At 67.5% G+C, this 57,671-nt stretch carries 44 protein-coding genes and 1 pseudogene (1 of these 45 cut by a window edge); 24 read left to right on the forward strand and 21 right to left on the reverse strand.

Annotated features, from left to right (window positions below; all coding sequences use genetic code 11):
* A pseudogene (locus tag HMPREF9710_RS08425) lies at positions 1–387 on the forward strand (IS4 family transposase); the annotation flags it as partial.
* A gap of 167 nt (positions 388–554) precedes the next feature.
* Here HMPREF9710_RS08425 and HMPREF9710_RS08430 read toward each other — a convergent pair.
* Positions 555–1,931 carry an ATP-binding protein gene (locus tag HMPREF9710_RS08430; protein WP_005665555.1) on the reverse strand — a complete coding sequence of 459 codons (1,377 nt, stop codon included), beginning with the start codon at positions 1,929–1,931 and terminating at the stop codon, positions 555–557.
* The gene (locus HMPREF9710_RS08435; protein ID WP_005665557.1) at positions 1,931–2,662 is read right to left on the reverse strand and encodes a response regulator; all 732 of its coding nucleotides are present in this window, start codon (positions 2,660–2,662) and stop codon (positions 1,931–1,933) included. Before HMPREF9710_RS08435 ends, HMPREF9710_RS08430 begins: the two co-directional genes overlap by 1 nt.
* Positions 2,663–2,809: 147 nt before the next feature.
* Between HMPREF9710_RS08435 and HMPREF9710_RS08440 the strand changes: the two genes are divergently transcribed.
* From HMPREF9710_RS08440 to HMPREF9710_RS08470, 7 genes are all read left to right on the forward strand, one after another.
* Complete coding sequence (locus HMPREF9710_RS08440; protein WP_005665558.1) at positions 2,810–4,894, forward strand: TonB-dependent receptor domain-containing protein; 2,085 nt, start codon at positions 2,810–2,812, stop codon at positions 4,892–4,894.
* A 49-nt stretch (positions 4,895–4,943) separates the two neighbouring features.
* A complete protein-coding gene (locus HMPREF9710_RS08445; RefSeq protein ID WP_005665560.1) occupies positions 4,944–5,894 on the forward strand; it encodes a siderophore ABC transporter substrate-binding protein in 951 nt (316 codons plus the stop codon).
* 46 nt (positions 5,895–5,940) lie between these two features.
* Positions 5,941–6,951: an ABC transporter permease gene (locus tag HMPREF9710_RS08450; RefSeq protein WP_051205062.1), complete on the forward strand. Its 1,011-nt coding sequence runs from the start codon at positions 5,941–5,943 to the stop codon at positions 6,949–6,951.
* The gene (locus HMPREF9710_RS08455) at positions 6,941–7,900 is read left to right on the forward strand and encodes an iron chelate uptake ABC transporter family permease subunit (protein ID WP_005665564.1); all 960 of its coding nucleotides are present in this window, start codon (positions 6,941–6,943) and stop codon (positions 7,898–7,900) included. The genes HMPREF9710_RS08450 and HMPREF9710_RS08455 overlap by 11 nt, the downstream gene beginning before the upstream one ends.
* The gene (locus tag HMPREF9710_RS08460) at positions 7,901–8,656 is read left to right on the forward strand and encodes an iron ABC transporter ATP-binding protein (protein ID WP_005665566.1); all 756 of its coding nucleotides are present in this window, start codon (positions 7,901–7,903) and stop codon (positions 8,654–8,656) included.
* A gap of 22 nt (positions 8,657–8,678) precedes the next feature.
* Positions 8,679–9,101: an EamA family transporter gene (locus HMPREF9710_RS08465; RefSeq protein ID WP_005665567.1), complete on the forward strand. Its 423-nt coding sequence runs from the start codon at positions 8,679–8,681 to the stop codon at positions 9,099–9,101.
* Between the two features lie 90 nt (positions 9,102–9,191).
* Positions 9,192–11,123, forward strand: a complete 1,932-nt coding sequence (locus HMPREF9710_RS08470; protein WP_005665568.1) for a metallophosphoesterase family protein — start codon at positions 9,192–9,194, stop codon at positions 11,121–11,123.
* Positions 11,124–11,133: 10 nt separating this feature from the next.
* Here the strand turns inward: HMPREF9710_RS08470 and HMPREF9710_RS08475 are convergent, their stop codons facing one another.
* Entirely contained in the window at positions 11,134–12,018 is an 885-nt protein-coding gene (locus HMPREF9710_RS08475) for a cupin-like domain-containing protein (RefSeq protein ID WP_005665569.1), read from the reverse strand.
* Positions 12,019–12,462: 444 nt separating this feature from the next.
* Here HMPREF9710_RS08475 and HMPREF9710_RS08480 point away from each other — a divergent pair, with 444 nt between their 5' ends.
* The 7 genes from HMPREF9710_RS08480 (at position 12,463) to HMPREF9710_RS08510 (ending at position 20,288) form a co-directional block, all read left to right on the forward strand.
* A complete protein-coding gene (locus HMPREF9710_RS08480; RefSeq protein WP_005665570.1) occupies positions 12,463–13,266 on the forward strand; it encodes an ElaB/YgaM/YqjD family protein in 804 nt (267 codons plus the stop codon).
* 154 nt (positions 13,267–13,420) lie between these two features.
* The gene (locus HMPREF9710_RS08485; RefSeq protein WP_229409749.1) at positions 13,421–15,445 is read left to right on the forward strand and encodes an LTA synthase family protein; all 2,025 of its coding nucleotides are present in this window, start codon (positions 13,421–13,423) and stop codon (positions 15,443–15,445) included.
* 72 nt (positions 15,446–15,517) lie between these two features.
* Entirely contained in the window at positions 15,518–16,207 is a 690-nt protein-coding gene (locus tag HMPREF9710_RS08490; RefSeq protein ID WP_005665572.1) for a response regulator transcription factor, read from the forward strand.
* Complete coding sequence (locus tag HMPREF9710_RS08495; protein ID WP_005665573.1) at positions 16,194–17,435, forward strand: sensor histidine kinase; 1,242 nt, start codon at positions 16,194–16,196, stop codon at positions 17,433–17,435. The genes HMPREF9710_RS08490 and HMPREF9710_RS08495 overlap by 14 nt, the downstream gene beginning before the upstream one ends.
* A gap of 88 nt (positions 17,436–17,523) precedes the next feature.
* Positions 17,524–19,161 carry a phosphoethanolamine transferase gene (locus tag HMPREF9710_RS08500; protein ID WP_005665574.1) on the forward strand — a complete coding sequence of 546 codons (1,638 nt, stop codon included), beginning with the start codon at positions 17,524–17,526 and terminating at the stop codon, positions 19,159–19,161.
* 1 nt (position 19,162) lies between these two features.
* The gene (locus HMPREF9710_RS08505) at positions 19,163–19,918 is read left to right on the forward strand and encodes a phosphatase PAP2 family protein (protein WP_005665576.1); all 756 of its coding nucleotides are present in this window, start codon (positions 19,163–19,165) and stop codon (positions 19,916–19,918) included.
* Positions 19,896–20,288 carry a diacylglycerol kinase gene (locus tag HMPREF9710_RS08510; RefSeq protein WP_005665577.1) on the forward strand — a complete coding sequence of 131 codons (393 nt, stop codon included), beginning with the start codon at positions 19,896–19,898 and terminating at the stop codon, positions 20,286–20,288. Before HMPREF9710_RS08505 ends, HMPREF9710_RS08510 begins: the two co-directional genes overlap by 23 nt.
* Here HMPREF9710_RS08510 and HMPREF9710_RS08515 read toward each other — a convergent pair.
* From HMPREF9710_RS08515 to HMPREF9710_RS08560, 10 genes are all read right to left on the reverse strand, one after another.
* Positions 20,285–23,410 carry an efflux RND transporter permease subunit gene (locus HMPREF9710_RS08515; protein WP_005665579.1) on the reverse strand — a complete coding sequence of 1,042 codons (3,126 nt, stop codon included), beginning with the start codon at positions 23,408–23,410 and terminating at the stop codon, positions 20,285–20,287. The genes HMPREF9710_RS08510 and HMPREF9710_RS08515 overlap by 4 nt on opposite strands.
* A gap of 10 nt (positions 23,411–23,420) precedes the next feature.
* Complete coding sequence (locus tag HMPREF9710_RS08520) at positions 23,421–24,587, reverse strand: efflux RND transporter periplasmic adaptor subunit (RefSeq protein WP_005665582.1); 1,167 nt, start codon at positions 24,585–24,587, stop codon at positions 23,421–23,423.
* A 361-nt stretch (positions 24,588–24,948) separates the two neighbouring features.
* Positions 24,949–25,686, reverse strand: a complete 738-nt coding sequence (locus HMPREF9710_RS08525) for a 2OG-Fe dioxygenase family protein (protein WP_005665584.1) — start codon at positions 25,684–25,686, stop codon at positions 24,949–24,951.
* A gap of 65 nt (positions 25,687–25,751) precedes the next feature.
* The gene (locus HMPREF9710_RS08530; RefSeq protein WP_005665586.1) at positions 25,752–27,809 is read right to left on the reverse strand and encodes a TonB-dependent receptor; all 2,058 of its coding nucleotides are present in this window, start codon (positions 27,807–27,809) and stop codon (positions 25,752–25,754) included.
* Between the two features lie 20 nt (positions 27,810–27,829).
* On the reverse strand, positions 27,830–28,324 hold the full coding sequence (locus HMPREF9710_RS08535) for a DUF6702 family protein (protein ID WP_005665588.1): 495 nt from the start codon (positions 28,322–28,324) through the stop codon (positions 27,830–27,832).
* Positions 28,321–30,666, reverse strand: coding sequence for a M1 family metallopeptidase (locus HMPREF9710_RS08540; protein WP_005665589.1), 2,346 nt, complete (start codon positions 30,664–30,666; stop codon positions 28,321–28,323). The genes HMPREF9710_RS08535 and HMPREF9710_RS08540 overlap by 4 nt, the downstream gene beginning before the upstream one ends.
* Before the next feature lie 92 nt (positions 30,667–30,758).
* Positions 30,759–33,122: a M1 family metallopeptidase gene (locus HMPREF9710_RS08545; protein WP_005665590.1), complete on the reverse strand. Its 2,364-nt coding sequence runs from the start codon at positions 33,120–33,122 to the stop codon at positions 30,759–30,761.
* 99 nt (positions 33,123–33,221) lie between these two features.
* Positions 33,222–34,661, reverse strand: a complete 1,440-nt coding sequence (locus tag HMPREF9710_RS08550) for a serine hydrolase domain-containing protein (RefSeq protein ID WP_005665591.1) — start codon at positions 34,659–34,661, stop codon at positions 33,222–33,224.
* A gap of 76 nt (positions 34,662–34,737) precedes the next feature.
* Entirely contained in the window at positions 34,738–35,853 is a 1,116-nt protein-coding gene (locus HMPREF9710_RS08555) for a sensor histidine kinase (RefSeq protein WP_229409750.1), read from the reverse strand.
* Between the two features lie 122 nt (positions 35,854–35,975).
* On the reverse strand, positions 35,976–37,016 hold the full coding sequence (locus tag HMPREF9710_RS08560) for a hypothetical protein (RefSeq protein ID WP_005665593.1): 1,041 nt from the start codon (positions 37,014–37,016) through the stop codon (positions 35,976–35,978).
* Positions 37,017–37,253: 237 nt separating this feature from the next.
* Between HMPREF9710_RS08560 and HMPREF9710_RS08565 the strand changes: the two genes are divergently transcribed.
* The 6 genes from HMPREF9710_RS08565 (at position 37,254) to HMPREF9710_RS08590 (ending at position 45,498) form a co-directional block, all read left to right on the forward strand.
* Positions 37,254–38,768 carry a hypothetical protein gene (locus HMPREF9710_RS08565; RefSeq protein ID WP_005665595.1) on the forward strand — a complete coding sequence of 505 codons (1,515 nt, stop codon included), beginning with the start codon at positions 37,254–37,256 and terminating at the stop codon, positions 38,766–38,768.
* 17 nt (positions 38,769–38,785) lie between these two features.
* On the forward strand, positions 38,786–40,282 hold the full coding sequence (locus tag HMPREF9710_RS08570; protein WP_229409751.1) for a hypothetical protein: 1,497 nt from the start codon (positions 38,786–38,788) through the stop codon (positions 40,280–40,282).
* 18 nt (positions 40,283–40,300) lie between these two features.
* Positions 40,301–40,771, forward strand: a complete 471-nt coding sequence (locus tag HMPREF9710_RS08575) for a hypothetical protein (RefSeq protein ID WP_005665598.1) — start codon at positions 40,301–40,303, stop codon at positions 40,769–40,771.
* A 17-nt stretch (positions 40,772–40,788) separates the two neighbouring features.
* Positions 40,789–44,457 carry a tubulin-like doman-containing protein gene (locus HMPREF9710_RS08580; protein WP_005665600.1) on the forward strand — a complete coding sequence of 1,223 codons (3,669 nt, stop codon included), beginning with the start codon at positions 40,789–40,791 and terminating at the stop codon, positions 44,455–44,457.
* 8 nt (positions 44,458–44,465) lie between these two features.
* Positions 44,466–45,101: a hypothetical protein gene (locus HMPREF9710_RS28345; protein WP_174348341.1), complete on the forward strand. Its 636-nt coding sequence runs from the start codon at positions 44,466–44,468 to the stop codon at positions 45,099–45,101.
* A gap of 73 nt (positions 45,102–45,174) precedes the next feature.
* Positions 45,175–45,498: a hypothetical protein gene (locus HMPREF9710_RS08590; protein WP_005665604.1), complete on the forward strand. Its 324-nt coding sequence runs from the start codon at positions 45,175–45,177 to the stop codon at positions 45,496–45,498.
* Here HMPREF9710_RS08590 and HMPREF9710_RS08595 read toward each other — a convergent pair.
* From HMPREF9710_RS08595 to HMPREF9710_RS08610, 4 genes are all read right to left on the reverse strand, one after another.
* A complete protein-coding gene (locus HMPREF9710_RS08595; RefSeq protein ID WP_005665605.1) occupies positions 45,495–46,787 on the reverse strand; it encodes a sensor histidine kinase in 1,293 nt (430 codons plus the stop codon). The genes HMPREF9710_RS08590 and HMPREF9710_RS08595 overlap by 4 nt on opposite strands.
* Positions 46,780–47,478 (reverse strand): response regulator transcription factor, encoded by a 699-nt coding sequence (locus tag HMPREF9710_RS08600; RefSeq protein WP_005665606.1) that lies wholly within the window; start codon positions 47,476–47,478, stop codon positions 46,780–46,782. Before HMPREF9710_RS08600 ends, HMPREF9710_RS08595 begins: the two co-directional genes overlap by 8 nt.
* Before the next feature lie 50 nt (positions 47,479–47,528).
* Positions 47,529–48,296, reverse strand: coding sequence for a MipA/OmpV family protein (locus tag HMPREF9710_RS08605; RefSeq protein ID WP_005665607.1), 768 nt, complete (start codon positions 48,294–48,296; stop codon positions 47,529–47,531).
* Positions 48,297–48,376: 80 nt separating this feature from the next.
* Entirely contained in the window at positions 48,377–49,357 is a 981-nt protein-coding gene (locus tag HMPREF9710_RS08610) for a fumarylacetoacetate hydrolase family protein (protein ID WP_005665608.1), read from the reverse strand.
* 512 nt (positions 49,358–49,869) lie between these two features.
* Here HMPREF9710_RS08610 and HMPREF9710_RS27785 point away from each other — a divergent pair.
* The gene (locus HMPREF9710_RS27785; RefSeq protein ID WP_005665609.1) at positions 49,870–50,424 is read left to right on the forward strand and encodes a porin family protein; all 555 of its coding nucleotides are present in this window, start codon (positions 49,870–49,872) and stop codon (positions 50,422–50,424) included.
* Positions 50,425–50,449: 25 nt separating this feature from the next.
* Here HMPREF9710_RS27785 and HMPREF9710_RS08620 read toward each other — a convergent pair whose 3' ends face one another.
* Positions 50,450–52,513: a diguanylate cyclase gene (locus tag HMPREF9710_RS08620; RefSeq protein WP_005665610.1), complete on the reverse strand. Its 2,064-nt coding sequence runs from the start codon at positions 52,511–52,513 to the stop codon at positions 50,450–50,452.
* Between HMPREF9710_RS08620 and HMPREF9710_RS27790 the strand changes: the two genes are divergently transcribed.
* Together HMPREF9710_RS27790 and HMPREF9710_RS08625 are read left to right on the forward strand one after the other, a co-directional pair.
* A complete protein-coding gene (locus HMPREF9710_RS27790; protein ID WP_157225459.1) occupies positions 52,512–52,829 on the forward strand; it encodes a hypothetical protein in 318 nt (105 codons plus the stop codon). The two genes, HMPREF9710_RS08620 and HMPREF9710_RS27790, sit on opposite strands and share 2 nt — an antisense overlap.
* A gap of 10 nt (positions 52,830–52,839) precedes the next feature.
* Positions 52,840–53,607, forward strand: coding sequence for a DUF2243 domain-containing protein (locus tag HMPREF9710_RS08625; RefSeq protein ID WP_005665612.1), 768 nt, complete (start codon positions 52,840–52,842; stop codon positions 53,605–53,607).
* 7 nt (positions 53,608–53,614) lie between these two features.
* On the opposite strand, the gene HMPREF9710_RS08630 is transcribed toward HMPREF9710_RS08625, so the two are convergent.
* The 3 genes from HMPREF9710_RS08630 to HMPREF9710_RS08640 form a co-directional block, all read right to left on the reverse strand.
* Entirely contained in the window at positions 53,615–55,408 is a 1,794-nt protein-coding gene (locus HMPREF9710_RS08630; RefSeq protein ID WP_005665615.1) for an ABC transporter ATP-binding protein, read from the reverse strand.
* Positions 55,398–57,161: an ABC transporter ATP-binding protein gene (locus tag HMPREF9710_RS08635; RefSeq protein ID WP_005665617.1), complete on the reverse strand. Its 1,764-nt coding sequence runs from the start codon at positions 57,159–57,161 to the stop codon at positions 55,398–55,400. Before HMPREF9710_RS08635 ends, HMPREF9710_RS08630 begins: the two co-directional genes overlap by 11 nt.
* 124 nt (positions 57,162–57,285) lie before the next feature.
* Positions 57,286–57,671: the 3' portion of a phasin family protein gene (locus tag HMPREF9710_RS08640; RefSeq protein WP_005665620.1), read on the reverse strand. It continues 343 nt past the right edge of the window; the window shows 386 of its 729 coding nt (coding positions 344–729); its start codon lies off the right edge, out of view — the gene reads right to left on this strand; the stop codon is at positions 57,286–57,288.

Genomic DNA, 57,671 nt, shown 5'->3' on the forward strand with positions numbered 1-57,671 from the left:
ATCGAAACAAGTTATAGGGAACTGAAGCAGTCAATGATGGGCTCGGAGTTGACTCTGCGCAGCATGACGGTCAGCGGTACCGAGCAGGAAATCTGGGGGGCGATGATCGCTTATAACCTGATTCGCGTTGAGATCGCCAAGGCCGCGCTGGAAGCGAAATGCGAACCGACGAGCATCAGTTTTACTACTGCCCTGATGACCATCCAGAACGAGTTGATGATGACGGGCCCAGCAACAGCACAAGGGAGGATACCGGAGATGCTTAAGCGCTTACGTGGACGGTTGGTACTTGAACTGAAAGCGCAACGACCCGGACGAAAATTTGACCGCGTCGTTAAGGCAGTAGCTCAACGGTATCCAGAAAAACGGCTATCGAGAAAACCTTAACTTAGCGGCATTAGGGTCAGAGTAGAATTATTTTGCAATTTCTTTTAAAGCGGGCGCTGTGAACATGGCCCGGATAATAGTTGATTGCGAGTTATTGGGAATTAATTCTACTCTGACCCTCATTATCGGGATTGCGGAGAAATTGCTCAACAATTCTACTCTGACCCTCATTGGGAATAGTCAGGTGGGAGGGTGATGGTGGCGGTGAGGCCGGGGGTGTTGTTGGTCAGGGTGAGGGTGCCGCCGTGGGCTTCGACGCAGGAGCGGGCGATGGAGAGGCCGAGGCCGACGCCGCTGCCGCCGGCGCCGCCGTGGCCGTTGTCGCCGCCGGTGTCGCGGCAGCGGGCGCTGTCGAGGCGGGCGAAAGGTTCGAAGACGCGGTCCAGCTCGGCCTCGGGAATGCCGGGGCCGTTGTCGATCACGGCCAGGATCACGTCGCGGTCATCCCCCGGCGCGCTGGCGCACAGCGTGACCTCGGTGCCGTGGCGGATCGCGTTCTCGGCGAGGTTGCCCACGGCGCGGCGCAGGGCGATCGGGCGGCAGCGGTAGGGCAGCCGGTCCGGGCCGGCGTAGCGGATGCGCTTTCCGGGACGCGCCAGCTCCGCCGCCAGCTCGCGCATTAGCGCCGCCAGGTCGACGTCCTGCGACGGCTCGCCGACGCAGTCCTCGGCCGCGAAGCGCAAGGTCTGCTCGACCATCAGGCCCATCGTCTCGAGCGTGCGGATCATCGCCGCGCGCAGCTCGGGGTCGTCGATCAGTTCCACCCGCACGCGCAGGGAGGTGATCGGCGTGCGCAGGTCGTGGCTGATCGCGGCCAGCATGCGCGTGCGGTCTTCGATGAAGCGCTGCTGGCGCTCGGCCATCGTGTTGAAGGCGACCGTCAGCTCGCGCGCCTCGCGCGGCCCGGTCACCGGCAGCGGGCCGTCGTGCTCGCCGCGGCTGAAGCGCTCGGCGGCGCGCTCCAGCGCGCGGATCGGACGCAGGATGCGGCCGATGAAGGGCAGCGCCACCAGCAGTACCGGCAGGGTGCTCACCGGGATCGAGAAGTGCAGCGGACGCCACCAGGGACTGCCGCCGGGCGACTGCTGGTAGCCCACCAGCCAGCGTCCGTCCGGCAGCTCGACCGAGGCCAGCATGCCGGCCTGCTTGACGCCATCGTCGCCCGGCGCATGGTCGGTCAGCTGCACCCAGCTGCGCGGCGCCGGCGCCGACGCCGACATGCCGGACAGGCGCTCGGCCAGGGCCTGCGCCTGCTTGCGTTCGGCCTCGTTCATCGCCAGGCTGGTGGAGCTGGCGCCGCTGGCCAGCCAGAAGCGCGCGCTCGGCGAGCCGATCGCGGCCAGCATCTCTTCTCCCTTGTCCGGCGACAGGCGCAGCGACTGGTAGATCCCGGCCATGCGGTCGAGCATGTAGCGCGCGGCCAGCGGATGCATGGCGTCCGGGGCCAGCTGGCGCGCCACGATGGCGGCGGCGTGCGCCAGCAGCACGGCCACCAGCAGCGTCGCGACCAGCTGGCCGCCCATGGTCTTCGGGATCAGGCGCATCAGCCTGCCGCCGGCAGCGGCTTGACGTCGGCCGTGAACACATAGCCGTCGCCCCACGAGGTCTTGAGCAGGCGGGGCCGGCGCGGATCGCTTTCCAGCTTCTTGCGCAGCCGGCTGACCTGGCTGTCGATGCTGCGGTCGAAGTTCTGCACCTCGCCGTCGCGCGTCAGGTCGAGCAGCTCGTCGCGGCTGAGCACCTTTCCGGCGCGCTCGACCAGCACGCCCAGCAGGCGAAATTCCGACGTGCTCAATGCCACCGGTTCGCCGCCGGCGTCAACCAGCTCGCGCCTGGCCATGTCCAGGGTCCAGTCGCCGAAGGCGTAGCGGCGGCCGTGCCAGCCGGTCGCGGCGCGGCTCAGGCGCCGCAGCATGCCCTTGATGCGGGCTACCAGTTCGCGCGGATCGAAGGGCTTGGTGACGTAATCGTCGGCGCCGATCTCGAGCCCGGCGACGCGGTCTTCCTGGCTCGCCATCGCAGTGAGCAGGATCACCGGCGTGCTGCTGGTCTCGGCCAGGTGGCGGCACAGCGACAGGCCGTCCTCGCCCGGCAGCATGACGTCGAGCACCACCAGGTCGATCCGATGCTGGCGCAGCAGCGTACGCGCGGTCGCGGCGTCGGCGGCGGTCAGCACCTCCAGGTCGTGCCGGCGCAGGAAGGCGGCGAGCGGGTCGCGGATGTCGGCGTGGTCGTCGACCACGAGGATACGGGATGAAGTGGAAACAGGATTCATTGCTGGAATATCAAGACTTGCCACAACTTGACAAACTTTCTGGCGGTTAATTGCATATGATAATCATTATCATTCACCGCGAACGGGCCTGGCAATAGGTGTTCGCCGTATAAAAGAATTTTGAGCGACAGAGAAAGAACGAAGCGTATGCAGCACACGACAACGGCATGGTTCAAACGGACGACCATCGCGGCGGCGCTCCACGGCGCCCTGGCCCTGAGCGCCCACGCCGCACCGGAAGCACCGGATTTCAACCCGCAAGCCGCCGGCGCGTCCGGCACCGTGCCGACCGTCGTCGTGACCGCCGCCGGCTTCGAGCAGTCGGCCACCGACGCTCCCGCCAGCATCACCGTGATCACCCGTGAAGACCTGGAAAAGCGTCCGTTTCGCGACCTGACCGACGCGCTGCGCGACGTCCAGGGCGTCACCGTCACCGGCGTCGCCAACGAACAGGATATCCTGATTCGCGGCCTGCCGGGGCAATACACGCTGATCCTGGTGGACGGCAAGCGCCAGTCGACGCGCGACGCGCGCACCAACGGCAACGCCGGCTACGAGCAGAGCTTCATTCCGCCGCTGGAGGCGATCGAGCGCATCGAAGTCGTGCGCGGCCCGATGTCCTCGCTGTATGGCTCCGACGCCATGGGCGGCGTGATCAACATCATCACGCGCAAGGTCGCCAAGGCCTGGGGCGGCTCGCTCGGCGTCGACGGCACCCTGCAGGAACACAGCGATTCGGGCAACTCGACCCAGGGCCAGTTCTTCCTGAACGGTCCGATCGCCAGCAACGTCCTCGGCCTGCAGCTGTGGGGCAAGCAGAACAAGCGCACCGAGGACGAGATCCTGAACGGCTTCAACGGCGCCAAGGACCGCGACCTGACCGCGCGCCTGGCCTGGACCCCGAACGCCGCCCACGACGTGCTGCTCGAAGCCGGCAAGAGTGAGCTCAAGCGACACAGCTCGGCGGGTGGCGTGCTGGCGCCGAACGCTGCCAACACCCGCCAGGAACACAGCCGCGACCACTGGTCGCTGTCGCACAACGGGCGCTGGGGCTGGGCCACCTCGCAGGTCGCCCTGACCCAGGAAAAAGGCCAGCGCGAGACCTACGCGCAAGACCGCGCCGGCGACTACATCCGCAACACGCGCGCGCCGGAAATCAAGAACACGGTGCTGGACGCGAAGCTCAACACCCGCCTGGGCGACCATTTCCTGGTGATCGGCGGCCAGTACAACCGCGGCGAACTCCTAGACCAGAACCCGGGCCGCCGCACCGGCGTGGACGAGCACTTCAGCATCATCCAGAAGGCGCTGTTCGTCGAAGACGAATGGAGCCTGACCGACACCCTGGCGCTGACCGCCGGCCTGCGCGCCGACGACCACGAAATCTACGGCAACCACTGGTCGCCGCGCCTGTACGCCGTGTGGCATACCAGCGACGCGGTGACGATCAAGGGCGGCGTCTCGCGCGGTTTCCGCGCGCCGGAAATCCGCAACATCGCGCCGGGCTATGCCTACACCACCGGCGGCGGCGGCTGCACCTATGGCCCGAACGGCACCTGCGGCGTCATCATCGGCGACCCGGACCTGAAGGCCGAGACCAGCACCAGCTACGAGCTGTCCGCCCACTACAACAACAAGGCCGGCATCCAGGCGAATGCGACGCTGTTCTACACCGACTTCAAGGACAAGGTGGCGAACGCGCTGATCTACAACGACGACGGTTCGATCGCGCGCTGGTCGGAAGACCCGAACTACCGCCTCTGGTACAGCTACAACATCGACGACGCCACGATCCAGGGCCTGGAACTGGGCCTGACCTGGCAGCCGCTGCGCGCGCTGTCGTTCAAGTCGAACTACACCTATACCGATTCGGAACAGAAGGGCGGCGCCTACGCCGGCTATGCGCTGACCCGCACCCCGAAGCACCGCGGCACGCTGCGCGCCGACTGGAACGTCACCGACGCGCTCGACCTGTGGGCCTCGGTCACCTACAACGGCAAGGAGATCAATGCCGCCGCGCGGTCGGGCAGCAATGGCGTGACCCTGCCCAACGGCGCCAAGGAATACGGCGACTACACGATCGGCGACATCGGCATGACCTATGACTGGAGCCGCAGCGTCGCCATCAAGGCCGCGCTGTTCAACGTCAGCGACAAGCGCCTGGACGAGCTGACCTACAACACGGTCGGCGACGGTCGCCGCCTGTGGCTCGGGGTGACCACACGCTTCTGACCACACGCTTTTATATACCCCATTTGTTGAACGAGACAGGAATACCGACATGACCATCAAGAACATCTTCCAAGGCCGCCGCGCAGTGCTGGCGGTCGGCGCCGCCCTGGCCTTCGGCGCGCTGCCTGCGCAAGCCCAGAACACCGTGCAGATCAAGCATGCCAGCGGCACCACCGCGGTCCCGGCCAATCCGAAGAAGGTCATCGTGCTCGACGCCACCACGCTGGACAACCTGTCGGCGCTGGACGTGAATGTCGCCGGCGTGCCGACCATGAGCACCACCGCGCGTCCGCTGCCGCGCCACCTGGCGCGCTACAACAGCGCCCCCAAGATGGGCACCCTGTTCGAGCCGGACTATGAAAAAATCCACGGCGCCAAGCCCGACCTGATCATCGTCGGCGGCCGTTCGCAGGCCAAGTACGCGCAGCTGGCCAAGATCGCCCCGACCATCGACCTGACCCCGGACCGCACCAACCTGGTGGCCAGCGCCAAGAATAACGTGAATACCCTGGCCGGCCTGTTCGGCAAGCAGGCGCGCGCCAAGGAACTTACCACCAAGCTGGACAGCTCGATCGCCGCCCTGAAGAAGCAGGCCGAAACGGCCGGCGCCGGCCTGATCGTCCTGACCACCGGCGGCAAGATGAGCGCCTACGGTCCGGGCTCGCGCTTCGGCGTCCTGCACGACACCTTCGGCATCAAGCCGGCGGTGGCCAAGCTCGACACCTCGAACCACGGCCAGGCGATCTCCTTCGAATTCATCCAGAAGACCAATCCCGACTGGCTGTTCGTGATCGACCGCGACGCCGCCATCGGCCGCGAAGGCACCGCCGCCGCGAAATTCCTGGACAACGAACTGGTGCGCCAGTCGAACGCCTGGAAGAACAAGCGCGTGGTCTACCTCGATGGCCTGAACTGGTACACCCTGGGCGGCGCCGGCATCACCGCGCTGCAGGAGAACGTCGACCAGCTGTCGCGCGCACTGAACACCGCGGGACGCTGATTGCAATGGTTGTAAACAAGCCGCCGCTCTGCGGCGGGGCGCCATGATGCGCCAAGCCGGGGGCCACGCCAGCGCGCGTGCCCCTCGTCACATCTCGCACGCCTGGCTGGCGCTGCCGTTATTACTGACGGCGGCGCTTGTCGCGTTGAGCGTGGCCATCGGCGCCGGCGACTTCAGCTTCGCCGGCCTGCTCGCGGGCACGCAGTCGACCGACTGGCAACTGCTGGTCGTCAGCCGCCTGCCGCGTACCCTGGCCCTGCTGCTGGCCGGGATGTCCCTCGCCGTGGCGGGCCTCATCATGCAGATGCTGGTCCGAAACCGCTTTGTCGAACCGTCCACCGCCGGCACCATCGAGGCCGCCACGCTGGGCGTCCTGGTGCTGGCGCTGCTGGCGCCCGATACCCCGGTGTTCGGCAAGATGCTGGTGGCGGCCGCCTTCGCGATGGCCGGCACCTTCCTGTTCCTCGGCCTGTTGCGCCGCATCCCCTTGCGCTCACCTTACCTGGTGCCGCTGGTGGGCCTGATCCTGGGCGGCGTGATCCAGGCGGTGACGACCTTCTTCGCCTTCCGCTACGACATGCTGCAGACCCTGCACGCCTGGACCGTGGGCGATTTTTCCGGCGTGCTGCGCGGGCGCTACGAGCTGCTGTGGCTCGGCGCGGTGCTGGCCTTCGCCGCCTGGGTCGCGGCCGACCGTTTCACGGTGGCCGGCATGGGCCAGCAGTTCACCACCAACCTGGGGCTGAACTACAAGCGCCTGACCTTCTATGGCTTGCTCATCGTGTCGGCGATTTCGGCGGTGGTGGTGGTCACGGCCGGCAGCATTCCCTTCCTGGGCCTGATCGTGCCGAACGTGGTCAGCATCCTGTTCGGCGACAATATGCGCCGCTCGGTGCCCTGGGTCGCGCTCCTCGGCGGCCTGTTCGTACTGGCCTGCGACATCATTGGCCGCCTGGTCGTGTATCCGTACGAGATCCCGATCGGCACGGTCGTCGGCATCATCGGCGGCGCGCTGTTCCTGTTCCTGTTGCTGCGAGGTCGTTCACGTGACGCTTGATATATCCCCCAAAGCGCGCCTGGCCCTGCTCGCAACGCTGGCGCTGTCCGTCGTCGCCGCCTTCATGCTGATCGGCGCCGGCGGCAACTGGGACTTCGTGTTGCCGTTCCGCGGCGCCAAGCTGGCCGCCATGCTGCTGGTGGCGTATGCGATCGCGGTCTCGTCCGTGCTGTTCCAGACGATCACCCACAACCGCATCCTGACGCCGTCGATCATGGGTTTCGACGCCCTCTACCTGTTGATCCAGGCCACGATCATCTTCAGCCTCGGCCTCGATCCGCTCACGGAGACGGGCAACCCGAACCTGCGCTTCGCGATCGAGGTGGTGCTGATGACGGGCTTCGCCTGCCTGCTGTTCCGGGCGCTGTTCAACGGCGCCGCGCACAGCCTGCACCTGATGCTGCTGGCCGGCATCGTGTTCGGACTCCTGTTCCGCAGCCTGTCGAGCTTCGTGATGCGCCTGATCGATCCCAACGAGTTCATGGTGCTGCAAGACCGCATGTTCGCGTCCTTCAATACGATCCAGACGGGCCTCTTGTGGGTGGCGGCGGTCGCCATCGGCCTGGCCTCGCTGCTGGCCTGGCGCCTGCGCCACCAGTACGACGTGTTGACGCTGGGCCGCGAGATCGCGGTCAACCTCGGCATCGATTACCGGCGCACGGTGATGCTGACGCTGGCCCTGATCGCGGTGATGGTGTCGGTGTCGACCGCCCTGGTCGGCCCGGTCACCTTCTTCGGCCTGTTGGTGAGCAACCTGGCCTATGTGACGGCCGGCTCCGGCAAGCACCGCTACCTGCTGCCGATGGCGGTGCTGTGGGGCGTGGTGTTCCTGGTCGGCGGCCAGGTGCTGCTCGAGCGCGTGCTCGAACTGAACGCCACCGTCAGCGTCGTCATCGAGTTCGTGGGCGGCCTGCTGTTCCTGTTCCTGATCACCCGTAGAAAGTCCTAGATGATCGAGATTTCCCATATCAGCAAGCGTTATGCCGACACCGTGGTCGTCGACGACGTGACGCTCACCCTGCCGGCCGGCGGCGTCACCGCCATCATCGGCCCCAACGGCGCCGGCAAGTCGACCGTGCTGTCGATGATCAGCCGCCTGCTGCCGATGAGCGCGGGCCGGGTGCTGGTCGACGGCATCGACGTGGTCAAGGGCGATAGCAAGGAACTGGCGAAACGCCTGGCCATCCTGCGCCAGGACAACCACCTGCCGATGCGCCTGACGGTGCGCGACCTGGTCGCCTTCGGCCGCTATCCGCACACGCAGGGCCGGCCGACGGTCGAGGATGCGGCTCACGTCGAACGCGCGCTCGGCTACCTGGGCCTGGAAGCGCTGGCCGACCGCTACCTCGACCAGCTCTCGGGCGGCCAGCGCCAGCGCGCCTTCGTGGCCATGGTGCTGTGCCAGGACACCGACTACGTGCTGCTCGACGAGCCGCTCAACAACCTCGACATGCGCCACGCGGTCGACATGATGGGGCTGCTGCGCCGCACCTCGCGCGAACTGGGCAAGACCGTGATCCTGGTCCTGCACGACATCAACTTCGCGTCCTGCTACGCCGACCGCATCGTCGCCATGCGCGGCGGGAAGGTGGCCTACCACGGCACGCCGCAAGAGCTGATCCGGCCCGAGGTGCTGCGCGACCTGTACCAGCTCGACATCCGGGTGCACGAGGTCGACGGCCAGCGCATCTGCGTTTATTACTAATGAGTTACTGACGAGGACGGCTATGGAACGCTGGGTGGTGTACGCCTTCCTGTCGATGCTGTTCGCCGGCGTGACGGCCGTCATCGCCAAGCCTGGCCTCACCGGCATCTCGGGCGACCTTGGCATGGCGGTGCGCACCTGCTTCGTGTTCGTGTTCGTGCTGCTGTTCGCGGCCGCCGTGGTGCCGGCGCGCGAGCTGCAGGCGCTCACCCCGGCCAATATCGCCTGGCTGGCAGGTTCGGCGGTGGCCACCGCGCTGTCGTGGATTTTCTACTATAAGGCGATCAAGGAAGGGCAGGTGTCCACCGTCGCCCTGATCGACAAGGGCAGCGTCGTGATCGCGATGGTGCTGGGCTGGCTGTTCCTGCAAGAGGCGCTCACCCCGGCCAAGCTGGCCGGCTGCGGGCTGATCGTCGCCGGCCTGCTCGTGATCGCGCGCGGATGAGCGAACGCCATCTGCTACACTCGGCCGATCGTATCCCTTGATGACCGTGCCGCGTTGATCCAGACTGTTCCTTCCACCGTCCTCCCGCCCGTGCTGGCCGGCCCCATCCTGCGCCGCCTCGAGCCGGGCCGCCTGGTGCTGTGGCTCGTCGGCAGCGACGCGCTCGACCTGACCCTGGCGCTGGCGCCGCAGGGCGGCCCGGCGCGCCGCCTGCGGCTCGACGGCGCGGCGTGCCGCGTCGTCCGCGTCGGCCGCCATGCATACGTGCACCTGATCGACGTCGCGCTGGACGAGCCGCTGTCCCAGGACGTGCTGGTCGAGTACGACCTGGTCCTGGACGGCGGCGCCGGCATCGCGCACTGGGCGCCGCACCTGCTGCACGCGGGGGCGGACCGGCCCAGCTTCGTGCTGCGCAGCCGCATGGACGACATCCTCTACGGTTCCTGCCGCAAGCCGCACCACCGCTCGCGCGACGGCCTGGCCTGCGCCGACGCGCTGCTGGCCGGCCAGGCCAGGGATGCCGACGCGCGGCCCGCCATGCTCATGCTGTGCGGCGACCAGGTGTATGCCGACGACGTGGCCGGCCCGATGCTGGCGGCCATCCATGCGCTCATCGAACGCCTGGGCCTGTACGGCGAATGCCTGGAAGGCGCCGTGGTGGAAGACAGCGAGGCGCTGTATGCCCACCCGGCAGGCTATTACCGGCGCGAAGACCTGCTGCCCGCGTTCAAGTCGAACGACGACTTGCGCGACCGCTTCTTCGGCGGCTCGGAAAAGCCGATCTTCACCACCGCCAACGCCCACAACCACCTGGTGACGCTGGCCGAGGTGATGGCGATGTATTTATTGGTGTGGTCGCCGGCGCCGTGGCAAATCGTGGGCGAACCGCCGATGCCGCCCTTGACGCCGAAGCACGTCGAACGCTGGCGGCGCGAAGGCGCGGCGCTGCAGGGTTTCTGCGCCGACCTGCCGGCCGCCGCGCGCCTGATGGCGCACGTGCAGACCCTGATGATCTTCGACGACCACGACATCACCGACGACTGGAACCTGTCGGCGAAGTGGGAGACCACCGCCTACGGGCACCCGTTCTCGCGCCGCATCATCGGCAATGCGCTGGCGGCCTATATGCTGTGCCAGGGCTGGGGCAACCGGCCCGACGTGTTCGGCGAGGCGCTCGACGCCATGGCGGCGTTGACCGCCGCGCCCGATGCGCGCGGCCGGCTCGACCCGGGCGCGCAGGACGCACTGATCCAGCACCTGCTCGCGTTTCGCCAGTGGGACTACATGCTGCGCACCCAGCCCGCCATCATCGTGCTCGACACGCGCACGCGGCGCTGGCGCAACCGGCGCACGCCCGGCCATCCGTCGGGCCTGATGGACTGGGAATCGCTGACCGAGCTGCAGCACGAACTGCTCGACGAGACGGCGGCCGTGATCGTCTCGGCGGCGCCGATGTTCGGCGTCAAGCTGATCGAGGTGGTGCAGCGCATCGCCACCTTTGCCGGGCTGGCCCTCACGGTCGACGCCGAGAACTGGATGGCGCACCGTGGTGCGGCCAGCAGCATGCTCAATATCTTCCGCCACTCGCGCACCCCGGGCAACTACGTGATCCTGTCGGGCGACGTGCACTATTCCTTCGTGTACGACGTCGAGGTGCGCGAATCGGACCGCCCGCAGCACGTGTGGCAGATCACCAGCAGCGGCATCAAGAACGAATTCCCGCGCCGCCTGCTCGACTGGCTCGACCGCCTGAACCGCTGGCTGTATTCGCCGCGCTCTCCGCTGAACTGGTTCACCAAGCGGCGCGACCTGGCCCTCAGCCCGCGTCTGCCCGACCAGCGCACGCGCGGCGAGCGCCTGTGGAACGGCGCCGGCATCGGCCAGGTATGGCTCGACGCCCATGGCCGCCCGCGCCGCATCGTGCAGCACAATGCCGACGGCCGGCCGTCGACCGAGTTCCTGGTGCCGGACGACGCCGACGCCGCCACGCCGGCGGCCGAGGAATCGCAGCGGGCCGCGTAGGCCGCGTGGCCTAGCCCAGCGCGAGCGGCTGCCCGCGCGCCCAGCGGTTCGACGACAGCGAAAAGCTCAGCGCCCGCACCTGGTGATACCAGCCGGCCGGCACGTACAGCATGTCGCCGGGCTCCACGATGATCTCGACCAGCGCCGCCTGGCGCGCCAGCGGGAAGGCGTCGAAGTCGGGCGCTTCCGGGTCGAACGGAGAGCCGAACAGCAGCGGATTGGCCTCGCGCGTATACAGAAAGGCGTCATGGTGCGGCGGCGCCAGGAAGATCCGTTTGGTCCCCCACAGCTGGGCGAAGATATTGTCGTCGTAGTCGCAGTGCAGCGGGGTCACCGTGCGCGCCGGGCCGATCCAGAAGCGGGGAGGGCCCATCTTGTCGAACCAGGTCGGCCAGTGGCACAGCCGGTTCAGCTCGCGCAGCGACAGGTTGCCCACATAGGGCGGCAGGTCCGATGTGGCGTCGGGCGGCGTCAGGTCGAGGTAGTCGCGCAGCAACATGTCCCGCATCGCGCGATCCGGCGCGAAGGCCGTATTGACGTAGTCGCCGACGCGCGCACGCACCGGCAGATGGCCGAACTGCGCGCGCAAATCCTGCGGTGTCAGGCTGGCCAGCGGCCAGCGCTTGACGATGCCGGTGACCAGGAAGGGCATGCCGGCCGCCGCCCGCGCACGAAAGCCGGCCGCATCCAGCCGGGCCAGGCGCGGCACGGCGGTGAACGGGGGAAGCTGGCGCGCGGCCTGGCGGATGGCGTCGCGCATCGAAGCGATCGAGGCTACGCCGCGCACCTGCGCCGCTTTCTCGGCCTCGGCCTGCTTTTTCGCCGCCGCATCGGCCGCCGCCGGCAGGGCCTGGCGCGGCGGCAGGCGGCTGCCTGTAACTTTTTCTACTGCCATGTCATGTCGTACTGGACGCCCGGATAAGACGAAACCCCGTATGGTACTGCCAACACGCGTTTCATCCCGCTGCTCATTGATAAAAAGCAGCTTTTGAGGCGGATGGAACGGCTCTGTTAGTCAGCGCACGGTCTCTTAGTACTGGTCCATTGTATTTTTTGTATCGCGACGCAGTTGGTTCGATACTGCGCTCGTGACGGAGCCCTGGAAGGGCGCTCGCCCCGAGATAGGGACGATGAGCCTGGGACATTGATGGAACCTTTGCGGTGGTTTGAGGTCAGTGAATCAATAAACTGATCTTAGGCATGAAGCCGCGCAGCCATTGATGTACCGCAGGCAGCTTTCGTTCCCGCGTCATGTATCGGACTGAATCAAGGAAGAATGTGGTGATAGTCGAATATCGGTCTACTCCGCGTTGGTCACACATTTTATGAGGGATACATCATGGATAATCAAAAGTCTACCGAGGGTAAAGGCATTGACGCCAACAAGGCCGGTTCGAGCATCGGCAAAAGCCAGGATTCCAGCCTGAACAAGGGCACCACCGCCTCGTCGGGCAGCCAGCAGAGCGCGTCGTCGAACCTGAGCAGCACGGGTTCGTCGCCATCGTCGTCGAGCCAGCAAAGCGCTTCGTCGAGCGGCAATATGGGCAGCAGCGTGGGCAGCACCGGCTCGTCGACCTCGGGCTCGGCGCCGGGTTCGCCGTCGTCGCAGTCGTCCTCGTCGATCGGCTCGCAGTCGTCGTCGTCGAACATGAGCTCGGCGGCAGGCAGCACCGGTTCGCTGGGCAACAGTGGCCTGGGCGCATCGTCGTCGAGCCAATCGTCGACCCCATCGTCGGACTCGTCGTCCTCGTCGTCGGCTTCGTCGTCGGATGCGAACGGCGATAAATCGTCGGGCGGCATCAAGGCAGCGATCTCGTCGATCTCGCCAGACAAGGTGCACGCAGGCATCGACAAGGCAGCGCAAGCCGCCCAGCCTGTCGTCGACAACCTGGCTTCGCGCGCCCACGCCGGCGTCGACAAGGTCACCGGTCTGCTGAGCTCGGCTCAAGAGAAATTCGGTGGCGGCTCGGCCCAGCTGAGCGAGAAGTGCTCGGACCTGTCGGCCCAGGGCAAGGAATACGTCAAGAACAACCCGGGCAGCGCGCTGCTGGCCGCGGTCGGCGTGGGCTTCATCCTGGCCAAGCTGCTGGGTGGCTCGAGCGACCGTCACGAATATCGCAACTACCGCGATTACCGCGACTGATCGTGATGACAAGAAGCGGGCCGTCGGCGCGCTTCTCGCATGACCCGGCCGGCTTTCGCCGGCCGGGCTTTTTTCATTCTCGCTTTTCCTCGTCGCACTATTTAACGCTTCCTTAACGCCTCACTAACATCTCGATGACAGCATGCAACCTAGCATGCCTATCATGAACATCGAGAAACTTCATCTGCCCAAGGGCATCAATAGCGCTCCGGCAACTACGCGCCAGCGCGCCGCCGGACTGGCGCGCCTCACCGAATGGGCCGGTCCATTCGCGCCATTGGTCCAGTTGTTGTGCATCGGGCTGCTCGTCCTGTCGGCTTTTCGGATCGCATTACTCGCATGGCAATGGCCGCGTGTGGCTGCGACCGGCATCGTGCCCGAGATCCTGCTGCAGGGCGTGCGCGCCGACTTGATCCTGCTTGGCTATTTCCTCGCCGTCCCCTTGCTGCTGGCGCCCTTGCTGGCGCACGCCCGCAGCGCCCGCCTGTGGCGCCGCGCCAGCGTGGCCTGGACCGGCTTCGCGCTGATCTTCATCGTGTTCATGGAAGTGGCCACGCCCCAGTTCATCATGCAATACGATGCGCGGCCGAACCGCCTGTTCATCGAGTACCTGGGTTATCCGCAAGAAGTGTTCTCGACCTTGTGGCATGGCTTTCGCACCGCGCTGCTGCTGGGTTGCGCGCTGACCATCGTGCTCGGCGTCGCCCTGGTGCGCCTGCTCAAGCGGACTGCGGCCGGCATGACGCTGTGGCCGAGCCGCAAGCTGCTGCTGGTCTGGCCCATCCTGTGCCTGCTGGTCTTCATGCAGATCCGCTCCACCACCGGCCATCGTCCGGCCAATCCGGCCATGTTCGCGCTGACCGGCGATGCGATGGTCAATTCGCTCGTCATCAATTCGGCCTGGTCGGTGCTCGATGCGGTCCGCTCGATGGGCAACGAGGCCAAGTCGTCCGAGATCTATGGCGACTTTCCGCGCGAACAGGTGTTTACCGAGGTCAAGGCGGCGCCCTGGCTGCGCGACTATCGTTTCCCGAATCCGGAACTGCCGACCCTGCATTACCAGCAGGCCGCGGTCCAGCGCGCCAAACCGCTCAACCTGGTCATCGTGTTGCAGGAAAGCCTGGGCGCCACCTTCGTGCAATCGCTGGGCGGCCTGCCGGTGACGCCGGAGCTGGAAAAGCTCAAGGACGAGGGCTGGTGGTTCGAGCAGCTGTACGCCACCGGCACCCGCTCGGTGCGCGGCATCGAGGCGGTGGTGGCCGGCTATGCGCCGACGCCGGCGCGCAGCACGGTGAAACTGTCTCTGTCGCAGAACAATTTTTATACGCTGGCCGACGGGCTGGGCCGCCAGGGCTATCACACCGAGTTCGTGTATGGCGGCGAAGCCCACTTCGACAATATGCGCAGCTTCTTTACCGGCAATGGCTTCCAGAACATCGTCGATATCGGCGACATGCAGCCGCGATTCGTCGCCAGCTGGGGCGCTTCGGACGAAGACCTGTTCGACAAGTCGCTCGAGCGCTTGAAGAAACTGCATGCGCAGGATAAACCGTTCTTCAGCCTGATCTTCACGTCCTCGAACCACGAGCCGTTCGAATTCCCGGACGGCAAGATCACATTGCACGACCCGGACAAGCAGACCGTGAACAACGCGGTCAAGTATGCCGATTACGCGCTGGGCAAGTTCATCCGCGAAGCGAAGCAGCAGGCCTACTGGAAGGACACCGTGTTCCTGATCGTGGCCGACCACGACAACCGCGTCTATGGCGATAGTCTGGTGCCGATCAAGAAATTCCACATCCCGGGCCTGATCCTGGGCGCCGACGTCGAACCGAAGCGCATCGCCCCCATCGCGAGCCAGGTCGACCTCGCTCCCACCTTGCTGTCCTTGCTGGGCGTATCGAGCACGCACCCGATGATCGGGCGCGATTTCGCGAAGGACGCGAAGACGCCGGGCCGCGCGCTGATCCAGTTCAACGACTATTTCGCCTACCTGGAGGGATCGCACGCGACCGTGCTGCGGCCCGGCCAGGCGCCGCTCGCCGCGCGCTACGACGCGGCCAGCGGCGGCTTCGATCCCGGCAGCGGCACGCCCTCCACGGGGGAGCTCGACCGCGCGATGGCGCACGTGATGCTGCCGTCGCTGCTGTACCGCGAGCAGCGCTACCGGACGCGCTAGCAATTCCTGCCCCGCGCAAGGCGGGTGGCCGGCAGCGCCGGCGCATCCGCCATTTCCACTTACAATATCCGCATGCGCATCCTCATCGTCGAAGACAATCCCGACATCCTGGCCAACCTGTACGGCTTCCTCGAGCCGAAGGGCTACACGGTCGATTCCGCCCGCAACGGCTATGGCGGGCTCGCGCTGGCATCCGAAAACAGCTATGACGTCATCGTCCTCGACGTCATGCTGCCGGGCCTGAACGGCCTCGAACTGTGCCAGAAACTGCGCACCGAGTTGCGCACGCAGACGCCGGTCCTGATGCTGACCGCGCGCGACAGCCTGCCCGACAAGGTGGCCGGTTTCGACAGCGGCGCCGACGACTACCTGGTCAAGCCGTTTTCGCTGGTCGAACTCGACGTTCGCCTGAAGGCGCTGACCCGGCGCGCGGGCGGGCAGCATGCGTTCAGTCCCGCCTTGCGCTTCGGCGGCCTGGTGTTCGATCCCGACCAGCAGGATGCCTCGCGCAACGGCACCAGGGTGGTGCTCACCAAGACCGGCTACATCCTGCTGCGCTGCCTGATGGCGGCGGCGCCGCGCATCGTGCCGCGCGAAGCGCTCGAGCAGGCCGTCTGGGGCGACGACCGCCCCGAGAGCGACGCCTTGCGCACCCATATCCACGCCTTGCGCCAGGCCATCGACAAGCCGTTCGACGTCTCCCTGATCCATACCGTGCCGGGTGTGGGCTACCGGCTCGCCTTGCCCGATGCGCAAGGTTGATTCGCTGAGCCGACCCATCGTCGGCGCCTTCATCCTGTTCGGCGTCGTGCTGTCGGTATTCTTTGCCGTGCTGGCGGCGCTGGTGGTCGAGGGCATCGAGGTGCACCTGGTCGACGAGCGCCTGGCCGAGGTCGAGAAATGGGCCCGTCCGCGCGCCGCGGCGGGACTGCCGGCCGATCTTCCCGCCGGCCTGCGCTTTCATCGCGGCGCGGACATACCGGGCTCGCTGCGCGGCTTGCCGGCCGGCGTGTCCGAGGCCGAGATCGACGGCATCGGCCTGCACGTGCTGTCCGGCGCGGACGAGCTCGGCCCCTACGTCGTGGTCGACCACGAAAGCGACTACGAGCAGATCGAGCTGCTCGTGTATTCGATGTTCGCCACCTTCTTCGCCGGCTTCGTCATCCTTGCGCTGTTCCTGGGCCGCTTCGTCGGCAGGCGCATCGTCACGCCGATCCGCGAACTCGCGGACGCCGTCGGGCATGGCGACTTCTCGTCGCCGCATACCGAGCGTGTCGACGAGCTGGGCGTGCTGGCGCGGGCGCTGGATGCGCACACCACCGAGCTGCGCGAATTCCTCGACCGCGAACGCTTCTTCACGGGCGACGTGAGCCACGAGCTGCGCACGCCGCTCACGGTCATCATGGGCGCCGCGGAGATCCTGATCGAAGGCGCGCAAGGCCCGGCGGTGCGCGCGCCCGCCCAGCGCATCTACCGCGCCGCCCAGGAAGCGACCGAGTGCGTGACGGTCCTGCTGCTGCTGGCGCGCGCGCCCGAGCTGGGCGCGTTCGCGCCGGTGTCGGTGAGCGAGATCGCGCGCCGCGAGACCGAGCGCTACCAGTCCATGGTGGCGGACAAGCCGGTGACCTTGCGCTGTGTCGGCAGCGCCGACGTGAGCGTGCGCGCGCCGGCCGAGCTGTGCGCGTCGGCGATCGCCAACCTGGTGCGCAATGCCTGCCAGTACACCGAACAGGGCGAGGTGACGGTCGTGATCGAGCCCGGACGCGTCACGGTGGAAGATACCGGACGCGGCCTGCCGGATGCGGTGCGGCTGACGCTGGGCGAAGGCGCGATGGCGATCCCCTCCAGCGGTTCGGCCGGGACCGGACTCGGCCTGTCGCTGGTCCGGCGCATCTGCGAATACCTGGGCGCCTCGCTCGTCTACGCGAATCGCCAGGGTGGCGGCAGCCGCTTCAGCATCGTCTTTGCGGCCGAGTTCACGCAATCCTGACGTCGGCTTGACGGCCGCCTGACCCCGGCTTTTCTATCCTTCAGGCAATGCAGCCCGTGCGCTGCCTTGCCCCCGAAGGATGGAGAGGATGGAAAAGCTGTTCGCAAGAAGAATCGATGCGCCGGTGCTCGTGCTGGCCGTGGCGCTGTTGCTGGCCAGCGTCGGCAATATCAAGTTCTGGGCGGTCCTGAGCAGCGCCGCGGGCGGCTTCTCGCTGGACAGCCTGCCGCTGCTGGCCGGCTCGTTCCTGATCGTGGTGCTGTTCTTCAACGCCTGCCTGACGCTGGCCAGCTTCCGCCCCGTCGCCAAGCCCTTGCTGATCGCGCTGGTGCTGGCCGCATCGGCCGCCAGCTATTTCATCGCGACTTACGGCATCGTCATCGACAAGGCCATGATCCAGAACGTGTTCGAGACCGACACGCGCGAGGCCACGGAGCTGGTCAGCTGGCAGATGGCGGCCAGGATCGGCCTCCTGGGCGGGCTGCCCGCGTGGGCGATCTGGCGCGCCAGGATCGCGTTCCCGCGCGGCGCGCGCGGGTTGCTCGAACGCGCCGGCATCGCCGGCGGCTCGCTGATGCTGGCGCTGGTGCTGCTGGCGCTGCTGTACAAGAGCCTGGCGCCGGCGCTGCATGAACATCGCGAACTGCGCTTCCTGCTCACGCCGACCAACTTCATCCAGGCGACGCACGGCTACCTGCGCGCGCGCTGGGCGGCCCCCATCGTGGTCGCGCCGCTCGGACGCGACGCCGTCAAGGGCGCCGCGTGGAAGGGCGCGCAGCGCCGCACGCTGACCGTGATCGTGGTTGGCGAAACGGCGCGCGCGGCGAATTTCTCGCTCAACGGCTATGCGCGCGACACCAATCCGCTGCTGGCGCGCCAGGGCGGCCTGCTCAACTTCTCGCGCGTGCGTTCCTGCGGCACCGCCACCGCCGTCTCGGTGCCCTGCGTGTTTTCGGCCTTCGGCCGCGAGGACTACAGCCAGTCGAAGGCCGAGCGCCAGGAAGGCTTGCTCGACGTGCTCGCGCATGCCGGCTTCGACGTCGTCTGGCGCGACAATAACTCCGGCTGCAAGGGCGTGTGCGACCGCGTGCGCTACGAGGACCTGGCGCGGCCGAAGCCGGGCAGCCCTTGCGCGGACGCCGAATGCCACGACGAAGTCCTGCTCGACGGCTGGCCCGAACTGCTGCGCCGCGGCGGCAGGGACATGGTGGTGGTGCTGCACCAGAAGGGCAGTCATGGTCCGGCCTATGCCAGCCGCTATCCGCGCGCCTTCGGCCGCTTCGGTCCGGTATGCACCAGCAACCAGTTCGAGACCTGTTCGCGCGAATCGATCCGCGCCGCCTACGACAACACCATCCTGTACACCGACTACTTCCTGAGCACGACCATCGACCGCCTGCGCGCGCTGGCCCAGGACGAGGACGTCGACACCGCGATGCTGTACTTCTCGGACCATGGCGAATCGCTGGGCGAGAACAACGTCTACCTGCACGGCACGCCCTATCTGTTCGCGCCGCGCGAGCAGACCGAGGTGCCGATGATGCTGTGGATGTCGGACGGCTTCAGCGAGCGCTTCCGCATCGACCGGCGCTGCCTGGGCCAGCGCCGCGACCAGCCGCTGTCGCACGACAACGTGTTCCACTCGGTGCTGGGCATGCTCGACGTGAACACGGCGGTGCTCAATCCGCGGCTCGACATCTTCCATGCCTGCGTGCGGGGCGTGTGAGATGGGCGCCGCCACTTCTGCCGCGCTGCTGCCGGCGCGGGCCATCCGGCGCATGGCGGCGGCGCTGGCCGCCGCCGCGCCGGTCATCTTCTGGATCGGCCGCTGCACCGACCTCGACCTGGCGCTGGCCGATGCGGTGTTCGATGCCGCCAGCGGCGTCTTCCCCTGGCGCCATGCCTGGCTGGCCGAGACCTTCGGCCACGTGATCCTGAAATGGCTGCTGATGCTGCTCGCGCTGGGCTTCATCGGGCGCGCGCTGGCCGACCTGGCCTGGCCGCGCGCCGCCATGAGCGGGCAGGCGCGCCTGCGGCTGCGCATCGTCGCGCTGTCGGCGCTGCTGGTGCCCCTGGCGATCAGCGTGCTGAAGCAATTCAGCACCTCGCATTGTCCGTGGGATTTGCTGCGCTATGGCGGCGACCAGCCCTATGTGCGCCTGTTCGAGGCCTTGCCGGCCGGCGCCGTCGCCGGACAGTGCCTGCCGGCCGGGCATGCCTCGAGCGCCTTGTGGCTGGTGTCGCTGGCGGTGTACTGGCTGCCGGCGCGCCCGCGGATGGCGGGCGCGGTGGCCGTCCTCGCGCTCGCGTTCGGCGCGGCGGTCGGCTATCTGCAACAGCTGCGCGGCGCCCATTTCATGACCCACACCCTGTGGTCGATCTGGATCGCCTGCGCCATCGTCCTGTTCCTGGTCGCCGCCCCGCGGGCGCGGCCATCCAACCCCTTACCGGAAACCGTCCATGTCGCAACAGCAGATCAGTGAATTCAAGAGCAGGCAGGGCCTGGGACGGATACTGTCCGCATCCCGCTATTCGGCCGAAGGCCTGAAGTTCGCATGGCGCTCGGAACATGCGTTTCGCCAGGAACTGATGGTGGCCCTGCCTGCCATGCTGGCGGCCGCATTGCTGCCGCTGCCGGCCCTCGAGCGGCTGGCGCTGGTCGCGGTGCTGGTCGTGGTGCTGGTCGTCGAGCTGCTCAATTCCGCCATCGAAGCGGTGGTCGACCGCATTTCACTCGAGCGCCATCCTCTGTCCAAGAGCGCCAAGGACCTGGGCAGCGCGGCCGTCGCGCTGGCCGTCATGCTCGCTGCCCTGACCTGGGGCGTGCTCGTGCTGCCGCTGCTGTTCGGCTAGCCGGGCGTGTGCTCCTCGGCCTTCGCGGGCCGCGGCGCCGGCTGGCGCCGCAGCCTGCGCCCGTGGCGCTTGAGCCAGTGCTCCAGGTCGTCGATATAGGTGTAGACCGCCGGCACCACCAGCAGGCTCAATAAGGTCGAGGTGATCAGGCCGCCGATCACCGCCACCGCCATCGGCGAGCGGAAGCTCGGGTCGCCCGAGAAGCCCAGGGCCAGGGGCAGCATGCCGGCGCCCATGGCGATGGTGGTCATCACGATCGGGCGGCTGCGCTTGTGGCAGGCGTCGACCAGGGCCTCGAAGCGCTCCATGCCGGCTTCGCGCGCCAGGATCGCGTAGTCGACCAGCAGGATCGAGTTCTTGGTCACGATCCCCATCAGCATGATCAGGCCGATCATGGTCGGCATCGACAGCGCATTGCTGGTCAACAGCAGGGCGACGAATGCGCCGCCGATCGACAGCGGCAGCGCCGCCAGGATCGTCACCGGCTGCATGAAGTCCGAGAACAGCAGCACCAGCACGCCATAGATGCACAGCACGCCGATCAGCATCGCCACCCCGAAGCTGTTGAACAGCGCCTGCATCTCTTGCGCGTCGCCCAGCTCGGCGATCGTCACCGACGACGGCAGCGACTGGAACACCGGCAGCGCGCGCGCCTCGGCATTGACTTCGCCCAGCGCGCGGCCCGACAGCTCGACGTCGAGCGTCACGTTGCGGCTGCGGTTCAGGCGGTCGATCTGGGCCGGGCCGCTTTCCATGGTGATGTCGGCGACGGTGGACAGCAGCACCGGGCCGTTCGCGCCGGGCACCGTCAGGCGCCCAATGGCGTCGAGGTCGGCGCGCACCGCGTCCGGCAGCTTGACCCGGATCGGCACCTGGCGCTCGTCCAGGTTCATCTTGGCCAGCGACTGCTCGTAGTCGCCGGCGGTGGCCACGCGCACCGTCTCGCCGATCGACGCCGCCGTCACGCCCAGGTCGGCCGCGCGAGCGAAGTCGGGCCGCACGATGATCTCGGGGCGCACCAGCGAGGCGCTGGAACTGACGTTGCCGATGCCGCGCAGGGTGCGCAGCTCGCGCTCGGCCTGGCGTGCGGCGGCGGTGAGCGCCTGCGCGTCGTCGCTGCGCAGCACCAGCTGCATCTTGGTGCCGGCGTCCGGTATGCCGACCGTGAAGCGGGCGCCGGGGATGTCCACCAGCGTTTGCCGGATGTGGTTCTCGATCACGCCCAGCTTCACGTCGCGCTCGCTGCGATGCACGGTGGTGATGGTCAGCACCGCGCGCCGCGCCTCGGCCGCCGCGCCGGGCGAGAAGGCGTCGCCGCTGGAGCCGCCGCCGATCGAGCTGAACACGCTCTGCACACCGGCCACCTTCATGACTTGCTGGCGCACCTGCTCGGCCACCGCATGGGTCTGGGCCAGGGTGGCGCCCGGCGGCAGCTCGACGTTGACCTGGCTCTGCGAGCGGTCGGCCGGCGGCATGAAGCCGGTCGGCAGCAGCGGCACCAGGGCCAGCGAGCCGACGAAGAACAGGGCCGCGCCGAGCATGGTCAGGCCGCGCCGGCGCAGGCACCACCGCATGACGGCGAGATAGCGGCGCATCAGCGGGCCGTCCTGCGGCTCGTGGCCCGGCTTGCCGGCGTTCTTCGGCGCCTTGAGCAGGTAGGCGCACATCATCGGCGTGAGCAGCCGCGCCACCAGCAGCGACGCCAGGATGGCCAGCACCGCGGTCCAGCCGAACTGCTTGAAGAATTTGCCGGGGATGCCGCCCATGAAGGCGGTCGGCAGGAACACGGCGACCAGGGCGAAGGTGGTGGCGATCACCGCCATTCCGATCTCGTCGGCCGCTTCCAGCGCCGCCTGCATCGGCGTCTTGCCCATGTGGAGGTGGCGCGAGATGTTCTCGATCTCGACGATCGCATCGTCGACCAGCACGCCGACCACCAGCGCCAGCGACAGCAGCGTCACCATGTTCAGGGTGTAGCCGAACAGGTACTGGCCCAGGAAGGCCGGGATCACCGACAGCGGCAGGGCGGCGGCGGCGATCAGGGTCGCGCGCCAGTCGCGCAGGAACCACCACACCACCAGCACCGCCAGCAGCGCGCCTTCGTACAGCATGTGCATCGAGGCGTCGAAGTTTTCTTCGACCGAGTAGGAGTTGTCGATCACTTCCTTGATGACCAGCTTGGGATTTTCCTTGCCCAGCTGTTCCATGGCGGCGCGCGCCCCGGTGGCGACGTCGATCTCGCCGGCGCCGCGGGTGCGGAACACCTCGAAGGCGACCACCTTGCGGCCGTCCTGTTCGGCCAGCGCGCGCTGCTCCTCGACCGTGTCGGTCACGTTCGCCACCTGGTCCAGGCGCACGTGGCGGCCGTCCGGCAGCGGGATGTCCATCGCCGCCAGCTGCTGCGCGGTCTGCACGGTGGCCAGGGTGCGCACCGACTGCTCGACGCCGGCCACGTCGCCGCGCCCGCCCGGCGCCTCGCGCTGCACATTGCGCAGCTGGCGCGACACATCCAGCGCCGACACGCGTAGCGCCGCCATGCGTTGATCGTCGAGTTCGACCCGCACTTCGCGCGTCACGCCGCCCACGCGTTTTACCGCGCCCAGGCCGGGCACGCTCAGCAGGCGCTTGGAGACGTCGTTGTCGACGAACCAGCTCAGGTCCTGGTCGTCCAGGCCCGAGCCTTGGCTTGCTGCGACGGTGAAGGTCGAGACCACGCGGCCGGCGGTGGCGGTCTTGGTCACCGTCGGGTCGCGCATCTCGGCCGGCATGTCGGCGCGCACGCGCGAGACCGCGTCGCGCACGTCGTTGACGGCATCGGCCGGATCGCGTTCGAGGATGAACTCGACCGTGATGGTGGCCACGCCGTCCAGCACGCGGGTATAGATGTTCTTGATGCCTTGCAGGGTGGCGATCGAGTCTTCCATCTTGCGCGCGACTTCGGTCTCGAGCTGGGCCGGGGCGGCGCCGTCGAGGGTCGCGGTGACGGTCACGATCGGCAGCTCGATGTCCGGGAAGTCCTGCACCTTGCTGGCATTGAAGGCCAGCAGCCCCGCCACGGTGAGCAGGGCGAACAGCATGATCGCCGGGATCGGATTGCGGATCGAGAGGGCGGAGAAATTCATCGCGTCGTCCTCAGCGCGCGGCCGTGGCGCGGGTGGCCCCCGGCGCCGGCGGCGCCCGGAGCGCCGTACCGGCGATATTGCGCACCAGGTCGCCGTCGTTGAGGAAGCCGGCGCCCTGGACCACGATCGCCATGTCGGGGGTCAAGCCGCTGACCACCTCGACCCGCTCGCCCAGCCGGCGTCCCAGGTTCACCTTCACCTGGCTCACGCGGCTGTCGGCATTCAATCGGAACACGTAGCTGAAGCCGTCGCGCACGGCGACCGCCTGCTGCGGCACCGTCAGCGCGTTCGACGCGCCCAGCTCGAAGCGGCCGCTGGCGAACATGCCGGCCTTGAGCGGCATGTCGCTGGACAGGGACGGCGGCAGGTCGACGTAGACCAGGGCGATGCGGGTCTGGGGATCGACCGACGGCGCCACGGTGCGCACCTTGCCGGCGATCTCGGCCCCGCTGGCGGCGCGCACGACGGCGCGGCTGCCGGGCTTGATGCGGCCCAGGTCTTGCGCCACGACTTCGGCGCGCCATTCGAGGCGGCCCTGGCGGATCATGCGGAACAGTTCGGTGCCGACGCCCACCACGGCGCCGACGGTGGCGCTGCGCGCCGAGATCACGCCGCCGTCGGGGGCGACCACCTGCGTATACTTCAGGCGCAACTGCTGCTGGGTGAGGGTGGCCTGGGCCGATTTCACGCGCGCCGCGGCGGTCATTTCGCCGGTGACGTACTGGGTGACCTGCTGTGCGCTCAGCGCGCCGGAGCTTTCCAGCGCGCGGGCGCGGTCGGCGTTCGCCTTCGCTTCCTTCTGGTTGGCCTGGGCTTCGAGCAGCGCGGCGCGCGCGCCTTCGATCTCGGCGCGCACCGTCTCGTCGGCGAACACCGCCAGCACCTGCCCCTTCTTGACCACGTCGCCGACGTTCACCCGCACCTCGGCCAGGCGCAGGCCGTTCGATTCGCTGCCGATCACCGCCTCCTGCCAGGCGGCGATGCTGCCGTTGGCGGTGAGGTTGATCGGCAGGCTGGTGGTGGCGGGACGGGCCGTGGTGACGCTCAGGGCGGGGCGCGGCGGCGCTTTTGCATCCTCCGCTGTGGCGCGGTTGGCCGTGGCGAATGCGATAGTGGCGCACAGGGCGGCGGCGCCCAGGGCAATGACGAGCGTACGCGGAGCGCGAGTGTTTATCATGGTCTCTATGTCTTTTGGCTATAGCAAAGAAGTGTAGCAAAAGCGATACGGCAGGCAGGTGCGCACGCGCCGTGCCATGGCCGGTGCGCCTGCGTAGGCGGAGCGGTTCGTTGGCCCGAAAGGCGGCCGAAAAGGAGGGAGTATCGGGGAAAAGGAAATGGCGCACTGCCGCAAACGCCCAGGCCGCCGGCCCCGTTTAGAGGGCTTCCTCTATTGAAACAACTACAGTACTTCTACCGTATTGCACTGCACAATAAAAAAGACTATATTGGAACCGTCTCCTCCAGTTTTCTCCGAAAATTGGATTCCCGCCCGCCAACCACCAGGTTCGCGGGCGTTTTTTTTTGCTTATGGAAGAGATTCAGGCGTCTTCGCCTTGGAAGGCGTTGGCGCGCCAGGTCAGCACCAGCGTGTCGCGGTAGCCGTGTTCTCCCAGCGGCTGGATCGGCGTCGATTCGTGGATCACGGCGGCGTCGTCGAGCAGCAGCAGGGTCCAGGGCTCGAGCATCGTGAAGCGCTGGCCGGCCGGGCCATGGGCGTCGAACACGCGCGTTTCGCCGCCCTTGATGTCCTTGCGATTGATGAGGATCACGGCCACGAAGTTGACGCCGTCGCGATGCGCGCCTTCGGGCGTGGGGCGGCCGATGCCGTCGGCGGTGTCGATCCGGAACTGGTGCGCTTCGACGAACCAGCGCTGCTGGCCCGCGACCGTTGAACAGACCGCGCCCAGCGCGCGCAGCAGCCTGTCCCAGGCCGGATTGGCGACGGTGGCCGCTTCCATCGGCGCGAACAGGCGGTGCATGCCGCCGTGCAGCGCGTTGTACTCGACCGGTTGCCAGTGCGCGCGGTGCGGCGTCTGCGTCAACTGGCCGGCGTCGTCGATGAAGCAGGAATGGCGCCGGCGCCGGTAGCGGCCGCCGTCCTTGAGGTATTCGTCGAGCTCGAGCCGGTCCCAGCTCGGCACGAGCGAGTCCAGCTCGCCGATGCCGCAGCCGGCCAGCGCGGCGACGTCGGCAGGACGCAGGACGGCGTAACCGGTGCTGCGCAGGGCGTCCGTCAGCTGCGACGGCGCGAGATAGGGGAGTTGCGGTGTAGTCATCCCGCTAGCGTAGCACTTTTCGTCTTTACGAGTGACAGCCCCCGTCGAATGACAGATGTGCTGGATCACCACTGTTTGACGAGGGTCAGGCGCAGCGAGCGCGGCTCGATCGGGTGGAAGTGCACGTCGGCCACCGGCGCGGCCTCGCCCTGCAACTGCGACTCGTAGAAGTAGTCGATGGCCGAGGCGCGCCGGTTGGTGAGATTGAAGCCTTCCAGCTCCAGGCGCAGGTCGTTCGCCAGCCGGTAGCCGATGCGGCCATTGAGCGTCAGGCTCGAACTCGAGCGCACGCTGTCGTCCTCGATCAGCGGACGCGGGCCGAACCAGCGCAGGCGCAGGGAACCCGACCACGGGCCGCTCGGGTCGACCGTCACGCCCAGCTGGGCGACGCCTTCGATGGCGCCAGGTATCCGGCGGCCGGCGTCCCGGTCGCCGTCGGGATTGTCGCCTCGCGAGCGGGCGCGCGCCCAGGCCGCGTCGAGGTCGATCGACAGCCACTTGAGCGGGCAGTAGTAGTTCGAGAACTCGATGCCGTAGCGGCGGCTCGGATCGCCCGCCTCGGTATTGCCGGCGTCGCCGATATAGGTCAGCTCGGAATCGAAGTCGAGCCGGTACACGGCCAGCGACGTCTGCATTTTCGGAATCGCCTCGGTGCGCATGCCGAACTCGAACCCGCGCGAACGCACCAGGCCGGGCGTCGGGTCCACCGCCTCCAGGGTCTTCGGGTCGACGGTCGCCACCGTGCCGCGCGCGTCGTTGCTGTGGAAGCCATGGCCGTAGTTGGCGTACAGCTCGGTCGCGGCCCATGGGCCATAGACGATGTTCAGGGTCGGCGTGACCAGCGTGTCGTGCGCCTTGCCGGCGTTCTCGAGGCGGTCGCCGTCCACGCGGAAGCGGTAGTTGCTGGCCCGGACGCCCGCCACCGTGCGCAGCGCGTCGCTCCAGCGCGTCGCGTTTTCGATGAAGACGGCGCCGCTGGTCTCGACGATATGGTCTTCGCGCGTGGTCGCGATGCGCTGGCGCCGGCGCGTGTCGTACAGGCCGTTGAAGATATTGTCGTTCTGGAGCTGCGCGCCCACTGTCAGGTCGGACGACAGCTCCTCGGTGCGGTGCATGTGCCAGGTGTGGGTGGCGTCGATGCCGGTGGTGACGCGGCGGTCCGGCTGGGCGAACTGGTCGCCGTTCACCGGGTCGTTCAGGAAATAGGTGAAGTTCGAGAACAGCGCGAGCTGGTTGCGGATCGCGTAGGCGCTCACCTTGCTGGCCGAATCGGCGTCGGTCCGGCGCCAGACGCCCGACAGGCTGAAGCGCCGCGCCTCGCCGCCGTCGCTGTCGTCGACCAGGTCGTATCGCCCGATGCGGCCATCCTGCACCGCGCGCAGCGGGATCTGGTCGGTGGAGTTCCAATCGCCGCGATAGCCCATCGCGGTGACGCTCCAGCCGTTATTGGCGTAGCCCTGGCTGAACCGCAGCACGGCATTGAACTTGCGGTAGTCGTCCGGCCGCGTCCACGGGCCGTCGTTATGCATCGTTTCCAGCGCGTACAGCAGGCTGCCGCCCGCCACCTCGGGCGATCCGGCGATCATGGCGCGCCGGTAGCCGTCCTGGCCGACGGTGGCCGAGGCGACGTCCTTCACCAGCCGGTTGGCATAGGTGAGCGAGGCCACGCCGGCCGACGAGAAGTCGCCTTCGCGCGCCGAGTACGGGCCCTTGCGGTAGTCGAGGCGGCCGACCAGCTCCGGGATCAGGAAGTTCAGGTCGGTCCAGCCCTGGCCGTGGGCGTGGCTGCGCTGGTTGACCGGCATGCCGTCGACCCAGGTCGCGAGGTCGGTGCCGTGGTCGAGGTTGAAGCCGCGCAGGTAGAACTGGTTGGCCTTGCCTTCGCCGCTGTGCTGGCTGGCGATCAGTCCGGGCGTGACCTCGAGCAGCTCGCCCGGGCGATAGGCGATGCGGCCGGCCAGGTCCTTCGCGCCGGCACTGCCGGCGCCGGCCGAATCGGCGATCCCGAGCTGGGAGGCGCGGGCGCCTTCGACCAGCACGCGCTGGAGCTGGAATTCGTCGGCATGGACGGCGGACGTGGCGGACAGCGCGGCCAGCGCGCAGGCGATAGGACGAAGAATCATGGCGTTCGGGAAGGTGTTTTTTACTGCGCCGGCTGCTCGAGCGCCTGGCGGGTGAAGGTGAGGGAACGGACTGCGCCGCCCGCGCCCAGGTTGACGGTGTTGACCTGCTCGGGCAGGAAGTCGATCAGCACGCCCTGGCGGATCGTGGCCGCGCGGGTCAGCGGCGTGTTGTCGAGTTCCTGGTAGATGACGACGCTGTTGGCGTCGACCGTCATGCCGATCCATTTGGCCGGCAGGCGCTTGCCATCCGGGCCGGCGAGCCAGAAGTGGCGCTCGACGTACTGGCGCAGCACGTCCTGGTCTTCCGGGTCGGAGAGGTCGAACTGGCGCTGGTACAGGTTCAGCAGCAGGGCGTCGATGTCGTGCGCCGTATAGGTGTGGACGATCTCGGTGCTCCTGGTGCGCTCGTTGTACGAGATGTCGGTCATGCCGAAGTGGAAGCGGTGCGCGCTCGCCGCTGTGCTGACGCACAGCAGCAGGGCGAGGCACAGCGTCTTGAAACCGCGCACTGTCATTGCGCGCCCTTCAATGGCGTCTTCATGTCGCGCATCAGGTTGTTCGGGTCACGCTCGGTCTTGAACAGCTCCAGGCGCGACGGCGCGGTCTTGCGCGGCCAGCTGTTGTTGCTGGTGTCGATGTCGGCGGTTTCCCAGAACGGATCCTGGGTCAGGCCCACGATCGGTTCGTCGGTGACGAACAGCTTGGTGATTTGCTTCGGCGAATAGCGCCATACTTCGGCCGGAATGCGCTCGATGATCTTCTTGCCGCTCTTGAGTTCGATCTCGACGATCAGCGGCATCACCAGGCCGCCCTTGTTGGCAAAGTCGACCAGGGTCAGGTGCTTGCCTTCCTTGAGGAGCGCCTTTTCCCAGTCCTCCAGGCCGGCCATGGTTTCCTGGTATTTGTTGCGGTCCTTGTTGGTGACCGTGAACTCGTCGTGCTCGTTGTAGAAGTCCTTCAGCTCGGGATGGGCGTCGATGCGGCGCGCCATCCCCTTGTTGCGCTGGTCCATGACCGACACCGGTTCGCCGTTGGCGCGCTCGCGGCGCAATGCCTTCTCGACCTCGGGATCCTGGCTGCTGACGGTGTACTCGGTGATGCCGTCGACGCTGATGTCGACCGCGTCGGTGGTGTAGAACCAGCCGCGCCAGAACCAGTCGAGGTCCGTGCCGGACGCGTCTTCCATGGTGCGGAAGAAGTCGGCCGGGGTCGGGCGCTTGAACTTCCAGCGTTCGGCGTATTCCCTGAAGGCGAAGTCGAACAGTTCGCGGCCGAGGATGGTCTCGCGCAGGATATTGAAGGCCGTGGCCGGCTTGGCGTAGGCGTTGTTGCCGCGCTGGAGCGTCGACTCGGCATTGGTCATGATCGGCGCCTGGTTGGTGCTGCGCATGTACGAGACGATGTCGCGCGCCTCGCCGCGGCGCGACGGGTAGTTTTCTTCCCAGGCCTGCTCGGCCAGGAACTGCAGGAAGCTGTTCATGCCCTCGTCCATCCAGGTCCACTGGCGCTCGTCCGAATTGACGATCATCGGGAAGTAATTGTGGCCGACCTCGTGGATGATCACGCTGATCAGGCCATACTTGGCGGCCTTCGAATACGTCATTTCGCCGGTCTTGGCGTCCTTCACCGGACGGCGCCCGTTAAACGACAGCATCGGGTATTCCATGCCGCCCACCGGGCCGTTGACCGAGATCGCGACCGGATACGGGTAGTCGAACGAATACTTGTTGTACTGTTCGATGGTGTGGATCACGGCCGGCGTCGAATATTTTTCCCACAGCGGATTGGCCTCGGCCGGGTAGTAGGACATCGCCATCACGTCCTGCTTGCCGCTCTTGATGCCTTGCGCGTCCCAGATGAACTTGCGGCTGGTGGCGAAGGCGAAGTCGCGCACGTTCTGCGCCTTGAAGCGCCAGGTCCTGGTGCCGGTGGCGCGGCCTTTTTCGTTCGCCTGGGCTTCCGGCTGGGTGATGATCATGACCGGCTTGTTCGCCGTGCGCGCCTGCTTGAGCCGCTCGCGCTGGACCGCGGTGAGCACGTCGCCCGGGTTCTGCAGTTCGCCGGTGGACGCCACCACGTGGTCGGCGGGGGCCGTGATCTGCACGTCGTAGTCGCCGAATTCGAGGGTGAACTCGCCGTCGCCCAGGTATTGCGCGTTCTGCCAGCCGGCCGCGTCGTAGTAGGCCGCCATGCGCGGGAACCACTGCGCGATTTCGAAGATGTCGTTGCCGTCGTCGAAGCGCTCGAAGCCCATGCGGCGGCCCAGCACGTTCATCTCGGGGATGTTGAAGCTCCAGGCCACGTCGAACGAGGTGCGCGCGCCGGGCTTCAAAGGCTGCGGCAGGTCGATCCGCATCATGGTCTTGTTGATCGTGTGACGCAGCGGCTTGCCGTCGCTGCCGGTCACGCTGGCGATGTGGATGCCGCCGTCGAACTTGCGCGCCTCGAGCGTGAAGCGCAGGGCGTCGAACTTGACGCCATCGTTGCCGCGCGGCTGCCAGGCGTCGCGCGACGGCAAGGTGGAAATATTGCGGTTATCCGAATCGTTGCGGAACATGTTCTGGTCCAGCTGCACCCACAGGTAGGACAGGGTATCCGGCGAATTGTTATGGTACGTCACGGTGCCCGAGCCGCTCAATGAACGCTTGTTCTCGTCGAGCGTCACGCGCAGCCGGTAGTCGGCGCGCTGCTGCCAGTACTTGTGGCCGGGCGCGCCGGCCGCGTTGCGGGTCTCGCCCGGCGTCGGCAGCAGTTCCTCCAGCTGGCGGAACTTGTCGTCGAAGACGGGGCCGGCGGCGCTGGCGGAGGCGGAAAGAACGAGGGCGGCGATGGTCGCCTGCAGGTGCTTGAGATTCATGTGGTGACAACAGAAAGTAAAACACCGGCAGGCGCCGGCGTAGGGTGGACGGCTAGGCCGTCCACGCGTTCTACAACAGGATCAGTACTCGGTCACTGACCGGAAGCCCCTTCCGTCTTGAGCTTCGTATTAAAGTCGCGCATCAGGTTGTTCGGATCGCGCTCGGTCTTGAACAGCTCCAGCCGCGACGGCGTGGCCTTGCGTGGCCAGCTGTTGTTGCTGACATCGACGTCGGCCGTCTCCCAGTACGGATCCTGGGTCAGCCCCACCATCGGTTCGTCCGTCACGAACAGCTTGGTGATCTTCGCCGGCGAATAACGCCACACCTCGGCCGGAATCCGTTCGATGGTCTTCTTGCCGCTCTTGAGTTCGATCTCGACCACCAGCGGCGTCACCAGCCCGCCCACGTTCGTGAAGTCCACCAGGTACAGGTGCTTGCCTTCCTTGAGCAGCGCCTTTTCCCAGTCCTCCAGGCCGGCCATCTTTTCCTGGTAGCGGTTGCGGTCCTTGTTGGTGACGGTGAAGTCGTCGTTCTCGTTGTAGAAGTCCTTCAGCTCCGGATGCGCATCGACGCGGCGCGCCATCCCCTCGTTGCGCTGCCTCGTGACCGAGACCGGTTCCTCCGCGCGGCGCGCACGCTGCAGGGCCTTCTCGACCTCCGGATCCTGGCTCGAGACCGTGTATTCGGTGATGCCGTCCACGCTCACGTCGACCGCGTCGGTGGTGTAGAACCAGCCGCGCCAGAACCAGTCGAGGTCGGTGCCGGACGCGTCTTCCATGGTGCGGAAGAAGTCGGCCGGGGTGGGGCGCTTGAATTTCCAGCGCTGGGCGTATTCCTTGAAGGCGAAGTCGAACAGTTCGCGGCCGAGCACCGTCTCGCGCAGCACGTTCAGCGCGGCGGCCGGCTTGGCATAGGCGTTGTTCCCGAACTGCAGCAGCGACTCCGAGTTGGTCATGATCGGCACCTGGTTACGGCTCTTCATGTAGTCGGTGATGCGGCGCGGCTCGCCGCGGCTGTCCGGCCAGTTCTCTTCCCAGGCCTGCTGCGCCAGGTATTGCACGAAGGTGTTCAGGCCTTCGTCCATCCAGGTCCACTGGCGCTCGTCCGAGTTGACGATCATCGGGAAGTAGTTGTGGCCCACCTCGTGGATGATCACGCCGATCAGGCCATACTTGGTGCGTTGCGAATAGGTGATCTCGCCGGTCTTCTTGTCCTTGCTTGGCCGCGGACCGTTGAACGAGATCATCGGGTATTCCATGCCGCCCACCGGGCCGTTGACCGAGATCGCGGTCGGATACGGGTAGTCGAAGGAATACTTGTTGTACTGCTCGATGGTGTGGATGATCGCCTGGGTCGAATATTTCTCCCACAGCGGATTGCCCTCTTTCGGGTAGTAGGACATCGCCAGCACGTCGACGTCGCCGCTCTTGACCCCTTGCGCGTCCCAGATGAACTTGCGGCTCGAGGCGAACGCGAAGTCGCGCACGTTCTTCGCCTTGAAGTGCCAGGTTTTCGTCGCGCCGTTGCTCACCGCGCTGCGCGCCTTCTCGGCCGCTTCGGCCTCGGCCTGGGTCACGATGATGACCGGCTTTTTTGCCGTGCGCGCCTGCTTGAGGCGCTCGCGCTGGGCGGCGGTCAGCACGTCGCCCGGGTTCTGCAGCTCGCCGGTCGACGCGACCACGTGGTCCGCCGGCACGGTGATGCGCACGTCGTAGTCGCCGAATTCGAGCGTGAACTCGCCCGAACCCAGGAACTGCTTGTGCTGCCAGCCGTAGACGTCGTAGTAGGCGGCCATGCGCGGGAACCACTGGGCGATCTCGAACAGGTCGTTGTTGTCGTCGAACTTCTCGTAGCCGGCGCGCCCGCCCAGCACCTTCTGCTCGTTGATGTTGTAGCGCCAGTCGACGCTGAAGGTCACGCGCGCGCCGGGCTTGAGCGGCTGCGGCAGGTCGATCCGTATCATCGTCTTGTTGATGGTGTGCGGCAGCGCGCGGCCGTTCGCATCCTTCACCGCCAGGATGTCGAAGCCGCCGGGGAAGGTGCGCTGCTCGAGCAGCGAACGCAGGCCGTCGAACTTCAGGCCCGTCTGCGGCGTGGCGCCGGTCCAGGCGTTGCGCGAGGGGAGGGTGGCGCTCTGGCGCGCGTCCGAACCCGGCTTGTAGATGTTCTGGTCCAGCTGCAGCCACAGATACTTGAGGGTATCCGGGGAATTGTTATGGTAGGTCACCGTGCCGGCGCCGGTGAGCGCGCGCTTGTTCTCGTCGAGCGTGGCGCGGATCGTGTAGTCGGCGCGCTGCTGCCAGTAGGCGTGGCCCGGGGCGCCGGAAGCGGTGCGGATCGCGCCAGGCGTTGGCAGGAGTTCGTCGAGCTGGCGGAACTTGTCGTCGAAGGGCGCGGCTGCGAACGCCGACGTGGCAAGGCATAGCGCTGCCACGCCGATAGGCAAACGAAACATGATTCCCCTGGATCTGTAGTTGATATTAGAAAAGAATTCTAATCCTGATATTAATCAACTGCTCAAGGGATTTGTAAAAATCCTGAAATATAAGTATTCCTACCGGCCGCCGACGCGCTTGTACGGGCGGGAGGAGGCTCCCAGCACCGACACGCCGCTGTCGGCGTCAAGGCGATGCAGCTCGATCGGACGCGACAGGATGAACAGCACCTTGTCGGATTCGGCATACAGCGGCTCCCATGGCGCGTCGCGGTTGGCGATCATCAGCCGGCCTTCGCGCTCGGCGATCTCGAAGCCGCCCAGCCCTTCGATCTGGTATTTGCCGACCAGGGCCTTCTTCTGCCCTGGCGCCAGTTCGACCGCCGGGCGCAGGCGGGTCTGGTTGAAGGACCACTTGTACTCGTGGGCGATGGCGCGCACCAGGCTGTCCGCCAGTGGTCCGCCATTGTCGCCGTTGGTCAGGATCACCGCGCCATCGCCACCTTCGGTCGATGCGACCATCAAGGCCTTGAAGCCCATATTGCTGCCGTTATGGCCGAAGCCCTTGCCCTTGTCCTGGATATGCAGGCCCAATGCGTAGTCGTTCATGACCGGGGTGAGCATGGTGCGCGTCATGCTTGGGGAGATCACGCCGTTGTCGCCGCCTGCCGCGCCGTTCTGGATCGCGATCGCGAATCTGGCCAGGTCTTGCGGCGTGGTCCAGAGTCCCGCTGCCGCCAGCTCAGGGTAGGTGTGGACGCCGCCCTGGTAGGGTTTGCCGTCTTTGTCGTGGGCGCGGGCGGCCTGTGCCTGCAAGGTCGCCGGCAGCGGCTGCGAGAAGCTGCTGTCGCTCATGCCCAGCGGCGCCAGGACCGATTCCCGCAGCAGCACGTCGAAGGGCTTGCCGCTGCGATCGATCATGGCCTGCTGAAGCACCGTATAACCGCCACCCGAATAACGAAATGCCGATCCGGGCGCCGCATCCACCCTGATCGCCTTGGTATTGGCGGCCCAGGCGCCATCCAGCACCTGCACCAGCGTCGGCGCCGGCTTGCCCGCGGCGTAGCCGGGGAATCCCGACACGCTCATGCCGCCCGTATGCGATAGCAGCTGGCGCACACTGGGTTTGCCTTTGCCCTCCGGCAGGCGCCATGAGGTGAGGGCGGTGTCGATGCCGGCGTCGAGATCGAGCTTGCCCTGTTCGACCATGCGCAGGGCGGCCATGGCGGCCACCGGCTTGCTCACCGAGGCGGCCTGGAACAGGGTCTGCGGCGTGACCGCCGGCCCGCCGATCCAGGCCACGCCATAGCCGCGGGCCCAGGCGACCTTGGCGTCCTTGATCACGGCCACGCTCACGCCCGGCACCTTCAGGCGCGTCATCGCGTCCTGCAGGCTTTCGGTCTTGACCGCTGCGTTCGCCAGTGCGACGGCCGGACGCAGGCCGGCTTCGATGCGGGCGATGGCGGCGTCATCGGCATGGGCGAAGGGGGTGGCGAACGTCGCCAGGCTGGCAATCAGGAGGGAACGCAGACGCGGTGCGGCAGGCTGCTTGACAAACATGGGCTCTCCATATGATGTGGACAAATGGTCAACAGTATGAAGATGCCGGACGGGGCGAACAAGCGACGGACGGATTTTATGCGGCCGGCATGCTGAAGGTGAAGGTGGTGCATTCGTGGTCGGACTGCACCGCAATGGCGCCGCCGTGGGCGCGGGCGATCTGGTCGACGATGTACAGGCCCAGTCCCAGGCCTTCGTCACCGGGGCGCGAAATAGCGCGCCAGTAAGGCTTGAAGAGCTGGGCGATGATGTCCGGACCGAGTTGCGGCCCCCTGTTATTTACCACGAGAATGAAGCCGGCGTCGTCAATGCCTGCTTCGACCGCAATTGGATGTGCTGGGTCGCCATGCACCAGCGCATTCTTGAGCAGATTGGACAGCAGCTGCGCCAGCCGCTGCGGATCGCAGCGCAAGTCGATGCCGCGCGCGATGCTGCTGGTGATCGCGCGATCGGGATATACGCCGCGCAGTTCGTCGACCACCTGATCGAGCACCAGGTCTACGTCGTTGTGCCGGGATAGATCGAGGGCCAGCCCGGACCCCATGCGCCCGCGCGTGAAATCGACAACGTTGTCGACCAGCCCGGTCATGCGCAGTGCACTGCTTCGCATCCGTTCCACCACCTTCCTGGTGACCGGATCGTCGTGGCGGCGCGCCAACAGTTCGGCGCCGCCCAGAATCGCACCCAGCGGTGTGCGTAGGTCGTGGCCCAGCACCGCGATGAACTGTTCGCGCAGCTCCGCCGTTTCGCGCTCGGACAGCAGGGCCGAGCGGGTCGCGTTCAATGAGCGTTCGGTCTCGAGCTGGTGCGAAATGAGTTCGGCAAACAGCGTCAGGGCCGGCACGATGGCGCCTTCGCTCAGCTTCCTCGGTTCTGGATCGAGGCCGCACAAGGTGCCGAAATAGAACCCGTCAGGACGAAAGATCGGAATCGAAAAATAGCTCTGGAAGCCGTAGATGCGCGGGGTGCGGTGGTCACGGTAGCAGTCGCTGTCGCGGACGCAGTCGATGACGATGGTCGCCCTGGTCTCGCGCACTTCTTCGCACAGCGTGGTGGTGACGTCAAGCTGGGCGCCGGGGACGAGGCCGAATCCCAGCTGGTCGTACACAGCGCAAGTGGTCCAGCTGGTCGCGGTGACGTGGGCGATGCAGACAAAGCGCAGGCCGGTGAGGGCAGCGACGGTTTCCAGCATGCGCGGCACGGCAGCGATGGACTGGATTTCCCTCACATGGCTGGAAAGCGAATCCGGCATGGTGCAAAAGACGGAATGAAAATCCCATCATAGCATGCAGGTCGCGGCCTGGAAGCGTTGCTTCAGGCCAGCCAGCACCCGTCCTGGTACACCCTTTCCTCGCCCAGCCAGACCGCATCGGTCACCGCGAACACGTCGATGTGGTAGCGCGCATCCTTGCGCTTGAAGCCGGGCTTCGGATACACGCCATGCTTGGCACCGAGCGACAGGTGGATGCCGCACATGCGCTCGTAGGTGCCGATGTCGTCCACCCGCAGCTCGCGCGTGAAGGCGCGGTTCAGGCCGAAGCCCAGCTCGCGCACCCAGACTTCGCCTTCGTCCGCGCGAATATTGTCCAGCACCTGCTGGAATTCCGGCGTCGCGTTCTCGGTGGCGACCACGCGGCCGGCCTCGATCACCAGGGTCACCGGCACGTCCGGGCGGTTCGAGCGGTAGCTGGTGTCGCCGAACACGTGGATCTGCACCCGGCCGTGCACCGCTTCCAGGTCGAGCGCTTCGGTGAACACCTCGCCGATCGGGAACTGGCCGCCGACGTTCTTCATGTCGCTGTAGTCGCCGATGTTCAATTTGGCCGGCTCGAACGGCGAGGCGAAGGTGAGCGTCTCGCCGCCGCCGACCACGCGGCCGTGCGGCGCGCGGTCGATGCGTTCCTTGAGCGCGCGGCCGGTGCCGCGGAAGTACGCCGGATCATAGGCCAGGGCGTCGATGTAGTGCTCGCCCTGGATGCCCGGCATGCGCGACAGGTGCACGTGCTCGATCACCTTCAGGTCGAGCTTGAACAGCTCGACCCGCATGCGAAAGCCGTCGAGACGGAAGTTCGACGATTGCAGCAGCACCACCAGCTCACCCGTCGCCATCGTGCGAAACGCCGCCAGCACCGCTTCCGGCGTCACGCCGTCGAAGTCGATGAAGGTCGCCTGCGGCAGGTTGCGCCGGTAGCCTTCGAGCAGGGCGCGAGAAAGTCCGGTGCGGGTGTCGTACACCACCAGCGCGCGCTCCCCCGGACCGTGTTCGAGCGCGATCGTCAGCACGTCATGCAGATGTTTAGTGGCGGCATCGATGGCGTGCGAAGGGAGGTCGGCGTGGGGATCTGCGGCGGTCATGGCGGAATCGGGAGGGCAACAAAAGGTGGAATGGCAGGCGGCCATTATACGTAGGTATGCCGAAAGTTCCCCGCCTGGGCACGCGATGAGTTCGATTATTGATGCGTCCGGGATCGCGCGACGCTACCTCGTGAACGGCGCGCCGCGCGACAGTTCGCGGAGCTATCATTTGAGCAATAGCAAAGACTGAGAGCCCAATCCGTTTCAACAAATTATTTGGCAGAGCGAAAGGTAGCAATGGCGTACAGATGGGAAACGCCTGCCAGCATCTGGCAGGAAGACGAGGCAAGCGGCGAGTTCGCCCTGCTCGCCAGCGCGGGCCTGGGCCCGGTCGACTGGCAGGGCCGCGCGCGCCGGCGCCTGCCCGACGTCGCCCACGTGCTCGGCGCCTCGCTGCCCCTCGATTGTCGCTGTTCTCCGATCTATCCCGAAGGATTCGCCTATTGTCCGCGCTGCGGGCGTCCGCTGTTGCGCCTGGGTGGCGCGCCGGCGCGTGTGCGCGGATGGTGGGGCCCGGGCGGCGACGACGTGCTGCCGCGCCACGTGCCGCACGGCTTGCCGGTCACGTCACTGCCGCTTGGCGACAGCCTCGAAGAACGGCCGGCCGCACCGACGCCCGGTCGCTTTGACCTGACCATGCCGGCGCCGCCCAACGCCTGTTCGGTGTTCGCCGCCGCAGGCTTCGGCTTTCCCGGCGAGCGCCTGCTGGCGCTGGCCCACACCCGTGGGGTGCTGCAGTACTGGGATCCGCTGGGCGGAAGCTGGCATGTGCTCACGCCCGAAGCGGGCGCCGCCAGCCTGGTGTTCACCGCCTCCAGCCACGCCTGGATCCCGGCGCTGGACCCGCGCCGCGGCGAGGCCGGCGTGGTCCCCGGCCTGGACGGCCTGCAGCGGCTCTGGATCGACCCGGTCAGCGAAACCTACCGCACCGAGAGCATGCTGGCCGCGCCCATCGTGGCCGCGCCCGGCCTCATGCGACGCCACCTGGCCTGCCTCGCGGGCGGCATCGATGGCGTGCGCCTGTGGAGTATGCGCCTCGACATCGATGAAGCGCAGGAGTATGCATGTCCCGATGCGCCGGCGGGCGGCTGGAGCCGTCCGCTCGGCTACGACGGCCGCCTGTTCTGGCTCCACGCCCAGGGCCAGCTCACCTGGCGCCCGGGCGAGGCGCCGCAATTTTCTCCATGGCCGCTGCACTGGCAACCGCGCCTGGACTTTGGCGGGCCGACCCAGAGCCGCGACGGCCGCCTGTGGCAGATCGGGCACGATGGGCAGGGTTATTCCTACCTCGAACTCGGCGCCGGCCCCGATCACCTGCCGGCGCGCATGGCGATCGACGGCGCGCGCCTGGGCTTCGCCAACTTCCTGTTCCGGCGCGGGCATCCGGTGCTGGACGAGCCGTGGTCGAACGAGCACGTCGAAGACCCGCACCACGACGACACGCTGGTGCTGCCGCTGCTGCGCAGCTTCAACAACAACCGCAGCCAGCCGAGCGGCCTGGTGCTGCGCTTTCACAAGGCGAACTTCCGCGCCGAAGAAGCGTTGGGGACCGGAGCAGACGTGAGCACGCCTGCGCGCGTCATTCCACGCACCACGGTGGAGTGGATCGGGCGCCGCAACGTGATCCTGGACGAGATCGCGCGCCTGGCCCGTCCGCTCGAGTGCGTGCCGGTGGTGGCGGGCGGCTGCCTGTGGCTGCACCATCCCGACTGGAACCAGATGCGCGGCTGGCGCCTGGACGAGCCGTTGTGATCACGACGATGATGAAGATGATCGCACGTCCACTGGCGGCGGCCCTGCTGGCCGGCGCGCCGCTGTGCGCCGCAGCTGCGTCGCCTTCCGTGCCGCACGTCTTCCTGGTGCAAAACTCCGGCTGGATGGAGCCGTTCTACAGCGATCCCAGGTCGCCCTTCAAGCCGCTGGTGGCGGCGCTGGCGGGCAGCGTGGTCCAGCCGGGAGATGCGCTGGTGCTGGCGAGCTTCAATCAGGCCCGCGAGGGGGCGCCGTCGCCGCGCGCGCTGCTGTCGTTCAAGGCAGGCGAGGAACCGGTCCGCGCGCGCGTGGCGCAGGCCATCGCCAGCCTGGACACGGCGCGCAAGCCCGGCGGCGCTGCGCTGGCCGACACCGACCTGGGCGAAGCGGTGCGCGCCGCGACCGGGCAGGTGCTCCAGGGCCGGCCCGGCATCGTCTGGCTGGTGACGAACAACCGCAACAGCCCCGACAACGACCAGGCCACGGCCGCGCGCAACCGCGAATTCTATGCGCTGATCCACGGCGGCGACGCGATCACGAAGGCATTGGCCTTCCCGCTGCGCATGCCGGTCCAGGGCAAGCACTACAGCGCAAACGGACTGATGGTGTACGCCTTCGCGGTCGGGCCGCAAGGCGCGGCGGCGCTCGATGCGCTGCTGGCCTCCGGACGCATCGCCCGGGTGATCACCGAGCCGCCGGCGCGCCTCAAGCCGCTCGACCGCGACACGGTGCGGCTCGCGCCGCGCCGCGTGGTCAATGCGCCCGGCGTCACGTTCGCCGCGGATGCGGGCGGCGTGCTGCGCGCCGACGTCGCTTCCGATGCGCGCACGCCGCAGGCGCGCATCGAGTGGAACCTGGAAAACACGATGTATCCGTACACGATCGGATCCGCCACCCTGAGCGCGCGCTCCCTGCTTGCCGGCGAGAGCCATCCGATCGTGCTCGATACCCAGCGCGTGCGCGCGCTGGCGCCCGGACAGCCGGCGCCGCTGGGTTCGAGAATGCCGCTGCCGGTGGCGCAGATGCCCGACAAATGGTCGCTGGCCGCGCTCAAGTCCGCGGGCTCGGCCTACGTGCTGCCGGGCCGGATCGAATTGCACCTGGCCGACCAGAAGCTGGCGCTGTCGCAGGCCTTCCGCCAGCGCATGGCGGCGCTGTTCCCGGGCGACCCGCTGCCGGATATCTTCATCCCGCCGGCGCGGGTGCAGGCGTCGACGGCGGTGCTGCCGGTGGAGGTGCGCGTCCACTATGGCATGGGACCGCTGCTGGCGCTCGTGGGTGGCCTGTTGGCGCTGCTGGCGCTGCTCGCCGCCGGCGCCTGGGCCTGGACCAGGCCGCGCACGGCCCAGGTGCTGGTGGATGAAGAAGCGCGCACCTTGCGCGGCCGCCCCGGCACCACCCAGCCTGTTCATGACCGCCATGGCGAGCAGGTCGCGCAACTGAAGACAACGCTGTTCGGCCATCGGCTGCTCGATGTGCGCGAAGGCGCGCACGTGCGGCTCGGCCGCCCATAACAAGGAAGGAAAAAGACCATGCAGGCAGCCCAGCCACCGACAGATGCTCCATCGCCCGCCGATCCCGGCTTCAAGCTGCCGGAGGAATCGGCTTCGCCGCAGGACGCAGTTCAGCAGACCATGCCTCAGACCCTGCCAGATACCGCCACCCGTCCGGTCGAGGTGATGCCGGTCGACCCGCACACTCTGCCGGTCGCCGATACTTCCGACCGCGACCTGGCGATCGGCGGCATCGTGTTCCTGATCCTGCTCAGCGTCTACTTCTTCGTGCGCGGCGCCTATGTCCACCATCTGGTGCGCAAACGGGTGGCGCCTTCCTCGGCCGGCAACGCCGGCTGGCTGCTGTTCGTCGGCCTCGGCTTCCTGTCGGCGGCGGCGGTGCTGGCCATCATCAACGCCAGCCGCTTCCTGACCTTCGCCGTCACCGGCCCGCTGGTGGCGGTGGGCCTGGTGGCGCTGGTCGCGTCGCTGTTCATCGGCCGTCGCTAACAGGGAGTTTCCACGCCATGGCAGAATTCCCGAACCCGTCGAGCATCAACAGCCGCCCGGCCGAACTGAAGGTCGACCTGCGGCCGACCCTGTTCATCGGCGCCGGCGGCACCGGCATGGAAGTCATGATGCGTATCCGGCGCCGCATCCTGGCGGCGGTCTGGAACCGGCGCCATCCGACCCGGGTCGAATCGATCGCCGACTTCCCGGTGGCGCGCTTCCTGCACTTCGACCTGGACAGCAATGCCGTGATCGACGAGGGCAAGTCGCAGCGCACCGATCCCTGGTACGAACTGGTGCGCCTCTCCGACGAGGAACGCCTGGTCGAGCCGCTCGACCTGCCGCAATACCACGAGTCCGACGACAGCCTGGCGCGCTTTCCGCTGATCGAGAGCTGGATGCCGCTGCGGCCCAAGAAGCTGCGCTCGCTCGGCATCGATCCGTCGAAGGGCGCGGGCCAGATCCGCGCGCTGGCGCGGCTCTACCTGTTCGACAAGTATCCGAAGCTGCGCGGCCGCATCAAGGGCGCGCTGAACTACCTGAGCAGCAATGCCGGCATCGAGCGCAAGGAGAATTACCAGCGCCTCGGGCTGCAGGTCGACACCTCGAAATTCAGGATCGTGGTCGTCGCCTCCGCCGCCGGCGGCACTGGCGCCGGCAGCGTGCTCGACCTGGGCTGGCTGTCGAAGGCGATCGCGCGCCAGGAAGTGTCCGACAGCCAGGTCGACCTGGTGCTGCTGATGCCGTCCGGTTTCGCCAAGGCCAACAAGGAGCGCACCGAAGCGAATGCCTACGCCACCCTGATGGAACTCGAGACGGCGATGCGCGACATGAACGCCAATATCACGTGGCTGGACCCGGATAGCATCGCCGGCCGCGGCGCGCCCTACGACGACGTGTATTTCGTCGACACCGCCAACCTGGCCAATAAGGCCACGCTCGACGTCAAGGACGTCTACCAGATGGTGGCCGACACGCTGTTCGAAGACTTCGCCTCGGCGGACTTCGCCAACCGCAAGCGCTCGGTGGCGGTCAACCAGCAGCAGCACAAGCTGGGTCCGTACAACCCGCGCGTGCCCGAGGCGCGCTTCGGCGACATGCGGCTGTCGTACTCGAAGGCGTATTCCAGCTTCGGCCAGTCGGTGCTCGACACCCAGCAAAGCCTGCACGAAGACATCCGCGCCTATGAACTGGCGGCGCTGATGGTGAAGGCCTTCTTCGGCCTGGCCGGCAGCGATGGCGTAAGTGGGAACAATGCGGGGAACAATGCGGGGAACAATGCGGCGCGGCGCGCCGGCGACGCCGAGCGCGACGCCTTCATGCGCGAGCAGATGGAAATGGCCGAGCGGCCGTTCGACGAGTTCCCCGACCTGCGCAAGGGTTCGGTGGACGTCACGCCGTTCACCGAGTACGCGCTGACGACCGCGCTGCTGCAGGACCGCGACGGCCGCTCGCTGCTCGAGCGCGTGGAAAGCCGGGTCCAGCTCGAGATGGACCGCATCATGGCGTCCTACGACGTCAAGCTGTGGCGCGAAAAAGTGTCAGAACTGCTGCCGCAGCTCGAACGCGACGCGATCCGCGAGGCCGGCGCCACCGCCGAGACCAGCGAAGACCGCATCAAGCGCCATACCGGCGAACTGACGAACCGCGTGAAGGGCAGGGTGCGCGAGCGCCTGTACGCCCTGCTCGACGACCGCCGCCAGGGCGGGCTGGAATTCGTGCTGTCGTTGCTGGAGCAGGTCAAGGCGCGCCTGGCGCAGCGCGACCTGGCGCATGCCGAGCGCAATGGCCGCCGCTACCGCGACATCCGCGACGCGCTGCGCACGCGCCAGGTCGAGGAATCGCTGAACAACCTGGGCCAGGCCGCCGTTCGCCTGTTCGGCAAGGAGCCGCAGGCGCGCGAAGTGATGGGCCACCTCAAGCGCGACCTGGCCGATTACCTGCGCTTCCACCTGCTCGCGGTGGCGGCCGGCCAGGCGATCGAAGTGATGCGCTCGCTATCCGGCTGGCTGGGCGATCCGCAATCCACCGATGAACACGGCCATGCGCAGTGGAGCGGCATCGCCGGCGAATTCCAGGAAGGCCGGCGCGCCGTGCAGGCGATGCTCGGGGCGGTGGACCAGCGCATCATGCAACTGCGCGCCGACGCGCGCCAGGAACATGCGACCACGATCAAGCTCGGCGTCGAGACGACGCCGGCGCCGGTGAGACTTACCGGCGACACCAGCATCTGGAGCGAGGAAGTGCTGCTCGAATTCGGCGGTTCGGCGCGCCTGTTTCCGCAGCTGGGCGACGAACGCCTGCGCGCCGAGCTGCTGCTCAAGCTGTTCCGCCGTGCGCAGTTGCAGCTGTCCAGCCAGGGGCTGGATCAGCAGGAGAGCGCCGATCCGCTGCTCGAACGTTTATCGACCCTGTCGCCGCAGGAGCGCCAGCGCATTTTCGCCGAGTGGATCCGCAGCGCGATGCCGTGGGTGAATGCGCGCTTCTCGGCCGAGTTCACGCCGAACGCCGACCAGTTCAAGTGCTTCATCGGCGTGGGCGATCCCGTGTCGTGGCGGCGCATGGAGGCCGAGATCCGCGCCGCCGTGCCGACCGGTTACTTCCATGGCGAGCTGGTGTCGATCGTCAACACCGGAGTGAGCGGCAGGGCGGTGTGCTATATCGAGCTGTCCGGCTATCCGATGACGGTGCTGCGCGGCCTGCCGACCTGGCGCGCCTCGTACCAGATCGAGAACCCGAAGATCCCGACCCACCTGCATTTCGACGCCACGCGTTTTCGCCATCCGATCTCGCCGTCGATGGACGAGCTGGGACGGCTGGCCGACGATTACGAGTGGTATTTGCAGGCGATCGCGCTCGGCGTCATCCGGCGCAAAGCGGAGCTGGGCGACCGCGAGGCCGCTTTCCAGCCGCGTGGCCAGTACCTGTTCGAGGTCGAAGCGGGGTCCGGCGAATGGCTCCAGGTCGGCAACGAGTTCGCGATCCGCTCCAACGGCCTGCCGCCTTATTATCGCGAGGGGATCATCGCGGCCGTCCAGGCGCGCCTGGCGCATCTCGGCCCGCAGCGGCTGATGCTGCTGGCGGCGCTGATGCGCTATTACCAGCTGCGCGTATACGAACCGCGCCTCGAAGTCGACGAGACTGGCGCCCAGCTGCCATCGCCCTCGCTGCCGAACATCACCGCGCGCCGCCTGTACGACAGCTGGATCCGGCGCGCGCAGGCGCTGGACCCGGCCCTGGGGCCGGCGCGCATCGAGGCCTTGCTGGGCCAGGTCGAGCGCTGGACCGAGGCCGTTCCCGGCTCGAGCCAGGACGCCTACGGCTGGGAAGTCGAGCGCGCGGTCGACAAGCGCGTGATCCTGCCCGCGCTGCTGGCGGACGAGGAAGCGGCGGCGCAGGCGCTGGCGCCGCGTCCGGTCGCGCCGCCACCGCTGCCGACCGCGACGCCACGCTTCAAGCTGTTCATCGGCGGCGCCCAGCGCGGGCCGTTCACGGTCGACGAGGTCGCGCAGCAGGCCGCGCGCGGCGAGATCGACCACGCCACCCGCGCCTGGGACATGCGCTGGCATCCGAAGATCGGCAAGTGGAGCACGGTGGGTGAGCTGCCCGAGTTGGCAACTGCGCTAGGCCGCACGCCCGATGACGGGATACCCGATCCCGACGACGGCGTGCCGGATCCGGACTAGGAACAGGCATGGAGCAAGCACTGTCTACCTTTCGCTGCGTGAACGTCGGCTGCGGACGCGCCTTTCCGCGCCGGGTCGCATTCTGTCCCTGGTGCGGCACGGCGCAGCAGGCGGCCGCCGCGCCGATCGCGCCGCCGGCGCCCAGCCTGGCGAAACGGCCGGAGCCGGCCGCCGCTCCCCCGCCAGCCCCGGTTGCGGCGGCTCCGCGACCAGCGCCGCCAGCGCCGCCAGCACCGCCAGCACCGCCAGCACCGCCAGTGCCGCCGGCACCGCCCAGATCGCCCCCACCACCGGCAGCGCCGCCCATCCGCCCGAGTGCGGCGCCCCGTCCGGCCGCTCCAGCGCGCAAGCCGATCCGCCTGCGCTGGTGGCTGATCGCGCTCGGCCTGCTATGGCTGGCCTGGATGCTGACCAAGCCGACGGCGGCGCGCATCGAGCGCCGCATGACATCGGCGATCGCATTGGCGAAGGAATGCAAGCCGAAGGAGGCGCAGGACGAACTGATCGCGCTGCGCAAGACGCGCGCGAGCCAAGCGCAGCTGCGCAAGGTGCAGGATGCGCTCAATGCCGCAGCCGCCGCCTGCACGCGCGAAGAGCGGCGCCGGCGCAGCCATCCGCTGGCCGATCCGAAGCGCGGCGGATGAAGCTGTAAGCACATCCACGCCGGATGGCCCGGTGTATCATGCAAGGCGTCGAGAAAACCGCAAGGAGCAGGGAATGAAGGCAAGCATGACAAGGGCGCTGCTGGTGCCGGTGATGCTCATGGCGCTGGCCGGCTGCAGCCGCGACGAGGACGGCGCCGGGCCGGCGGAACGCATCGGCAAGGCGCTGGACGATGCCAGCGCCAAGGTCACCGATTCGGTGCAGGACGAATTGGCCAGGGTCGACGACGCGGTCGACGAGGCGCGCGACAAGGTCAGGGACGCGACCGAGGAAGCCAGCCGCGGCTTGGACCGCGCGACCGAGGAAGTCGGCAAGTCGGTGGAACGCGCCGGCGAGAAGATCCAGGAACAGGCGGACGAGATCAGGGAAGACGATTAAATAAACGTCATCTCCGCCAGCGTGCCGTGCGCGGGGTCGGACGAGATCGCCAAGGTCCAGCCGAAGCGCTCGCACACCCGGCGCGTCAGGAACAGCCCCAGGCCCTGGCCGCCACCCTGCTTGGCCGAGGTGCGCAGCGCTTGCGTGTAGCGCCGCGCGGCGGCCACCGTGTCGAAACCTGCGCCGCTGTCCTGGATACTCAGGCGCCCCTCGACCAGGTTGATGCGGATGGCGCCCTGGTAGCTGTTCTCGGCCGCGTTGCGCAGCAGGTTGCCCACCACGATGCGCGCGATCGCTTCCGGGCTGTTCACCGTCAGGGGTTCCAGGGCTTCGACGACGAAGTGCGCGTCCTTGCCGTCCAGTAGATGCCGGTGGTCGTCGATCAGCGCCAGCAGCAGCGCATCGAGCCGCGTGGTCTCCAGCGGCGCCTTGCCGTCCTCGCGCGACAGGAACAGCAGCGCCGCCATGATCTCGGTGAGGTTCTCGGCGGTCGATTCGATGCGCGCCAGCGGGGCGCCGGCGGCCGGCGGCAGGTCATGCAGCTTGAGCACGTCCACGGCGCCGGCGATGACGGCGATCGGCGTGCGGAATTCGTGGCTGGCCTGGTCGAGCAGGCTGCGTTCGCGCTCGATGAAGCGCTCGACCCGTTCCAGGTGGCCGTTCACGATGACGGCGATGTCGTGCAGTTCGCTCAGGGCGAAGTCGGTCGCCAGGCGCTGCGACGGCTGCTCGGGATCGAGTTCTTCCATCCGCTGGGCCAGCACGCCGATCGGCCGCCGCAGGCTGCGGTAGACCCAGGCGATCGAACCGGCGATCATCGCGGCGCTCAGCACCGCGATCAGCACGCTGACCAGGGCCATATTGTTCTGGTAGTTTTCCAGGTCGGTGATGTCGACCGCCATCACGATGCGTTCGCCGTCGCCGACCGGCGTCACCAGCACCGCATGGCTGAGATCCGACTCGTAGCTGTCCATCCGCTCTTCGTCGTAGTAGCCGGGCCGCAGCGCGGCGAAATAGGGCGGCATGTCGGCCGGAATCGGCCCGGCGCCCAGGCGCCAGCCGCGGACCAGGCCCGTCGGCGGCTGTTCCTCGCCGGGCGCCGGCTTGCCGCCCGCGCGCATCCGGGCGGTGCTCGATTCCAGCAGTTCCTCCCACAAGGGATGCACGATCAGGTGCTGGCTCAGGTTGCCCTGGACGGTCAGGCCCAGGGCCATGGTCAGGAAGAACAGGACGAAGATGGCGCTGATCTTGCGCTGCAGGCTCGACATGCCGCGGATGCGCCTATTCATCCGATAGCCCCAGCCGGTAGCCGCTGCCCGCGATCGTCTTGAGCAGCTTGCGCGGAGATTCGCCGTCGACCGCCTTGCGCAGCATGTGCATGTGCGAGCGCAGGACGTCGGTGTCGGGCACGTCGTCCTTCCAGATCAGGGTTTCGAGTTCCTCGCGCCGCACCAGCGCGGGCGAGCGGCGCATCAGCAGTTCGAGCAGCTGGCGCCGCACCGGCGTCATCGCCACCACCTTGCCTGCGCGGCTCACCTCGAGCGTGCCGAGATCGAAGCGCAGGTCGGCCACTTCGAGCACCTGCGATTCGGCCACGGCGCCGCGCGTGCGCTGCACCAGCACGCGCAGGCGGATTTCCAGCTCGGCCAGCGCCACCGGCTTGACCACGTAGTCGTCGGCCCCGGTCAGGAAGCCGTGCAGCTTGTGCTCGAGCTGGTCCTTCGCGGTGAGGACGATCACCGGTATCCGCGACTTCATTTCCTGGCGCAGCCGCCCCAGCATGGTCATGCCGTCCATGCGCGGCATCATCCAGTCGAGGACGATGGCGTCGTAGCGGTTGATGGCCAGCAGCCCCAGGCCCGATTCGCCGTCCGGCGCGGCGTCGGAATGGTGTCCGCAGGCTTCCAGGTAGTCGTAGATGTTCGCCGCCAGGCCGGCGTTGTCTTCGATGATGAGTATGCTCAGGGGCTGCTTGATCATGGGGCGCAACGAGGTCGGTTGAAATGGCCGGAGCAGTATCGCACCAAACCTTAGAAGCCGCGGCTGAAGCCGATGAAGGCCGACACCGAGCCGTCCTTGTCCTTCTCCACCAGCGGGCTGTCCGACAGCTTCGTCGGCAGCTTGCGGTAGCCGACATTGCCGATGAAGACCCAGTTGCCGGCGAACGGGCGCACCACGTCGACGCCGATGCGGGCCACCGCCGCGCTGCCCGGCTGGTAGCTGGCCACGCCGCGCGCGACTTCCCCGGGCAGCGTGCCGTAGTAGTAATTGGCCAGCTTCTTCGACAGGTGCGACACGCCGACGTTCGGCGTGATCCGCATGGCGCCCCACTGGAACGGATAGCCATAGCTCAGGTTGACTTCAATCCCCTTGCTGGCGCTGGTGACATCGCCCTTGACGCCCAGGTCGAGCTGGCCCAGCGCGCCGCGCCAGCTGGCGGCCAGGCCCAGGTCGAAGGCGTCGTCGCGGTCTTCCAGCAAGGCGCGGTCGATGCCGCGCTCGGCCAGCTCGAGCACGCCGAAATCGTCCCTGTCGATGCCGTCGAAGCGGGCCGACAAGGTCGCGTCGAGGGCGAAGCCGCCGCGCTTGACGAGGTGGGCGCCTCCTTGAATGCCGCGCCAGTAGAAGCGCTCGCCCTCGTAGGACACGAGCGGGAAAGGCGTGACGCGCGTGCCTTCGCCGGCATACACCGAGTCCGAGACGGCGGCGCCGACGCCCAGGCCCCAGCGCGACGGTTGCTGCGCGCTGGCGAGGCTGGAAATGGCAAGAAGGGTGGCGAAGAGGAAAAGAGGCTTCATGGATAGTCCTGTCGATGGTCGTGAATGCGTGCCTGCACTATGCGGCAGGCGTGTCGATGAAATGTCGTTGGCGCGGCGGCTTATTTTGAAGGCGCGCCGGCCGCGACGACGGCGGCGTCGATCCAGCCGAGGTAGTTGCTCGAATGGCGCACCCGGTTGCCGGGTTGCAGATAGATGCGTTTGGCGGCCTCGCTGGCCAGGTAGCGCTCGATCTGCGCCAGTTGCGCTGCGCGGTCCTTTGCGCCCATCACCGCCTTGATCACGTCCGGCGCGGGCTCCTGGAACACCACGCCATCGCCGGTGCCGGTCAGCACCGCGCTCTCGGTGCCGATCGCCTTTCGTGCGACCATCGGGATGCGGCCGCCCGCATACGACCAGGTGCGGCTTGTCGCCTCGCCTAGCGTCTCGGTCACGATCGCGCGCAGGTCCTTGATCATGTCGCCGGCCCGGGCGTGCTGGCGCTGGCGGCCGTCGACGTGGGTCGCGATGGTGACGCCCTGCAGAAAGGCCTTCCAGTCGCGCGGCACCACCAGCAGGGCGCCGGCCGGGAAGCGGTCAGGCCCGCTCTTGGCGTCGGCGAAGCCGTCGCCGGAGGCGGGATTGGCCAGGTTGATGTTGCGCACCAGCGTGGCGCGGTCCGAGAAGTCGCCGCACAGGAAGAAGCCCTTGCGGGCGGCGTCGAAATCGGCGCCCGAGCGCAGTTCGCGGTCGAAGCGCGCGCACACTTCCACCTCGTAGTCCAGCAGGGCGCCGGGGACGGCGGCGACGCTCGCGCGGGGAGCGCCGGCCGCGGACAGCTTGGGAAACAGGAAGGCTTCGTGCATGCCGACCTCTTTGCCGTGCGCCGGGTAATTGGTGCCGGCGGCGATGTGGGCCAGGCCGCGCGGCCCCACGCCGAGCAGGCGCTCGAGCGGATGGCTGACGGGGCCCTGTGCCTGCCGCGCCAGGCCGTCGAGGGCGGCGGCATCGAAGCGGTTGATGACGTCGAAGGCGTCGGGGCTGTACGAGCCGCTGACCGCGCTCAGGTCGATGGCGGTGAGCTTGCCGGCGCCGAGCTTCAATGCCAGCAGGGTGTGGACCCGCCCCCCCCTGGCGCACCTGGGCGAAGGTATGGGCCTGCGCGAGGGGCGCCAGCGTCGGGGCGGCGGCGTCCGGCGGCGCCGCCGGCGTAGTAGCAGCGGCGAGCGCCAGGCTGGCGCTGGAAAGGACGGTACGAAGGCGGAACATGGTGGACTCCAGGTGATGAACGAGCCGGCATCGTAGCGAGGCGATGTCGCGACGTTGTCGTGCATATCCGATCTTCGCCGGGCGCTCTGGCGCCGCTCAGGCAAGGGATCATCGCCAAGTTGTATCCAGAGGTAACGCAATGCATATGCCCGATCGGCACGGAACGTGCGGCGAACGGCGCGCAATGTCGCGACAAGTCGCGGCACCTGTCCGGTCGACGAATGTTCGAGCCGGTATTCGTTACAACCGCTTACGCATCAACGGTTCAACTCGGCTTGCCATTGGTGCTACCTTTCTAATACGCAATTCAATGAGGAATTGCGAACCAGACCAGACAGAGGACATCATGAAAAAAATCCTGATCACGCTCGCAGCCACCGTCGCTGCCATCGGTTCCGCACAAGCCCAGACCGTCGTCGCCGACGGCGGCGCGTCGCGCCCTTATATCGGCGCCGCCGTTTCCGGCGCCAAGAACCAGACCACGGATGACTGGCAAGCCGGCGGCAAGATCTTCGGCGGATATAACATCGACCAGAACTGGGCGGTGGAAGTCGGCCACTCGCGCTTCGGCAACGAGGACTTCAACGTCGCGTGGGCGCCGGGATTCGCGGACGCCCGGGTGAAGAGTTCGCGCACCTATGCCGCGGCGAAGTACACGATGCCGGTGAACGCCGAACTCTCGGCCTACGGCAAGCTGGGCGCATCGTATAACGAGACCAAGACCTCGTTCATGGGTGACAGCTATACCGATCGCGACACCGGCGCCTATGCCGCGCTGGGCGTGCAGTACGCGCTGGCGCCGAACGTGGCGCTGTTCGGCGAATACGAACGCTACGGCAAGAAGAAGGAAATGGGCGCCAAGGCCGACGTCGTGTCGGTGGGCCTGCAGTACGGCTTCTGATGCAGTAGACCTGCGCCGCGGACGCTCAGCCGTTCGCGGCGCGCGGCAGGTCGCGCTCTCCCATCACGACCGACAGGTCGACCTGGCCGGCGCGCCAGGCATGCTCCAGGTTCTGCTCGATCGCATCGATGCTGGCCAGCCTGTCGTCGGCGAAGCCGCGTACGCCATAGGCCCGGTTGCGCCCGTGCGACTTGGCCAGGTACAGCGCCATGTCCACCAGGTTCACCACCCGTTCCCATGCCAGGCTCTGCTTGCCCACCGACAGCGGGAAGGGCGCATAGCCGATCGAGACGTTCACGCTCAGGGCCATGCCGCCATGGTCGACGACGGTCGCGCCGATGCCGGCCAGGATGCGCTCGGCCACCTCGTCCAGCCCTGACTTGCCGGCCGGCGCGGTCGGCAGGTAGGCCAGGAATTCCTCGCCGCCCCAGCGCACGATCATGTCGGTCTCGCGCAGGATCTCGCACAGGCGCGCCGCGATCGTGGTCAGCACCGCGTCGCCGGCCGCGTGGCCATAGGTGTCGTTGATGTTCTTGAAGTGGTCGACGTCGAGCAGGAACAACGCTCCAGCCGGGGCGCCACCCGGTGCCTGCGCTTCCGGCGGCGTGCGCATGTACTCCAGGAAGTGACGGCGGTTGTACAGCCCGGTCAGCGGATCGCGCACGCTCTGCTGCTTGAGTTCGCGGTTCTTTTCGTGCAGTTGGGCGTTGGCGTGGCGCACCTTGCGGTACAGCAGGCCCACCACGGTCGCCGCCAGCGCGAACACCGCCACCAGCAGCCACCACACGCGCTGTTGCAGGCGGCGGTTGTCGATCTCGGTCGACTTGATCAGGTTCTCGCTGCGCAGCAGCTCGATCTGGCGCTGCTTCTTGTCGCCCTCGTACTTTTCCTGCAGGTCGAGCATGGCCTGCTGGCGGCGTCGTTCGAACAGCTCGTTGGAGATCTTGCGTTCGCGGTGGTAGGCCTGCAGCGCGCCGGCCAGGTCGCCGGCGCGTTCCAGCGCGAGGCCGTATTCGACCAGCGCGGTCTGCAGTTCCGGCTTGTCGCCGATTTCCTCGTAGCCGGCCATGCCCATCTCGATCTGGCGCTTGCCTTCGGCCAGGCGGCCGGTGCCGAGATAGGCCTGGCCCAGGTTCAGGTGTGCGGTGGCGTCCAGCGCGCGGTCGTTCAGCGGACCCACCGCCGCCAACGCCTGTTCGGCGTAGCTTGCCGCGTGCTTGAAGTCCCCGGTCTTGAGATAGAAATCCGACAGGTTGATCAGCGACACCACGACCCGCTTGTTGGCGCCGATCGAGCGTTCCAGCGCCAGTCCTTCCTGCAGCGCGCGCAGCGCGCGTTCGCGCTGGCCGGTGTCGATCGCCAGCCCGTACTCGGCGTTCCGGATGGTGGCCATGCGGCCGGGCGACCTGGCTTTTTCGGCGGCGGCAAGCGCCTCGTCGAGCAGGACGAAGCCTTTCTCGGGTTCGCGCATCTGGGCATACAGGCGTACCAGCGAATTGAGCGCCATGACCACGTGCACCGGCTCGCCCTGCGCGCGCGCCAGCGCGGCCGCGCCCTGCAGCCGTTCGAGGGCGCGCGGCAGATTGCCTTCCTCGGCATGCGATTCGCCCGACGAGATGGCCGCGCGCACGCGCAGGTCGATGTCGTCGGTGGTGTTGGCCAGTTTTTCCGCTTCCCAGACCAGGCGGTGCGCCTCGCCCGGGCGATGCTGGGCGAAGGCGGAATACCCTTGCATCAGGAGGCCCTTGGCCAGCGCGCCGGCATGATCGTATTCACGGCCCAGCGCAATCAGCTCGTTGGCCAGCGCGAAGGACTGCCCATGGTGGCCGAGACCGTGGCGCGCCATGGCGAGCTGGTTCAGGAACTCGATGCGCTGCGTCAGCGGCGCCTTGCGGGCTTGCGCCTCGAGCGCTTCCAGCTTCGGCAGGGCGCGCTCGGGCACGAAGCGGTTGAGTTCGCGGATTTCGGCAATGCGCTGGTCCAGCGACAGGGCGTCATCGGCGAACGCCAACGCCGATGCCGCGCACAAGGCCAGCGCCAGTGCGTGGGAGCGGGAGCGCGCGAATGCGCGGTGCAGGACAGCCAACATGCCGGTTCTCGTCGGGCCGGTCGTTCCGGCGGAAGTTGTTTGGTCCATTATATGGCTGTTGCAAAGTAGAAATTTCACTTTCTCTTTAAATGTCACAAAAATGACACAGGCTCGCGCAGCAATGGCCGAGCCCCTGCCATTTGTCCAGAAAGCCCGCCAATCCAGGCCAAACCGTCCGCCGCGCATGCTTGCCGCATGGAACGAAGTGTTGTATTTCGACATATACCGTCGATCAGAAAATCACACTTTATTTGTTGAGGGAATGGTGCGATGCCGTTCCGCTTCACCTTCTATACTGGCTGCGGGACAGCGTTGAGGAGATGGATATGTTGAGATCGCCATGGGCCAGGTGGGGCGCGACGCTGGGCTTTGCGCTCGGCGGCTTTTTCGACGGCATCCTGCTGCACCAGATCCTGCAGTGGCACCATCTGCTCAGCCTGGTTCCCAGCATCGACGACCTGCGCCTGCAGGTGTTGTGGGACGGCTACTTCCACCTGCTGATGTACGTCGTCGCGCTGGCCGGCCTGGTCGGTCTGTGGCGCGCGCAGCGGCGTGGTGGCGTGGACTGGGGCCGGCCGCTGGCGGGTGCGCTGCTGGTGGGCTTCGGTGTCTGGCACACGGTCGACGCGCTGCTGTCGCACTGGCTGCTCGGTATCCACCGCATCCGCATCGACAGCCCGAATCCGCTGTTGTGGGATCTGCTCTGGCTGGCCGTGTTCGGCATCGTGCCCTTGGTGCTGGGCTGGCGCTGGCTGCGCCGCCAGGGAGGGGGCGGTAGCGGCAAAGGGATGCGCAACGCCACCGCGGCGATGGCCCTGCTGGCCGCCGGCACGGTCGGCGCCGGCGCCTGGGCGCTGATGCCGCCGCCGGGGCAAGACCTGACCACCGTCGTGTTCCACCCCGGCGCCGGCCCGCGCGGGGTGTTCGCGGCGCTCGACGCGGTCGACGGCCGGCTGGTGTGGAGCGACCGCGCCATGGGCGTGGTGGTGGTGGCGGTGCCGCAAGCGCGCCGCTGGGATCTGTACCGGCACGGCGCGCTGCTGGTGAGCGGCAGCGGCGCGCCGGCCGGTTGTTTCAACTGGAGCCGGATCTAGAACAAATTCAGACCGCGATCTGCTGCAACAAATACAGCCGCTGATACAAGCCGCCCTCGATCCGCATCAGTTCCTCGTGCGGTCCGGCCTCGGTAATCTTGCCGTGGTTGAGCACGATGATGCGGTCGGCTTCGCGGATGGTCGACAGGCGGTGCGCGATGGCGATGATGGTCACCTTGCCGCGCAATTCTTCCAGGGCTTCCTGCACGATCTGCTCGGTGGCGCTGTCGATGCGCGAGGTCGCCTCGTCGAGCAGCAGGATGCGCGGCTCGCCCGCCAGCGCGCGCGCGATCGCGATCAGCTGCTTCTGGCCGGACGACAAACGCGAACCGCCTTCGCCCAGCTGGGTCTCGTAGCCGTCTTCCAGCGCGGCGATGAAGTCGTGGGCGTGGGCCGCGCGCGCCGCCGCCTGCAGGCGCTCGAGGGGCAGGCCGCGGCCCATGTCGATGTTCTCGCGCGCCGTGGCGGCCAGGATGAACGGGTCTTGCGGCACCAGGCCGACCTCGTTGCGGAAACGCTCGTTGCCGATGCCGGCCAGCGGCAGGCCGCCGATCTCGATGCTGCCTCTACCGGCCACGTAGTAGCGCAGCAGCAGCGACAGCAGGGTCGACTTGCCGCTGCCGGTGTGGCCGACGATGCCGAAGAAGGCGCCCTGCGGCACGTCGAGCGACAGGTCGTGCAGCACCGGCTGGCCCGCCACGTAGGCGAATTCCACGTTGCGCACCCGCACCGCCGGCGCGCCGGCGACGAACGCCGCTTCATCCTGCGCGCGCGCGGGATCGTGTTCCGGCGCGCCCGCTTCATCGAGCAGCGTGTTCACGCGCGCCGCCGCCACCACCGCCTGTTGCAGGCCGCTGAACTGCATCGTGATCTGGATGAGGGGCTCCACCACGCGCGCGATATAGCTGACGAAGGCGTACAGCACGCCCACCTCGACCGCGCCGATCTCGCGCTGGCCGAAGGCGAAGATCACCAGCGCCAGCAGGGCGACGTTGAGCAGGTCGAGCGCGGGCCGCAGCAGGAAGGCGTTGGCGCGCAGCTCGGCCACGCGCGCCGTGTAGTGGCTGCGGTTGGTGCCCAGGAAGCGCTCGCCGAAACGCACTTCGGCATTGCTGGCCTGCAGCACGCTCATGCCGCCGATCGACTCGGCCATCTGGGCATTGATGTCGCTGCGCAGGGCGCGCGCGCGGGTGACCGCCGGCGCCGACAGGCGCTGGTAGAGCCAGACGATGCCCACCACCGCCGGCACCAGGGTCAGCACGATCAGCATCAGGCGCCAGTCGAGCCAGGCCATCGCGATCATGGTGCCGACCAGGACGATCGAGTTGTCGAGCATGACGTACAGGACCTGGATGTACAGGGTCTTGACCGCCTCGGTGTCGTTGGTCACGCGGCTGACCAGCTGGCCGGTGATGGCGCGATCGAAGAAGGCCATCGGCAGGCGCAGCACGTGGCCATAGACCCATTCGCGCAGGCGCTGCACCGAGCGCATCGCCAGGCCCGACAGGCGGATCAGCTGCAGGTAGCGCACCCAGCTCGAGATCCAGCCGGTGACCACCAGGCCGCCCAGCAGCAGGGTCATCTGCGTCCAGTCGAGGTGGCGCGGCAGCAGGTGGTCGTCGATCAGGGCCTTGCCCAGCAGTGGCCCCAGGACTTCGAAGGCCGCGGCCAGGATCAGCCACAGCGTGGCGACGACCAGGTGGCGTTTTTCGGGGGCGGCGGCGCGGCGCAGCAGGCGCGTGGCCAGCTTCGCCTGGTTGCGCAATTCGCCGCGCTCCACGGACGTTGCGTCAGATTGCATCGAGGCTGGCCTCCAGTTGTTGGTAGCGCCACTGGCTGGCATACCAGCCATCCAGCGCGAGCAGTTGATCGTGGGTGCCGGCTTCGACGACGCGGCCGGCCTTGAGCACGACGATGTGGTCGGCCGCGACCACCGCCGACAGACGGTGGCTGGCGATGATGGCGGCGCGCCCCGGCTGCGCCTGGCGCAGCTCGGCCAGGTGCTCGAGGATGCGGGTCTCGGTGCCGGTGTCGACCGCCGACAGGGCGTCGTCCAGCAGCAGCAGGGAACTGGCGGCCAGCAGCGAGCGCGCGATCGCGACCCGCTGGCGCTGGCCGCCCGACAGGGTGATGCCTTTTTCGCCGACCGGGGTGTCGTAGCCGTGCGGGAAGCGCAGGATGTCGTCGTGGATGTCGGCCATCTGCGCCGCCGCGATCACCTCGGCGCGCGAGGCGCCGGGACGGGCCAGCGCGATGTTCTCGGCGATCGAGGCCGAGAACAAAAAGGACTCTTGCGGCACCCAGCTGGTCGCGCTGCGCAAGGCCGACAGGCGATAGGCCTCGAGCGGCTGGCCGGCCCATTCGGCGCGGCCGGCCTGCGGCGTGGCCTGGCGCAGCAGCACCCGCAGCAGGGTCGACTTGCCGGAACCGGTCGGGCCGACCAGGCCCAGGGTCTGGCCCGGTTCGAGGCGCAGCGACACCGCGTCGAGCGCCGGCTGGCGCAGATCCGCTTGCGCGCCGCCATAGGCGAAGGTGACCTTGTCCAGCACCAGCGCGCCCTGGCCGACCTGCTCGACCGTGCCGGTGTCTTCGACCGAGAGCGGGGCGTCGAGCAGCGGTTGCAGGCGCGCCAGGCCGGCGCGGCCGCGTTCGATCAGGGTCAGCACCCAGCCGGCCGCGAACATCGGCCAGATCAGCTGGCCCAGGTACATCGTGAAGCTGGTCAGGGCGCCCACCGTGAGTTCGTTCTGCCACACCAGGTAGCCGCCCAGGCCGAGCGTGAGGCCGGTGGCGGCGGTGAGCGTGAGGCCGACCGCCGGCTCGTAGGCGGCTTCCCATTTCTGCGCCGTCAGGCTGGCTTGCGCGGCGTTGCCGGCAAGTTCGCCGAACTGGCTGGCGCTGCGCCCTTCGAGGCCCAGGGCGCGCAGGGTGCGCACGCCGGACAGCGATTCCTGGACGTGATCGTTGAGGGCCGAGAAGCGCTTGAGCGCATCGCCTTCGGCCGTGTGGATATGGGTCGAGATATACCAGAACGCGAGGCCCATCAGCGGGAACGGCAGCAGCGCGACCAGGGCCAGGCGCCAGTCGACGCCCAGCATCATGATCCCCAGCACCATCACCAGGGTCAGCGTGCCGTCGAAGGCGGCCAGCAAGGCTTCGCCGGCCGCCATCTCGATGGCGTCGATGTCGTTGGTGGCCAGCGCCATCAGGTCGCCGGTGCGCTGGCGCTGGTAGAAGGCCGGGCCCTGCGCCGCCAGGCGCGCGTACAGGCGGGTGCGCAGCTCGACGCCCAGGTTGTAGGCGGCCGAGTACAGCCGGATGCGCCAGCAGACGCGCAGCACGTAGATCGCCACGCCCAGCGCGACCAGTTCGGCAATCCCGAGCAGCAGGTCGTGCTGGCCGAGGCGGTTGGCGGCGAGGGCATCGACCATGGCGCCGACCTTGCGCGGGATGAGGACGGTGCAGATCGCGACGCCGACCAGCATGACGGCCGACGAGGCATAGGATTGCCAATGCCGGCGTACGAAGCCGCCGATCAGCCTGGACAAACTCATTCGAAATCCTTGGAAATGCGCCCGAAAAAAAAGCGGGCCAGAGCCCGCTAGTGTAGTCGTTTTGCCTATCCGGCGCATTTCGCGACGCATTTCGCCGCCTTATTCGCGCATCCTGTCGCGCATCCTATTTGCGGCGCTTCGACGACGTGCCGATGCGGGTGACCGTGGTCGAATCCTTGTCCTCGACCGGAGCCGCGAGCGGTTGCGGCGCCGCTGCCGCCTTCGGCGCGCCCTTGCCGACGGCCTTGGCGATCGGCTTCTGTTCGGACACCGGAACGGGCTCGTCGAGGACGGTCGCCTGCACCTCTGCCGCGCTCGCGATCGGCTCGGGCTGCTCGACCACGAAGGGCTGCGGCGCGGCTGCCGCTTCGGGTAGTTGCTCGATGGCCCCCTCGATCTGCTCCGCGGCCTCTTCGGCGGCCTTGGCGGCGGCCTTCGGGGCTTCCTGCACGACCTCGGCGATCGGCGCTTCGCGCATGACCGACGCGAGCACGGCCGGCGGCGCGGCTG

The sequence above is a fragment of the Massilia timonae CCUG 45783 genome (assembly GCF_000315425.1).
GTDB classification, from domain to species: Bacteria; Pseudomonadota; Gammaproteobacteria; order Burkholderiales; family Burkholderiaceae_D; genus Telluria; species Telluria timonae.

What these genes read in the sequence shown, in the direction of transcription:
- HMPREF9710_RS08430 (WP_005665555.1), bottom strand. Translation starts at nt 1,931, where the DNA reads ATGCGCCTGATCCCGAAGACCATGGGCGGCCAGCTGGTCGCGACGCTG.
- HMPREF9710_RS08435 (WP_005665557.1), bottom strand. Translation starts at nt 2,662, where the DNA reads ATGAATCCTGTTTCCACTTCATCCCGTATCCTCGTGGTCGACGACCAC.
- HMPREF9710_RS08440 (WP_005665558.1), top strand. Translation starts at nt 2,810, where the DNA reads ATGCAGCACACGACAACGGCATGGTTCAAACGGACGACCATCGCGGCG.
- HMPREF9710_RS08445 (WP_005665560.1), top strand. Translation starts at nt 4,944, where the DNA reads ATGACCATCAAGAACATCTTCCAAGGCCGCCGCGCAGTGCTGGCGGTC.
- HMPREF9710_RS08450 (WP_051205062.1), top strand. Translation starts at nt 5,941, where the DNA reads ATGCGCCAAGCCGGGGGCCACGCCAGCGCGCGTGCCCCTCGTCACATC.
- HMPREF9710_RS08460 (WP_005665566.1), top strand. Translation starts at nt 7,901, where the DNA reads ATGATCGAGATTTCCCATATCAGCAAGCGTTATGCCGACACCGTGGTC.
- HMPREF9710_RS08465 (WP_005665567.1), top strand. Translation starts at nt 8,679, where the DNA reads ATGGAACGCTGGGTGGTGTACGCCTTCCTGTCGATGCTGTTCGCCGGC.
- HMPREF9710_RS08475 (WP_005665569.1), bottom strand. Translation starts at nt 12,018, where the DNA reads ATGGCAGTAGAAAAAGTTACAGGCAGCCGCCTGCCGCCGCGCCAGGCC.
- HMPREF9710_RS08480 (WP_005665570.1), top strand. Translation starts at nt 12,463, where the DNA reads ATGGATAATCAAAAGTCTACCGAGGGTAAAGGCATTGACGCCAACAAG.
- HMPREF9710_RS08485 (WP_229409749.1), top strand. Translation starts at nt 13,421, where the DNA reads ATGCCTATCATGAACATCGAGAAACTTCATCTGCCCAAGGGCATCAAT.
- HMPREF9710_RS08490 (WP_005665572.1), top strand. Translation starts at nt 15,518, where the DNA reads ATGCGCATCCTCATCGTCGAAGACAATCCCGACATCCTGGCCAACCTG.
- HMPREF9710_RS08495 (WP_005665573.1), top strand. Translation starts at nt 16,194, where the DNA reads ATGCGCAAGGTTGATTCGCTGAGCCGACCCATCGTCGGCGCCTTCATC.
- HMPREF9710_RS08500 (WP_005665574.1), top strand. Translation starts at nt 17,524, where the DNA reads ATGGAAAAGCTGTTCGCAAGAAGAATCGATGCGCCGGTGCTCGTGCTG.
- HMPREF9710_RS08505 (WP_005665576.1), top strand. Translation starts at nt 19,163, where the DNA reads ATGGGCGCCGCCACTTCTGCCGCGCTGCTGCCGGCGCGGGCCATCCGG.
- HMPREF9710_RS08510 (WP_005665577.1), top strand. Translation starts at nt 19,896, where the DNA reads ATGTCGCAACAGCAGATCAGTGAATTCAAGAGCAGGCAGGGCCTGGGA.
- HMPREF9710_RS08515 (WP_005665579.1), bottom strand. Translation starts at nt 23,410, where the DNA reads ATGAATTTCTCCGCCCTCTCGATCCGCAATCCGATCCCGGCGATCATG.
- HMPREF9710_RS08520 (WP_005665582.1), bottom strand. Translation starts at nt 24,587, where the DNA reads ATGATAAACACTCGCGCTCCGCGTACGCTCGTCATTGCCCTGGGCGCC.
- HMPREF9710_RS08525 (WP_005665584.1), bottom strand. Translation starts at nt 25,686, where the DNA reads ATGACTACACCGCAACTCCCCTATCTCGCGCCGTCGCAGCTGACGGAC.
- HMPREF9710_RS08530 (WP_005665586.1), bottom strand. Translation starts at nt 27,809, where the DNA reads ATGATTCTTCGTCCTATCGCCTGCGCGCTGGCCGCGCTGTCCGCCACG.
- HMPREF9710_RS08535 (WP_005665588.1), bottom strand. Translation starts at nt 28,324, where the DNA reads ATGACAGTGCGCGGTTTCAAGACGCTGTGCCTCGCCCTGCTGCTGTGC.
- HMPREF9710_RS08540 (WP_005665589.1), bottom strand. Translation starts at nt 30,666, where the DNA reads ATGAATCTCAAGCACCTGCAGGCGACCATCGCCGCCCTCGTTCTTTCC.
- HMPREF9710_RS08545 (WP_005665590.1), bottom strand. Translation starts at nt 33,122, where the DNA reads ATGTTTCGTTTGCCTATCGGCGTGGCAGCGCTATGCCTTGCCACGTCG.
- HMPREF9710_RS08550 (WP_005665591.1), bottom strand. Translation starts at nt 34,661, where the DNA reads ATGTTTGTCAAGCAGCCTGCCGCACCGCGTCTGCGTTCCCTCCTGATT.
- HMPREF9710_RS08555 (WP_229409750.1), bottom strand. Translation starts at nt 35,853, where the DNA reads ATGCTGGAAACCGTCGCTGCCCTCACCGGCCTGCGCTTTGTCTGCATC.
- HMPREF9710_RS08560 (WP_005665593.1), bottom strand. Translation starts at nt 37,016, where the DNA reads ATGACCGCCGCAGATCCCCACGCCGACCTCCCTTCGCACGCCATCGAT.
- HMPREF9710_RS08565 (WP_005665595.1), top strand. Translation starts at nt 37,254, where the DNA reads ATGGCGTACAGATGGGAAACGCCTGCCAGCATCTGGCAGGAAGACGAG.
- HMPREF9710_RS08570 (WP_229409751.1), top strand. Translation starts at nt 38,786, where the DNA reads ATGATCGCACGTCCACTGGCGGCGGCCCTGCTGGCCGGCGCGCCGCTG.
- HMPREF9710_RS08575 (WP_005665598.1), top strand. Translation starts at nt 40,301, where the DNA reads ATGCAGGCAGCCCAGCCACCGACAGATGCTCCATCGCCCGCCGATCCC.
- HMPREF9710_RS08580 (WP_005665600.1), top strand. Translation starts at nt 40,789, where the DNA reads ATGGCAGAATTCCCGAACCCGTCGAGCATCAACAGCCGCCCGGCCGAA.
- HMPREF9710_RS28345 (WP_174348341.1), top strand. Translation starts at nt 44,466, where the DNA reads ATGGAGCAAGCACTGTCTACCTTTCGCTGCGTGAACGTCGGCTGCGGA.
- HMPREF9710_RS08590 (WP_005665604.1), top strand. Translation starts at nt 45,175, where the DNA reads ATGAAGGCAAGCATGACAAGGGCGCTGCTGGTGCCGGTGATGCTCATG.
- HMPREF9710_RS08595 (WP_005665605.1), bottom strand. Translation starts at nt 46,787, where the DNA reads ATGAATAGGCGCATCCGCGGCATGTCGAGCCTGCAGCGCAAGATCAGC.
- HMPREF9710_RS08600 (WP_005665606.1), bottom strand. Translation starts at nt 47,478, where the DNA reads ATGATCAAGCAGCCCCTGAGCATACTCATCATCGAAGACAACGCCGGC.
- HMPREF9710_RS08605 (WP_005665607.1), bottom strand. Translation starts at nt 48,296, where the DNA reads ATGAAGCCTCTTTTCCTCTTCGCCACCCTTCTTGCCATTTCCAGCCTC.
- HMPREF9710_RS27785 (WP_005665609.1), top strand. Translation starts at nt 49,870, where the DNA reads ATGAAAAAAATCCTGATCACGCTCGCAGCCACCGTCGCTGCCATCGGT.
- HMPREF9710_RS27790 (WP_157225459.1), top strand. Translation starts at nt 52,512, where the DNA reads ATGCCGGTTCTCGTCGGGCCGGTCGTTCCGGCGGAAGTTGTTTGGTCC.
- HMPREF9710_RS08620 (WP_005665610.1), bottom strand. Translation starts at nt 52,513, where the DNA reads ATGTTGGCTGTCCTGCACCGCGCATTCGCGCGCTCCCGCTCCCACGCA.
- HMPREF9710_RS08625 (WP_005665612.1), top strand. Translation starts at nt 52,840, where the DNA reads ATGTTGAGATCGCCATGGGCCAGGTGGGGCGCGACGCTGGGCTTTGCG.
- HMPREF9710_RS08630 (WP_005665615.1), bottom strand. Translation starts at nt 55,408, where the DNA reads ATGCAATCTGACGCAACGTCCGTGGAGCGCGGCGAATTGCGCAACCAG.
- HMPREF9710_RS08635 (WP_005665617.1), bottom strand. Translation starts at nt 57,161, where the DNA reads ATGAGTTTGTCCAGGCTGATCGGCGGCTTCGTACGCCGGCATTGGCAA.